Origin of the sequence: Faecalibacterium sp. I3-3-33, from assembly GCF_023347295.1 — a bacterium.
Lineage (GTDB): Bacteria > Bacillota > Clostridia > Oscillospirales > Ruminococcaceae > Faecalibacterium.
This window is the reverse complement of record NZ_CP094469.1, coordinates 851,529-907,385: the sequence shown is the minus strand read 5'-3', so window position 1 is coordinate 907,385 and position 55,857 is coordinate 851,529. Positions and strand designations below refer to the sequence as shown.

Genomic DNA, 55,857 nt, shown 5'->3' with positions numbered 1-55,857 from the left:
CCAGCCCAGAGAACCGTCCGGATGGTTTGCATCCACGTTGTTGCCGTTGAACTTGGGCACATACTTGGTGATGTTGCCCATGTAGACAAAGCCGGTGTCCTCGTTGCAGAAGCGCTTGCCCTCCATGTTGACGTACAGGAACGGTTCCTCGTACATCAGGCCGGAGTCGAAGTCGTGCATCATCTTGGTGTGGCCAAGATTTTCCATCTTTGCACCTGCATCGATGGCCATGATGTGGCCGTCGCCGGTCTTCTGATACTGCTTCTTGTCGAAGCCGTCCACATCGGGGCACCAGCGCTTGACCATGGCCTCGTTGTTCATGTAGTCGCCGGTGGCCAGAATGACGCCCTTGGAAGCGTTGAACTGGATGTACTTGCCGTTTTCGTCCTTTGCGATAACGCCGGTCACCTTGCCGTTCTCATGCACCAGCTTGACAGCGGGGGTGTTGAAGAAGGTCTCCAGATTGGAGTTCTTGGCCTGCACGTTCTCCAGCACAGTGGCCAGCACGTCGCCCACGTTCTTGGGCTTGGGGCCGATCCACGGAGCAAAGAAGTAGCAGTGCTCATCGCCGAAGTCGTAGGTGTCCATGCGGTCCTTCCACACGCCGGTCAGATCCTGGCTGGTGCACATGTAGGCGAAGATCTCCTTCTCGTCGTTGTGCAGCAGGTCGGAGGGGTTCTTGTTGCTGTCCACGAGGCTGCCGTCGCCGTACTCGGTCTGGTCGGTCAGGCCGGCGCGGTTCAGGTACCACATCAGGGCCTCTTCGGAGTTCTCGACGTAGGCGTTCAGCAGGCTGGTATCAGCGCGCCAGTCGCACAGGCCGTTGGTCATGTGCACCCACATCTTCTTGCCCGCGTCGGTGGACTTGGACTTGATGATGGCGGAACCGCAGTTGCCCTGGCTGACCACGATGCTCTGCTTCTGCAGCAGAGCCACATGGCCGCCCAGCTCGGCAGCCCAGCCTGCGGCGGGCACACCGGCAGCACCGGCACCCACGACGACCACGTCAAAGTCCTTGGTCTCGTCGGGGGTGATGTCGCCCAGCTCGCACACAGAGGACTCCACTTCCTCCACGCTCAGGCCGTCGGGGACAACGGTCTCGGCCTTATTGGCCTCGGTGGGGGCAACTGCCACGCCCTTGGCCTGATTGATGCAGCTCTCGGCAGCCTTCCGGATGGCGTCGGAGGTGATGGTTGCGCCGGAGTGGCCGTCCACCTCGCTGGACTGTGCGTCCAGGATCTTCTTGACCATCTCATCGGCGATGTCGGCACCGTAGCCCTTGGTCTCGTTTGCAACGTCGATCTGCACATCGGTGATGGCGTCAGCGCTGAATGTCATGGTCACGGTGACGGGGGTGGTGGTGTTGATGCCGGTAGCGGTGGCGCTGTAGGTGCCTGCAGTGTAGGTGCCTGCGGCGGCGCTGCTGGAAGCGCCGCTGTTGCCGCAGCCTGCCAGCAGACCGGCAGCTGCTGCGCCCAGCGTAGCGGTGCGCAGGAAGTTGCGGCGAGAGATCTTTTCGCTCATAGTGTGTTCTCCTCTTTCTTCTCAATCGTGTACTCTGTCAGAGCAGCAAAGCCGGAAGTCCGACTTTGTTACTTGCTAAACAAAGTTTACACGTTAGAGCAGCGCGAAGGTCAAGGGTCATTTTGACAAAAATATCACGAGAATTTGTCTGATATAACAAATTCTCGTGATATTGCAATTTTATGTATATATTTTTGTCCGTGTCAGATGGTAATTCACGATGCTCCCATCGGGCTGTTCCCGGCTAGCAGTGATGCTGCTGAAGGTCTCGCCCACCGCACGGAAACCGCGCTGCACGATCTCCGCATGCAGGTCGTCCAGCGAGTCCCACCCAAAGGACCCGCGATAATCCTTTTTCCAAATGGTCGTCAGATAGTCTCCGCCACACACCACCTCCACATGCTTTGTGTGCTTCAGCCCCAGCCTGCGGGCGGCATCGGCCTCAATCATAAGGCCGTAGTCGTACTCGTTGCGTCCCACCCGAAACTGCTCCATCACCCGCCGGGGCAGGCGGCTCACCCAGCGGGTCGCAGGCATACATTCCAGCCATTCAGCCTTTTCCTGCTGCAATTCTTTATCCCGGTCTGCTGCTTCTTCCTGTGAGAAGGTCAGTCGCCACATTTCCGGGAAATTCTGCACCCAGATGCGCCCAGCATTCTGTTCCAGTGTGCGGTACTGCTCCCGCTTGTGTTCCAAAAAACGGATGGCCAGTTCGTCCAGCACCTGCCTGCGCCGCAGCTGGGCGATCTGATGGTTGAACATGGCGTCGCTCTGCTCCACCGTGGGTGCGCCGATCAGCTCCCGGCATTCTTCCAGCGAGAGCTCTGCCGCCCGCAGTTCCCTGCACAGGTTGAACCGCCGGGTATCAGTGACTGTATAGTAACGGTAGCCGGTATCCTCGTTAACCTCGGGGTGGATCAGGCCCATTTTTTCATAGTAGCGCAAAGTATGGGTTGTGACACCAAGCAGAGATGCCATCTCACTGATGGTATAGCGCATAACAGTAAGCTCCTTTCCGGGCAGCAGAACCTTAGAGCTGCTCGAATGTTATTTTTCTATCCATCCTTATTATATCGTATCCGTGCACCGTTTCAAGTAAAAAAACTTTGCCGTTCTCCGCCGGAAAATACCGGGCAGCAAAAACAGGGCGTTGACTTGGATGCCGTGACCGGCAGAGAGTAGGACTGCGTTTTAACAGAATAAATCCAACATCTTAAACCTGCTGCACAAACAAAAATCCGCCGAGGATGCCTCCCAACTGGGAAAGCTCCTCGGCGGTATTCGTTTATCGGGTATGCTGCGGTCGGAGATTGCTCTTGTCCTCCGCAAAAAACAACTCCACATTTTTCTGTGCTTTCATCAATTGTTGCATCTCATTCCGTACTTTGCGGTAGGCATCATATTGATGCCGTTTGATTCTTACGCCTGTTCGTATAAAAATAGGAGCTGTCACATTGCAACAGCTCCTTCTTTGTTTAAACTCAGTGGGTGGTGCCCATGTTCACAGCGATGTCGCTGTCACTTTCCACAATGGCTTCCACAGCCTTTTCCAGACCGCGTGCGATCTGGTGCAGATCCATGCTGGGGGTGCCCAGCGGCTTATTCACGACCTGCTCCATGGCGTAAGGCACATGGATGAAGCCGCCGCGCACGCCGGGGAACTTCTTGTCGATGAGGTACAGCAGGGTGTACATCAGGTAGTTGCACACATAGGAGCCTGCAGTGTAGGACAGGGCAGCCGGAATGCCGGCATCCTTCATCTTCTGTACCATGGCCTTCACAGGCAAGGAAGTGAAGTATGCGGTCTCGCCGTCCTCGCGGATGGTCACATCCACGGGCTGGTAACCGGCGTTATCCGGGATGCGGCCATCCATGATATTGATGCCCACCTTCTCCGGGGTGATGGCGGAACGGCCACCTGCCTGACCGATGCAGATGACCACATCGGGCTTCGAGGCGTTCATGGCAGCTTCCAGCACTTCACCGGCGCGGCCAAACTCGGTAGGAACTTCCTGCTTTATGATCTGGGCACCGGCAATGGTGTCGGGCAGCAGCTTCACAGCTTCAAAAGCAGGGTTGACGGACTCGCCGCCAAAGGGATCAAAACCAGTAATCAGGATTTTCATAATGAATTACCTTCTTTCTCAGATATAAATGGATGGCTCTAGAACGGTCAGTTGTCCGTGATCCATGATCATGCGGTTGTCCACATAGATGTTGGGGTCATGGGTGACCAGATCGAAGTGTCCGGTAGCATCCTGCACACCGCCAAGGGCGATGTTGCGTCCAAAACCAATGTGGAAGGTGCCGTAAGTGGATTCGTCCTCAATATAGCAGTTGCCGTCGCAGTGGGAGTGGGTGTTCAGCCCGATGCCGAACTCTGCGGCCACCACCATATCTTCAGGGTCCTTGAAACGTTGCAGAAACTGTTTGAGCCGTCTGCCGCTCTCGTTATCCTCAATGTCCACGATCTTGCCGTGCTGCAGCTCCACCCGCACCGGGCTGGATACCACGCCGATGTAGCCCATGGAACCATCCAGGATCAGGGTGCCGCTGGTCTCGGTCTCCACCGGGGCCACATACACCTCCACGCTGGAGGATGCCAGACCGTTGCCGTCGCGGCAGCAGCCGTTGAAGAAACCGGGAGTGCGCCCTTCAATGGTAAAATCCAGATTCGTGCCAAGGTCGGTTGTCACATGGATCTTACTGGCATTCTGGTAGCAGTTCATAATGATGCTGGCCATAATGCGGCTTTTGGGCAGGCTCATGTTCAAAAAGTCGTAGCTCAGCAGCGACTGGCCGTTATTTGTGCTCAGCGGCAGCGAGAGAAACCTGTGCCGCCGCTGCACCACCCGCTTGACCGCCCGCGTAGTGATCAGCGAATATTCCGTTGCACCGATCACGGCATCGTAGGGGTCAAAAGCGTCCTCGCGTTCATCAAAGTACTGGCCCACCTGTTCATGCAGGTCGTCCAGCAACAAAACCTCAGCGGTGGCCCCCACCGCTTTAGCAGTTGTCTGCATGGCCTGCACTTCTGCGGCATAATTCAGGCTGGATACGATCAAAAGACGTTCTCTTGTACGGAGCCGGACCCAGTCTTTGACAATAATGTTGGCACCGTGCTGAATTGCTTGTTCCATTCAATCACTCGATCTAATTTTAAAAACTACAGGTTACAGCGGGACAGACGATCACTTCAGCATGATCATCACAACGATCTGGACGACCAGCATGATGATCGCAACAGGCACCTGATTTTTGATAACGCCCATGGGCTTCTTCATGTCCAGCAGAGCGACAGGCACGGTGTTAAAGTTTGCAGCCATCGGGGTGCACAGGGTGCCGCAGAAGCCGCAGGTCAGGGCCAGCATACCAATAACGGTGGGGTTTGCACCGTGTGCCAGAACGAACGGATAGCCAATGCCCACGGTCATAACAGTGATGGCAGCGTAGGCGTTGCCCATGATCATGGTGAACAGCATCATGCCAATGGCGTACACCACAATACCGGCGTTCACATTGCCCTCCGGGACGATGTGGCTGACGATGTCAGAAATCACGTCACCGACACCAGCCTTGGTGAAGATGGCGCCCAGACACGCCAGCAGCATGGGCAGCATGGACAAGGGACCGACGGTGGACAGCATACGTTCGGAATCGTTCAGGAAGGTGGAGGGCTTGTTCTCCTTGTTCATGATCATCAGCAGGATGACGGATACCAGCACGCCGATGGCAACGCCGTTCAGAGCAGACAGGCCGATGCCCAGACCGGTGATGGCGCAGATAACAGCCATCACGCCGATGCTCAGGGTAGGAGCAAAGATCTTCATGCCGATCTTCTCATAGGCAGCCTCGGTCTCAGCCTTGGTAGCAGCAGAGACGGCACCCTTCTTCACCTTCTTGAAGATGGCGGGCAGGCACATGACAACGACCAGAATACCACTTACCAGAGCGGGCAGCCAGCGGCCCAGTGCGATCACAACGCCCAGAACAGCCCAGAAAATAAAGGTGCCCACTGGCTCGGAGTTCTCTTTGTCCTTCAGGTTCTTCACGCCACAGTTGATGCACAGCAGGCCGATAATGATGTAGATGACTTCCATCACCTTATTGGCGAGGGTGACATCAGCACTTGTAAAAAAGCTCATTCTTCTGTCCTCCCTTATTTATAATACTTCTGAACCATCTTGCGGTCCTTGATGATGTAGAACACGATCGTAACGGCGGTAGCAATGATGCACACCGGCACTTCAATGGCAGCCAGCGGGGCCAGCTCCACTTCAATGCCCAAGCCGGCCAGGGTGCTCTGCACCAGCAGTGCGCCGGAGCCGCCCACAAACAGTACCTGACCAAAGAACCAGGTCACGTTCTCCATGCCGGAAGCCATGCCCTTCAGCTCCTCAACATGATCCTCGTTCGGTTCATAGCCCCGCGCCACAATGGCGCCTTCCGCCATAGGCATGATCACCGGGCGGACAAAGCCGGCCACGCCGCCAAAGCCCACATTGAAGGCGGCAAAGACCGCACGCATAACACCGTAAATGCCAATGACCAGACCGGAGGTCGCGCCCTTGAACTTGCCGATCAGAGCCGCAGCTGCCTCACGCAGGCCGTTGCGCTCCAGAGTGCCAGTGACCAGCATGATAATAATAAAAATTGCCATGCTGCGGTTGGCCACAAAGGTGCTACCAAGGGTCTCCAGCAGGGTGACAGGACCCAGACCGCCCACGATCGCAGTCACAACGGCTGCAGCCAGAATGACGAGAATGGAGTCCAGCTTCAGCGCAAAGCCGACGATGACGATGACAATGCCAAGTAATTTGAGTAGTTCCATAATTTCCTTCCTTTACAGAATTATATTTTCCCGGCGAAGAACGCCGAAAATACATGGATGTGTCTGATTTATGCGTTGACGAATGCCGCCAGCAGCACCGAGAAGCCCAGCGCCGTGAGCCACAGCGGCACAAGACGGCGGCGCAGATGGGCGGAAATATCGCATTTTTCCAGCACGCCGGAAGCCTTCATGGGCACTACGGTAGTGGTTTCAGGTACAGCGACCTCGCTGCCGTAGGGGTTTGTAGAGGTGAATTCACCCTTGCCAGTTTCGCCCGGACAAGTATACACGCCAAAATAGGAAGTAAGGATGCCGCCCTTTCCGGCTGCTGCCTTGCTCACGCGCACGCGCTCCACGGTGAATGCTTCCGCTTTGCGTTCTTCCACCAGCAGGTTTACCCGCATCATGTTCACAAGGTTCAGCACCGACGAAACGGCAATGAGCACATCAAAAATTAAAACTAGAATGAGCAGTGGATGCATAAGCGCTGCCTCCAAATCAGAACGAATGCAGCGCCACTCCACTTCGGATACAACTCTGCATCTTTATAGATTGTATTATTATATCATAACTGTGACGGAAAAGTAAACAAAAACGCTTATATTGTGGGGAAGTTGTATACAGATTGAACAGGGGCTGTTGCACAATCTACAACAAAAAGACCCGAGTTATTTGGCCAAAAGGTAACAGTCTTCTCGACGCTATCCGTTTATCGGATCTGCGTTTTCTCGGTGGTGTCCTTTTCCTCCGCAAAAAATCGCTCCACATTTTTCTGTGCCCGGACCAGTTCCTGCATCTCGTCCCGTGCTTTGCGGTAGTCCGTGTAGGCTGCTTTCTTCTTGGTCAGCAGTTCTGCAAACTCCGCATCCAACTCCTTGACCTTCGGCAGCTTCTGCAGTCCGGCTTCGTCAAAGGCAGCTTTCGCCGCCTTATGCAGAGTGATTTCCTCCCGGTGGGCTTCCAAAGACTTTTTACTGTACCCTGACTTGCGGTAGGCATCATAGGCTGGGCGGGTCTTGGCATAGTTGATGATGTGGGTTTTCAGGACGGCGATTTCGGCCAACCTCGTTTCCGCCGCCTTGATGAAATCGCCCATGGCATGATAGCGTTCCGTTGCCGCCGCTGCACGTTCCCGCAGTTCCTCGGCACTGCCGATTTTCTGCTCCTGTAAAAATAGCAGCGTCTTGGACATCTCCTTCAGGTTGAACTTGGTCGCCCACCTTTTGTAGCCGACACTTTTGCCCTCTGCCATTTTCCCCTGAATATCCACCAGCAACTGGAAGAGCTGCTCTTTGGCCTGCTTTTTCTGGTACGGTTGGTGCTTCGCCTTTTCCTCCAGCACCGCCTTGATTTCATCCTCACTGTACCCGGTGCCCAGCGTTCGGAACCGAATAAAGCGTTTCTGCCCCTTGCCCTTCACCACTGTGTGCTTGCCACGCTTTACCTCATAGCCCTGCTGTTCCAGCTTTTGCAAAAACATTTCGTAATCTCCCGGCTTTTCTGCAAGGATTGTATCGATGATTCCGCACAGGCGGTCACGGTTGCTCTCCTTAGGCGGGTAGACGATGCGCTTCTGCCGCTCCCGGTAGGGCTTTATTTCAATCACAGACAGGCTGTGTTCCAGGCAAATCAGGTCACTCAGCCGCTGCACGGCCAACCCCGACAGCAAAAAGTCCCGGAATTTACGGTTGCAGTCCAGAGCCGTAGAGTTATAGATAATGTGATTGTGAATATGCTCCCGGTCGGTGTGCGTAGCAACCAGAAAAGCATACTTGCCTTTTGTAAAGCGCATCGCCAACTCATAACCTACTTTGTTGGCTTCTTCAGCGGTGATTTCTCCGGATTTGAAGGACTGCCGAATTTGATATGCAATCACGTCACTTTTCTGTCTGCGCCCGGTAACAAGTTCGTACTGCCGCTTGGACAGCATAAATTCTTCATCTACAGTCAAGGGGCTGCATTTATAACTGCTTACAAGCTGCCCCTGCTCCGTTTTATCCGGGTTTTGTGCATAGTCGGTGCGGCTTTTCAAGCAAGCCGCAACAGACTTTCCCTTGTTTTTATGCAGCACAATCAGCCGTGTTGCTGCCACCTCAAACCACCCCCATAAAGAAAAAGCCGCCCGAAGGCGGCACATCATCCATCAGGATTGACGGAACAACTTTTCAAAATCAGCGGCACCGGCCAGATACATTGCCTGATATCGTACGCTTTCCAGCTCATTGCAGATCTCATCCAGCTGAAGATACTGCTTCCATGCTGCTTCGCCCACCATTTTCCGGTGTGCGTCTTCCGCTGCCAGTTTTTTCCGCAGGAGCTCATGATACCGTGCATTGCTTCCCAATTCATCCCGAAAAAGCGTTGCCTCACGGTCATTGAAATAATCCAGCATTTTATCTTTATCCATCGTTTCCTCCATTACAGTTCCGCAAGCCATTCGCTGAATCGCTCGACGGCTTCCACAATCGCCGTTCCTGCCACGATGAGCAAAAAGCACCCGAACTCTGCCACAAAAAGAATCAGGAACTGCGTCCATTCTCTACAATAAAGAGTATAAAGTCCGCAGCCAAAAATATACAGCATCGGCAGCGCAAGCACAAATGCCGACAGATTCAATGTCAATTTCAGCATCAGCGCAAGGAAAGCCGTAAGCAGCGAAAACGGAAGAATGACCATCTTAAAAATGAACCTCATATCGAGCACCTGCCTTTCGCCCTTATTATAAAGGTATCTCCGCATCCATTGCAAGGATGTCAATCGATATGTAATCCGCAGCTCCTCTCTGCGGAAAAAAGTTAAAGTTCAGACAGTTTGGAAAGAATCTGTTTTCCGATGCCAATCAGCTCGTCCAGCCGATGCCACAAATCTTCAATGTCTGCAGCATAAAGCTGATTGCTTTCATTCACACGTTTTGCCACCTGATTCAGATTGTTGCTGCAATTCTGAAGCAGGTACGACATCCGGCGCAACTGCGGCAGGTCAAGGTTCAAGCAGTATCCGTCCAATGCCATTTTACGGATATACGCACTCAGACTGCGGATGCCCATGCCATACATCTTTTCGTAAATCCGATTCTTTTCGGTTTTTGTGATGCGCAGGATCAAAATCTCGTTTCTCTTTTCTCTCATCGGGCATCACCATCCCGGTCCGAGTAGCTGCGGAACGGCTTGACCGGTTCCTCCTTATCCGACTTTTCGTTCAGGGCGGCCAGCACGGAAGGGCGCGCAGATTCCTCATCCGGCGTTTCTTCCATCTCCGGCTCGTGATGTTTTTCGTCCACATCCAGCTGTGCATTCAGTTCAGCCAGCCGTGCAGATTTTTGTGCCAGTTCTTCTTCCTGCGGAAAGGACTTTTCCACTTCTGCCTGCGCTGCCGTCTGTTGCTGTAGCAGATTCTCCAGTCGGGTGATATTGCCGTGCGGGTCGGCACCAAGTGCCACCGGATAAATCGCCTTGCCTTTCAGCACCGCCTGCTGCTCGTTCCGGACCGGCTCATAGCGCACCGAAAGCTCAAAGCCGCGGTACTCGCCCAGCACAACAGGCTCTGTGTCGGGAAGTTCTTTTGCCGCCAGAATCAACCGTTCACCGGCAGTCTTTTTGTCATCGAACATCATGCCTTGATGGTCATCCCGCAGAAGTTTTCCTTGTCCTGCGGATGGGCCGCAGCCGTTTCCGCATCGGTTTTCAGTGCGGAAATATGCGCTCTCTGCTGCTGAATATCTGCCGGGAACTGCGTCAGCAATTTGTCTTCCAGACGATATTTCTGGCTCTGATGGTCAGCTTTCAGAACTTTCAGCTTAGCCACCTGCACATCAAGGTCCATCTTTTCCTTAATCAGCGGGTTTCCGGCACACAGCGCCTTGACTTCGGCGTAAGAGAGCGCCTGCTCATCCACATCATCGCAGGAACGCACCGGGGATTTGCTGGTCATAATCTGCGAGATAAATCGCTGTTTATTTTCCAGTGTCTGCCAAAGGTACGCGTCAAAAGTTCCTTCCGTGACATAGTTGAACACCTTCACCTCTTTGTTGCGGTTTCCCTGCCGGATGATACGGCCGTTGCGCTGAGTCATATCACTGGGTTTCCAGCCGACATCCAGATGATGAACCGCCACAAGCCGGTCCTGCACATTGGTGCCTGCACCCATTTTTGCAGTGCTGCCCAGCAGAATCCGCACATCGCCGGAGCGCACTTTGGAGAACAGTGCCGCCTTTTTTGCTTCAGTGTCCGCCGAATGGATAAAGGCCACCTCACTTTCCGGCACGCCTGCGGCCAGCAACTTCGTTTTGATGTCATCATAAACATTGAACTGCCCATCGTTTTTCGGGGTAGAAAGATCACAGAACAGCAGCTGCGTCAGTTTCTGCTCCCTGCCGTCCTCCCAGATTTGCAGCACATTCCGCACACAGGCGTTCAGTTTGCTAGCGGGGTCATCGGGCAGCAGCGGATTCATCAGCCTCTGGTCAAGGCCGATTTTCCGGCCGTCATTCGTAATGCAGAGCATGTTGTCCTCGGACGCATCCACAGTACCGGAATGCACCTTAGCTGCACGCTCACTCAGATTCTGCACCATTTCTTTCTGGATGTCAGACGGTTTTACAACCACCGTTTCAAACTTTGCTTCCGGCACCGGCAGATGCAGCTGGTCGCTGGTCTTGATGTCGGCCACTTCCTTGAACATGGCCATCAGCTCCGGCAGGTTGAAAAACTTGGCAAACCGGGTGCGTGCACGGTAGCCCGTGCCCTCGGGCTGGACTTCGTCAAGAGGTTTTCGGTAATTTTTCTAAATTCATCAGGTTGTCCGCAAGGAAGGCCCTTGTGACCTCATGTCTGCACATATCCTTGAACATCTTTTCAATCGGCTTTTTGGCGGTTTCGGACTGCTTCACGCACACAATAAAGGTGGTTTTGCCAATCTGCACCGAATAACTCGAATTCTGATTCTCCATTCGATTTCTCCTTTTAGCGTCACTTTTTAAATTTGGCTGGCAAACTGGCAACTGTGGGTGTACCATGATTTTCTTGCCAGCCAAATTTTTCTGCCAGTCAAATAGCTCATTCCATCCAAAAGATCTTTTTGCGGCCTTCCACGATCTTGCTTTTCAGGGCATCGCTCAGTTCACGTTTGGCATCTCGGACAGTTCGACCGGGGATGCCCCTTTCCAGAGCCGCCTTGTCGATGTCCTCGCTGAACACTCGCTTTCCTCCGGCAAGCAGGGTGCAGATCAGGTCTTTGGCTTGCTGGGTCTTGGTTTCACGCTGCGGCTCAATGCCGGACAGCATTTCGTCTGCGGTAATGTCGTACTCGCCGACCCAGCGGAAGCCGCCCTCGTCCCCCAGAGAGAACGCCAGCGATGCGCCCGGCGGGGCAAGCGAACTTTTCTCATGGGTCAGGATTCGCATGGTCGGGTCGTGCTTCAGCTTGCCGATGAACATGACACTGCGCACGGCGGCAGCAATGTCGATGGAGCCAAGGCCACGCTGTAAACTCTGCATCCCGGCTGCTTTGTTCAGGTGTCCAATCAGCAAAATAACGCAGCCTGTTCGCTGCGCTACCTGTCCCAGCCGCATGAAGATAGGCCGGACTTCATTTGCCCGGTTCATGTCCACATCGGCACCGAGATATGCCTGAATCGGGTCTATTATGACCAGTTTGGCATTGTTCTCGATGATGGCTTTTTCAATTCGTTCGTCCGAAAGTGTCAGCTGCACATCGCTGTCATCAATGACCAGCACTCGGTCAAGGTCTGCGCCCGCTTCGATCAGACGGGGCTTGACCGTATCGCCCAGACCGTCCTCGGCGGTCTGATAGATTACATTGAACGGTTCCAGTCGTTCCATATTGGGCAGCAGCTTTCCATTGGTGCAGGCGGCGGCAAGGTGCATGGCAAAATAAGTCTTGCCCTCGCCCGGATTGCCTTGCAGAACACTGAGCTTTCCAAAGGGCAGATACGGCTTCCAAAGCCATTCCACCGGGGTCAGCTCCACGTCGCTCATGCGGATAATCTTCACCATTTTCGGTTTTGACGGCTCTTTCAGCACGACGCTCTTGAAATAATTGCGATTCGGGATTTCTGCTCGGTGCACCAGAACATCGTTCCAGTCTTTCATGCAGGGCTGGATGCGGGTCACGCTCACGGTGTCCGGCAGCAGAGCAGCCAGACAGAGGAACACACGCTCCACGTCCGGACGTTCAGAAAGAAACTGCTGCAATGCCTTTGCAGACACGCCGCCCAATGCCAGATAGCTGTGCTGCTGCCAGTTCTTTGGAAACAATTCGATGAAGGACAACAGGTCGATGGGGGCTTCAAAGACCAGCAACTGTTTGTCGGTGCCACGATGGGCAAAGCCAAACGCCTTTTCTGCACCTGCTGCATCCTGCCGGAACTTCTCATTGATGCCACGGCTGCTTGCGTAGCGGGGATGCCCGTCTGCATCCCGCCCCACAAAGACCACGTTGTGGTGGGAGGAATCCTCGTAAATATCTCCGGCAGCGATAAAGAAGTTCACCAGCGAGGGGCTGAGTTTTCGCTCCCGTGTCAGATAGTTCAGGATGTTGGCATTGGTGACGTTCCGCAGCGGCAGACGAAACGCCGGAGAGGGGGCGGGGTCAGCCTCCGGCTGGGCTTTGCCCGGCTCTCCGGTCAGCATCTGCACCGCTTCGGGGAAGGATTTGCCGTAAAATTCCATTACGAAATCCACAGGAAAGCCGCCCCTGCTCTGGCTGTGCCGAAACCATTTGTTTCCGCACACGGTCAGACTGTCGTGAGCTTTCCAGCGATATTCTTTTCCGCTGCGCACCAGCGTTTCGCCCTGCGCACGGAGAAAATCTTCCAGATTGGCGGCGTTTGCACGGTCAATTTGGGCTTGCGTGTAGGTCATATTCCTTCCTCCTTAAAGTTCCGGTGTGTTCTTCTGCTGCTCCGGTCTCTTCGGGGCGGCGGTGGCTTTGGCTTCATGCAGCTTCTTCAGCACAGATTCTTTCTCCGGGGTCTTGCCGTCCGATGCGGAAAGCTGCTGCTTATTCAGCACCATGTCGATATACTTGCGGATATTTTTCAAAGCGGAGATGTCCGGCTGCAAAGTTTCCAGTTGGCTGCGCAGCTCTGCGCTGCCGGATTGCAGCGCAGAAAATTCGGCATCCAATGCCGAAAAATCCACCGCTGTGCTGCCGTTCAGCTTCATCAGGGTGCGGACAGCTTTATTGAACGTGTCCAGTTCATCCTTGTGCTGGGCGGCATAAGCATCCTTGGCGAGTTTGAAGTTCTTCTTGATAAAGGTATCGTGGATGGGCTTCAGCTTGGCATGGATGGCAGCAGCATCCTTGATCTGGGCGATTGCCTGCATATGGTTCTCGTTCTGCTTCAGCTGCTTGCGTAGCGGGGCAGCGGTTTGGCTCAGGTCTTTGATTGCAGCATTCAAGTCCTCGACCGTGTTCAGCGAGTGGGCTTTCAGGTAGTCCACTGCCTGCCGAATTTCCTCAAAGTCCCGGACAGTGCATTTCAGTTTTGCCTTGTCAGACCAATCGCTGCGCTGCTCGTTGCGAAGGTTGAAGTAATCCACCAACAAGTCGGACAGCGTGGGTTCCTTCGCTTTTTCCAGAGCATCCAGAAAAAGCTGCTTCTTTTCGGTCAGGTCTGCGATCCAGTGTTGCAGACCACGGATGGTGCTGCGGATGGACTGCATCAAGCTGTTGGCGGCGCGAATATCCCGGTTGAGATTTCCGAGAAAGGTTTCGATTCCTCGCTTTTCCATCTGGTGAGCAGCGGGGCCGAGATGCACGGTCGGTATCTGCTGGATGCCCTGCCGCTCAAAGGAGCGTAGGTCAACACGTTCTGGTCTGCCAGCGGCTTCCAGATAGCGGTTGGTAACAACTTCCCAGCTGTGCCGCCAGACCTCGGCATACTTCTGGTCGTTCCAGTCCACCGTGTTTTCCTTATGGCACTTCCAGTAGCCGGATGGGAGTTGGATGCGCTCGCCGTTTTCGTCAAGGTCGTAAACCTTGCGGGCTTTCGGGAGCCACTTGCCGTGTTCATCCATTGCCCGGAGCGTCAGCAAAATGTGGGCGTGTGGGTTCCCATCTCCCTTGTCATGGATGGCAAAGTCGGCAATCATCCCTTTGGAAACAAACTGCTCCTGACAAAATTCCTTTATCATGGAAAGATACTGCTCTTTCGGAACCTCCACCGGGAACGCCAGAACGATGCGCCTGGCAAGCTGGGAGTTCCACTGGTTCTCCACAGCTTCCACGGCGTTCCAGAGGGTTGCCCGGTCTGCATATCCGGGCGGCGCATGGGACGGCAGCATGATCTCGGCATGGACAAGCTCTTTCTTCTTGTTGTAGAATTTCGTTTTCTGGTCGTACTCACTGAATAGCCGTTCGCCGCTTTGGTAAGCGGCCCCGGCAACAGCGGACTGCCCTTGGCTGCGCTTGACGATGGTGATTTTGAAATGCGGACACGGAATAGGCATCACCCCCAAACAAAAAGACCGCCCAACAAGATTGCTCTTGTGAACGGTCTGGAATCGTATTCGGTTGTGCTCGCCACCTTGGAACGGAGTGCTGTGCGCTTCGGTTTCAGGCGGGAGCCGCAAAAGGATAGCTGCAAAGCAGCGCAAGGAAAATGCAGTTTTCCTTGGGATGGAATCGGGCTGGCGCACAAACGCCAGCTTCGATTTCATCGAGCCGTCTGCAAGACCGCAATTTCACACAAAGGGGTCCCCGGAAAAGCATCGAAGATGATTTTATGGGGAAGAGGAGGAACTGCGGAGTGAATGAGCATTTGTGCTTTTGCATAGATGCGAACGATACGCAGCAAGTGACGACGAGGTGTATAATTGCGCCCTTTATTCTAAAGGGTTTTGAACGTTGCTACGTTCGTGAACGTTATGCACCATCTTTGCAAGTGCCAGCACGACTTCCGGTTGACGGAACGAGATCTTCAGCAGTTCCATCACCTGATCGTCGGTCAGTTCTCCCGGACAGACCAGAAAGCTTTCCAGCATTCCGGCACGGGTGCAAAGACGATGCACACGCTCTCTCCGGTTTAGCTCCGACATCCTGCGTTCAAGGATCTTCTCACGGTGCTGACAAGAGCGCAGCTTCTGCTCTGCTTTGGCTTTTTCGTTGTGGAGATAGGCAAGGTCGATTTTGGGTTGGGTCATGGTATCACACTCCTTTTTCAGAAAATAAAAAGCCAAACAATCAGTATGGAGGCTGATCATTTGGCTGTGGAAACATATTTAATTTTCGCAGTTTAATCGAACTTTCACGGTAAAAGTCCCATTCTTTTTCTCGGCATAAAAATCGCCATCGCTTTCCCGTACCACACGTTTTACATTTTTCAGCCCATATCCATGGTGGCTGCCAACCCGAAGGCTGCGCGAGGTACCACTGTATGGATTGTCAAGGCGGTAGAAAAGGCTTCGATACTGTTTGCGCAGCTGCAAATGGATCTTTCGTTGTTCTGGCGGCAAGCCACAACAAGCTTCAATTGCATTGTCGAATGTGTTTCCAATCAGGATGCTTAAAGATAACGGAGATATAGATAGAACTTCTGGAATCGTTACGTCCAGAGTTACTTTGATGCCGTTTTCTTCTGCTGTATGTAAACACTGATTTAACAGTGCGTCCACAACTGGATTTCCAATCGTAGAAATATTTTTGGAACGTTCAAAGGCATCCGTTGCATCTCGTACAATTTTGTGAAGTTCTTCGGAATTCCCACGCCCCGCCACCGCCTGCATTGCCAGAATATATTTTTTGATGTCGTGCCAAAGGGCTCTTGTTTCTTCTTGCCGTTCCTTTAGCTGCTGGTAATACTCCATCTGCAAGCGATATTGCTGCTCGTTAAATTCCGCTCTGAATTTTTCCTGCTCATTTTTTCGGAGAGCTTCTACATAGAAAACGATTAGGATATTCATTAAGAGGAGTACCACCATCAAGCCAATCAGATAGTCTGGAAAATTTTCATCCGCTGCATGGTACTGTACCACATAACAAACTGCGATACTGGCAATTTGGATAGCGATGATCGGCAGCAGCCAAAGAATACGCAGTACACTTTCTTTTCGACTGAAAAAATGCGAGAGCAAAACAACCAATGGAATCTGTATCAAATTTGAGAATACCACATAGATCAGTCTGGCTGCTCCCGCTTGCATTAGAATCGCTGTGTCTGGGATGCGCAGTCCGATAAGGAGCATTGCGAGGATCTCGACCACTGCAATCAGCGTAAAAAACGCAGCACTTGCAAAGATAACTTGCCATATTTGTGCTTCATAAAACAGAATTGCCAGAAAAAAACCTCCCAGCAGAAGGTAAATCGTTCGTGTCATCACCCAAGTGGGAAATAAGCTCAATGTACATTGCCCCACGATTAGAAGCGCAATATAAAGATAGAACCATCGTGAAGATAAATCTTTTTTCTGGAATAAACGGTCAACGAAAAGCACAAGCAGCGCAATGTTAGCAAAACTCCCGGCAAATTCAACAAAATAATATATCATCTTCCCAAATAAGCGTTAAAGCTCTGATTGAACTCCTGACGCTTCCTCCGGCTGATCGGCAATTGATTTCCACTGGACAGAACAACTGTCGTTCCAGTGGCGTAGACAATATGCTCCATATTTACAAGATAGCTTTTATGTGGTGAAGCAAAGCACCTTTTCGGCAACTGGTCTAAGGCTTCTGGAATCGTCATTCGCAGAGTGAGATCCTGCCCTTTACAATGAATCAAAACTTTATGCCCATGGCTTTCCAGATAATAAATTTCTGACGTTTCCAATGAAAGCGTAGCTCCTTCATATTCAACGGTAAAGTGTTTGGAATTCAATTCTTGGACAACTGCATCCATTGCAGCAGTAAAAAGCGATTCATCAAGTGGTTTCACCAGATAACGGAACGCAATGCCATACCCCTGCACAGCGTATTCATGCCGTTTTGTAACAAAGATCACCAACGGATGCTTTTCCATCTGTGTTAAGGTTTGCGCAATTTGAAATCCGTTTGAAGGCATTTCGATATCAAGCAGCAGAAGATCGAAGAAGTTCTTTTTTAGCTGCAAATCACTTAAAAGCACTGCACCGTCTGTGTAATTCTCAATGTCAAAATCGCCATGGACATCATATCGCTTGACGCTTTGAACAATATCTTCAAGCTCTGACGGTTCATCATCGCAGACTGCAATTCGATACCTCGCCATTTTGTCGTCCTCCACAAAGTAATGTTGCTGACACTATTATAAACTGTGCATTTGCGCCTGACAAGTGGTTTGACATACCACTTTTGCCGCCAAAACGACCAGTTTTGCCAAAGGTCTTGATTTCAGAAAAATCTATGGTGCATTGAAATTGAAAATCGACAGTCTGGGAGCAACATTACAATGTGGGAACGTACATTTTCTCAAAAAATTGTAGATAAGCTATGCGAGCAAGATGTAATTGTTCCCTCCGATGCAGTTGCATATGTTTACGAATATGAGCTGCTCATCTTAGCTATTATAAGCATCCTAATTGTTGAAAAGGGCATGATTCATATTGTTATGTTGATTGCTCTTGATTATACAGATTAAAAACAGGGAGGCGAAAATCATGAAGAAAAGTTTAACCTTCTCCTTCGCAATGTTACTGGGGGTAGCAGTTCTTCTAAGTCCTGTCTCAAATGCACTTGAAGCAGATATGAGCAGTTCAATCACATATAGGTCGGAGGACACGCAGATTTGCTATGTCTCTGAAATAGATGAGGTTATAAGCAATACGGAAATTGACAAATCGGTTCGACAAACCGTGAAGGAACGAGCCCGCACCGGAGCAACTTTCTACTCTATGACACCAGAATCGCGGGAGCAGGTCGAGCAGCTGTTCGGCATTCATTTTGTGGAAAACGCTTTGCTGAATACCATGGAGCATAGCGCTGCCCAAAAAGATCAACTGAATGTCTTTTTCAATTCCTCCACCAAAGTCATGGAGACGGAATATACAAGATACTGGCTGGACGGAAATGTAAGTATTTCACTTTGCGCCAACACATTTTATGATGTGGATGGAATGTGCGGTTCTCAGAAAACGTATACGAAAACATTCCCTAAACAGAATTACAGCATTTCCAAAAAGCTTTACACATCGAAGTCAGGAAAGTGCTTTGAAATCTACACAGTACAAGATCGTGCTGGCTGTACAACTGCACAGTATACCATGTTCCAACACCATGCAACAGACTATGCCCTTTATGTCCGCAATGAAAATGCTCAAAAAAGTGAGACGGCTGGTATTCCAAACGATTATCTGCTGACCTTACTGGATAGTTTCTCCTTTGAAAACTGATCGTTTTAAAAAGCTTGGTTGCACGCTTTATAGAGTTGCAGAAGATGACGAACTCGGATTGGAAGGCAAGATGCCAACTGTCGAAATAGTATCGAAGTAAGCAGCCAAGCTGTTTTATAATGAAACGCAAAGATGGCGGTACACATTGGAATAGGATTCAAAAGCCGTATGAAGAACACAGCATCAAAAAAGAAAACTTGTCTCGGATTTTTGCTGATCGTATTTTTAGCATATGTGGTGTGCTATCTTCTTTCTCAAACAGTGTTTCATGAAGTCTACTTGTTTGAATGGACAGCAGCCCATTATTATTTGTGTTTATGGGTTGCATCTGTTACTTTCTGTTTTCTGGAAATGTATAGAGCAGCTCTTATCACAACAGCTGGAAACTGGACAGGAATTTTGATCGGACAAGTGTTGGGCGATTTTATTATCAAAATAAACGCCACAAAAATCACGCCGGATATGTATATAGGAAAAGTATGGCGGCTCAAGGCACACTACGGAGTTTTGATTTGGCTACTCGTTTTCCTACTTTCGTTTATTATCGGAATGCTTGTTGAAAAGAAAAATCATTGTTAAAATGCGTAGTTAATAATAGACATCCATCTATTTGCAAGTCGCAAGTAGATGGATGTCGGTTTTATCTGTATATTCTAATTAAAGGTCAATCTTCTAACCTGCCATGGTCACAGCCGAGCGAGAGATAATGCTCAATCTCACCACCCAGCACAAGTCGGGCATACTCCAAGGGCTTGTTGTGGAGCAGCCAGTCAAACTCCGCCTGCTGTGCCGGAGTGTTGCCGTATTCGTCCTCAATAGCGATGCAGATAAACAAAACTGTGATTATGCAACAAATTTTCTATGAATTTATGTGCAGTCATACGATGTTTTAAAACAAGTGTAACAAACTTCTTCTAAAAGCGTTATTATAATAGAAAAATTCCTTTTCTAGGTGCGTGTAAGACATAGGGGAGGACAGCTTATGAAAATCAAAGAAAGTCCATCAATCATTCTGGCGTTTCATGGGATGCTTGGCCGCAAGAAGCAGACAAGCCTATTGCTGCTTTTGCTGACACTGGTTTTCTCGTTCCTGACAGCGGCGGTGATCTACTCCGTCAGCTCTGCACAGGTATTGCAGGACACCCGCTGTGAGTTATATGGCGAATGGCAGTACCTGCGTTTGTCGGATACTGCTGCGGATGCCGCACAGGTACAAGGCGCCTTGCCTGCATCCGCACAGGTCAGCACAGTGATCCAAAACGGAATCGTTCTCGGTGCAGACGATGGTGTGGCGGGTGGTATCGGAACGGCAGACGATACCTTTACACAGCTGGGACGTATCGTGCCGATCAGCGGTAATTTCCCCACCCAGTCCGATGAGATCGCCATGACGACGACACTGCTGGATGCGCTGGGCTGCTCCTATGACGTAGGGCAGACGGTCACGCTGAAGGTGGCTGCCAATGATTACGACCCGCTGGCAGGCTCCGGCGCAGTGATGGAAAAAGCCTATACCCTGTGCGGTGTTCTGCCTGCCTATGATGTTTATTGGAATCTGAACGGCAACCTGACCGTCAGCGGCATTGTAGCAGAGCCGCTTGCCATAGACGGGCAAAAGTTCCAGACATTTTATTATCTGAATGCAGCCGCACCCGTGACCGCTTCGACCGACCCTGCTTTAGTGGCAAACGAGTATGCCTACCCGCAGGAGGATACCGTTTCATCTTCTTTGCGCTTTTTACTGGTCGCAGCGATTCTGGTCAGCTTTTTTGCGGTGGCGCAGTATTTCCTGATCGTTCTGCACAAGCGTGTACATACTATCAATACCTTCCTGACGCTGGGGGCTAAAAATCGGGATCTCCGGCTCATGTGCCTGTGGGAGGCGCTTTTTGCCGGGCTTGCAGCAGTTGCTGCAGGGTTTGCACTGGGCTGCGGTGCTGCGGCAGTCGGTCTGGGGCTGCAGAAGCACCTTTCGTTCTTAGTGGTCCCCGCTGCATCTCTTGTGCCGTTGGCGGTGTTGTTTCTGCTCTCCGTACTGCTGGGCGCACTTTTGCCTGCGGTGCTGGTTCGCCCGCAGACCGCAAGACCCAAAGAGAAGCCTGCAAAAAAATTCCGCTTGGCACAGCTGCCGCTTGCACCGCAGATCGGTGTCGGCTGCGCGGTATTGCTGATTGCCGTCAGTTGTCTGTATGTCGGCTGGCGTGTCATGCTGCCGTATGATCTGGATGCACCGTATGCCTGTCTGTCCATCAAGATGAACGGAACCTCCGGGATGCCGTTTTCTTTAAAGGATGACCTCGCTGCATTGCCCGGCGTGGAAGAGGTTTCCGCCGCAATTGATCTGACCGATATCTATACCGTGACGTCCGACAAGATCCAGTCCAGCCAGATGCTTGCCGATATCTGGGTCAAGGGCAACGGTTTCTATACGGACATTTCGAACTTGATGCAAAATGCAAAAAAAGGAACGCTGAATACGATCGTCTGCGCCTTGCCGGAGGACGAACTGCGCCGCATTGCCGCAGATGCCGGCGTTTCGGACGAGGAAACAGAGACGCTGCTGGCAGGGGATTCTGTTTTGACCCTGTGGGGAGATTACTATTATGACCCCGCTGCGGATGAATATTATCAGGGCTTCCAAACGGATGGCAAAACGTTGGTTGAACCGGTTTTCGCAGCCGGAGACAAGTTGAGCATCCAATACCAGCGTTATACCGGGCAGGATGAAGCCGGGAACGATGTCTACCGGACGTACACCGCCCAGCTGCCCATTGCCGGTGTCGTAAAGTCTGCAAGAAATTACACACTGCTGACAACAGATCGGATCCTCTACAATGGCACGGTTTTTGTCAGCACGGCTCTTTATCATAAAATGTTTGAAGGCGCAGGAAGCTACCATATGGAAAAAGAAGGATACAGCAGCCTGAATGTAAAGCTGGCTGCCGACAATAACTTCTCGCTGCGGCGTTCCATTGCATCCATTGCCACACGCAGAAATGGGATTCTGAGCGCAGACAACTACGATCTGCTCAGCCAGAGCTACACCGAGGGCACACAGAGCGCTTTCCTTGTCGGCATCCTTGCTGTATTCGGGGTCCTTCTGGGGTGTGCGCTGCTGGTGGTTTTGAATCTTTCGGCTTATGAAGTCCAGCAGCAGCGGCTGTCGCTTCTCCTGACGCTGGGCGTTTCCCCGAAAAAACTGGTGCTGTCCTATGCAAAGCTGCTGCTCCCGGTCATCGTTGGGACAACGCTGCTTGTGAACATCGTTGTCTATGCGGCGGTCTCGCGCATCGTTCCGATCCAGAGCATTCTCGACCTGATCCGTATCCATACAAGCGGACGGGTGTTTGAATTCCATAAACCCGTGGGAAGTCAGATCATGGTCAGCATTCTGCTGATGGTGTTCTGGCTGTCCGCAGCGTTGCTGCCGATCTTCTCTTTTATTCGTAAAAAAGCATCCAAGGGGGACATTTTATGAAAGATAAAATTCTGGAAGCTGTGCAGATCTCCAAAACCTACGGGGAAGGGGAAAGTGTGGTTCACGCCCTCAGAAATAGCGACCTGACCCTTGAAAACGGTACATTTGCGTCCATCATCGGTTCCAGCGGCAGCGGAAAATCCACGCTCCTGAAAATTCTGGGAGGGCTTCTGCCGCCCACTACCGGCAAGGTGCTGCTGGACGGTCAGGACATTTATGCGATGAATGCGGAGCAGCTGGCACAGGTGCGGCGGCAAAAGATCGGCTTTATTTTTCAGGATTTCCGCCTGTTCCCGGAGTACACGGTGCGGGATAATATTCTGATTCCGTTCTATCTGGATCATAGAGCACCGAATGAGCAAATGCTTCACAAGCTGACTGAGATTTTGGGCATTGCGGGCAAGCTGCATTCCCGCCCCGCACAGCTTTCCGGTGGACAGCAGCAGCGTGTGGCGATCGCTCGTGCGCTGATTGCAAAGCCCCGCATCGTTTTTGCAGACGAGCCTACCGGAAATCTGGATACGCGGACGGGTGAGGATACGATGCGGCTGCTGATGGAATGTGCTGCGGAGTTCGGGCAAACGCTTATCGTTGTCACGCATAACCCGGAAATTGCGCAGAAGGCGCAGCAGATCATTCGGATCGAGGATGGACAGATCCTAAAAGGAGAACCGCAACATGAAAAAGGGAATTTGGATACGCAATAAAATCGTCCCCTACTACTTAAAAGGAGCCAAGCTTGCATTGGCCATGTTGCTAACTGAAAAAACATTGTCGGCATCCCAGATTGCAACAGCTATTTCGGAAAAAGGAATAAAATGTGACCGAAAAGAACTTGGAAAGATGCTGGCAAGTCTGGAACGGATGGGTGTAGTCACCTTAACAGATGGAGCCTATTCGTGTAGCACCAAGAAACTGAAAAACCGTCCGGTTGCATATTCTGAGGATCAGCTGATCGATTTAATTGGCATGACGCAGGGCACCGTAAACGGCAAAGCTTTTTATAGTGCAACACCGCCAATGAGCGTCAGTTCTCGTGGGAATAGCGGCGTATAATAAAGGATACTGGAGTATAGCTATAGCCCTCTATTTGCGAGGACTGCAAGTAGAGGGCTGACGGTTTGTTTGGAATATTTTAATTAAAGGTCAATCTTCTAATCTGCCATGGTCACAGCCGAGCGAGAGATAATGCTCAATCTCACTACCCAGCACAAGCTGGGCATACTCCAAGGGCTTGTTGTAGAGCAGCCAATCTAGCTCTGCTCGCTGCGTAGGGGTGTTGCCGTATTCGTCCTCAACGGCGATACAGTCGATGGAAAGAATAGTGCCATCATTAAATTGGGCTTCCAGCCGGTTGGTGTCCATGTTGTAGCGGCAGGAAAGCACTTTTTGAGGGGGATTATGGTCAGAATTCTGATTTCGTTTCATTTGAATTACTCCTTTAATGATCGTAAAATTTAATTTTCAACGAGATGAGGTCTCTTTTTTCTTTCTCTTAAGTCACTCAACCACACTATCCTGCATCCGTATCGCAAATCACATTGTCCACATCCGGGAGGTTCATCAGCTTTTGCAGGATGCCAAACTGTTTTTTGGTGGACGCAGACACAAGATACTGCCACTTTTTCGGTAGGATAGGCAGGTCGGCCACGCTCCACTTGACGAATTTTTCATCGTACACGTTGGGCGGAGCAAGTTCCACCAGATGCCCGATGCACCAACTGACGAGATAGCCGTTGCCCTCAAGGTAGCCGTCCTGACGGTTGGTGGCACCGAGGACTTTGGCGTAAGCCTGTGCCGTTGATGGTTTCTCGCTGACCACAAGTTGATAAGACAATAAGCATTCCCCCATTTCTTCTTGATTTTTCGCAAAATTCACTTGAAAAATGTACTGCTTCGGCTAAAATGTAAATAGATGAAAAAATCAACAGAGGCAATTGTAAGCAAGTGACGAATGTGAACTATATATATTAGACATGATGGGAATAACGGTGTATAGGTGCCAGCAGATTAAGGAGAACAACTGTGAACAAAGTACCGTACTTTATGTCATTGCGGTACAGTCCTTGAAACCGGCAGCACTCCGAGATACTTTGACGGCAAGCCAATGGAGCAGTATGTGTTTCTTTCTTTGGCATTTTTCGCTGTCATTTTTATGGAAATGCTATCTGATTTCTTGCTGGTTACAGAACGCCGCAATACATGGAAAGCGTTAAATGGAAATGTCAGCGAAGCCGAATTTCACAATCTTCAGCAGATTGTCCTATGCGAAAATCAGAAAGTTTCCATTGAGAAGAAACTTGCAAGTACGATACTACTGGTTCTGATGATATGTGCAACTGCTGCATTTGTGTGGTTTACCTTTTGGTATAAGGTTTTGTTATGAAAGAGATAATTATTGAACCGCATATTGGAATTGGACAATTAAAATTAGGCATGACATCAGATGAACTAGAAAATGCTCTTCTAGAAATGAAGAAACATTGGTCGAATTCTTCTGATGAAGCAATGCAAATGGAGCGTTGTACTGAAACTGGTGATCCTAATTTGATAACAGGACGATATATGGATAATGATTCGTTCTTTCTGGTGCAGTATCGGAACGGAAAAGCTACTGAAATCGGCATCCAGAGAGAGTTGTCTAAAGTGGCATCAATAAAATTGTTCGGGCTGGATATGTTTAATACAACCGCCGAGTGTATTGTTGATAGCTTAATGAAAAAGGACAACGTTATTTGCAACGAAAAGGACTTGCAACTGGGAACGGAATATATTTTTCCCCAAATTGGAGTCCGACTCTGGAGAGAGCGAGCATTTCATCCCAAATTGTTGAAAGACCCGTTATACATGGAAGAAATGCAGGCGGTATTAGAAGACGAATATCAATATCAGTATTTTCAGATGGTTACCATAATAGGTTGAACTACTAACTAACCATGAGCCCTCTATTTGCAACGACTGCAAGTAGAGGGCTGCTTTGGATATTTTAATTAAAGGTTAGTCTTCCATTCTACCGTGGTCGCAACCAAGTGAGAGATAGTGCTCAATCTCACCACTCAGCACAAGCTGGGCGTACTCCAAAGGATTATTATATAGTAGCCAATCCAGTTCTGCTCGCTGCGCAGGGGTGTTGCTGTATTCGTCCTCAACGGCGATACAGTCGATGGAAAGGATAGTGCCATCATTAAATTGGGCTTCCACCCGGTTGGTGTCCATGTTGTAGCGGCAGGAAAGCAGTTTGTTCATGCGAAAACCTCCTGTATGTATTCGTTGTTCGAATCCAGTTGGTCGTGTCCCTGCTCGTGTGAATTTAGGGCAACTGAATTCATCACAAGTAATTATGGCACATCATGGCCAAGCTTCTGGAACGATGTGCCATAAGACGGCGAGTTACCGCAGGTATCCGATGTGTTGAAGCTGTCGATGGTCTCTTTGCCAAGCGCTTCGGAAAGTTCTTTCAGGGTAGTCGGCTCGCTGCCGCCCAGAAAAATTTGCGCGTCCATGTTGCCCACAATCGTATCCGCATTATCTTTGTAGATAGCTTTCAGCTGACTGCGGGTCTGCAAGACAAGGCAGGCTGAAATCTCACGGCTGCGGATGGTAGCCACCAGCTTTTCCAACTGCGGAATCTGCCCGATGTTGGCACACTCGTCAATCAGACAGCGCACATGAACCGGCAGTTTACCGCCATATTGGTCATCAGCCTTGTCGCAGAGCAGGTTGAACAGTTGGGTGTAAATCATCGAAATCAGAAAATTGAAGGTGCTGTCCGTATCGCTCATGATCAAAAACAGCGCCGTTTTCCGGTCGCCAAGCTTGTCCAGCTCCAGTTCATCGTACATCGTGGCATCCCGAATTTCCTGAATATCAAAGGGCGCAAGGCGTGCACCGCAGGAAATAAGGATCGATTTCATCGTTTTGCCGGCAGCCAGCTGGAAAAGACGGTATTGCCGCACGGCAAAGGAGTTCGGTTTCCGCTTACTGAGTTCTTCAAACAACAAATCCACGGGATTCTGATACTCTTCATCGTCCTCTCGGACTTCCATGGCATTGAGCAGCTGCAGCAGCGTTGCAAAGTTTTGTTCTTCCCCCGGTGCCTCGTAATGCAGATACGCAATCAACGCAGTATAGAGTAATTTTTCGCTTTTTTCCCAGAACGGGTCGCCTCCGGTCCCCTCCCCTTTTGTATTGGCCATCAGGGTTGTAACCAGTTTCAAAATGTCCTTTTCTTCGTGGATATAAGCGAAGGGATTATAATGCATTGACTTGTGGAAATTGATGGTGTTCATCGTCTTAATGAGGTACCCCTTCTTTGCAAGGGCATGTCCGCACTCGTAAATGAGACTTCCTTTGGGCTGCATTTTGTCAAGATAAAAAATCAAGATGCTGCTGCAAATTTAAAAATTACCAGCTTTCGCTTCTTTTTGAATGATTTTTCGCATTTGAGTATCCAATGTGTTCTTTGAGTTCGGATTGAAAAAGATGTTGACGTTGTAAGTTGTGTTTCTGACTCGCATGGTCAACAGTCCGTCAGCGGGGCGATGTTCGGTCAATGTGATAGTTTTGCTCATTTGCGCTTCTCCTTTTACAATGTGTGTTCGCTTTCTTTTGGCTGGGTCTGTGATTTTTTCTGTTCAAGTGCTGCCTTGCTATCGTTCAGCTTTTTCAGTACCGATTCCTTCTCCGGGGTCTTGTCGCCCGGTGCGGAAAGCTGTTGCTTATTCAGCACCATGTCAATATACTTGCGGATATTTTTCAGGGCAGAGATGTCCGGCTGCAAGGTTTCCAGTTGGGTGTGCAGCTCTGCGCTGCCGGATTGCAGCGCAGAAAATTCGGCATCCAATGCCGAAAAATCCACCGATGTGCTGCCGTTCAGCTTCATCAAGGTGCGGACAGCTTTGTTGAAGGTGTCCAACTCCTCCTTGTGCTGGGCAGCATAAGCGTCCTTGGTCAGCTTGAAGTTCTTCTTTATAAAGGTGTCGTGGATGGGCTTCAGCTTGGCATGGACGGCAGCAGCGTCCTTGATCTGGGCGATTGCCCGCATACGGTTTTCGTTCCGCTTCAACTGCCTGCGGAGAGGGGCGGTGGTCTGATTCAGGTTAGAAATTGCAGTGTCCAAATCCTCGATGGTGTTCAGAGAATGGGCTTTCAGATAGTCCACAGCCCGTTTAACTTCCTCAAAGTCCCGGACGGTGCATTTCAGTTTTGCCTTGCCAGACCATTCGCTGCGCTGCTCGTTGCGGAGGTTGAAGTAGTCCACCAGCAAATCAGAAAGCGTGGGTTCCTTTGCCTTTTCCAGAGCGTCCAGAAGAAGCTGCTTCTTTTCGGTCAGGTCTGCGATCCAGCGTTGCAGTCCACGGATGGTGCTGCGAATGGACTGCATCAGGCTGTTGGCAGCACGAATATCCCGGTTCAAATTGCCGAGAAAGGTTTCCACTCCACGCTTTTCCATCTGGTGTGCGGCGGGACCGAGATGCACGGTCGGTATCTGCTGGATGCCCTGCCGCTCAAAGGACCGCAGGTCAACACGTTCCGGTCTGCCAACAGCTTCCAGATAGCGGTTGGTGATGGTTTCCCAGCTATGCCGCCAGACCTCGGCGTACTTCTGGTCGTTCCAGTCCACCGTGTTTTCCTTGTGGCACTTCCAGTTGCCGGAAGGAAGCTGAATGCGCTCACCGTTTTCGTCAAGGTCGTACACCTTTCGGGCTTTCGGGAGCCACTTGCCGTGTTCGTCCATTGCCCGGAGTGTCAGCAGAATGTGGGCGTGTGGGTTGCCATCTCCCTTGTCGTGGATGGCAAAGTCAGCGATCATCCCTTTGGAAACAAACTGCTCCTGACAAAATCCCTTTATCATGGAGAGATACTGCTCCTTCGGGACTTCCACCGGAAACGCCAGCACGATGCGCCTGGCAAGCTGGGAGTTCCACTGGTTTTCCACGGCTTCTACGGAATTCCAGAGGGTTGCCCGGTCTGCATATCCGGGCGGCGCATGGGACGGCAGCATGATCTCGGCGTGGACAAGTTCTTTCTTCTTGTTGTAAAATTTCGTTTTCTGGTCGTACTCACTAAACAGCCGTTCGCCGCTCTGGTAAGCGGCCCCGGCAACAGCGGACTGACCTTGGCTGCGCTTGACGATGGTGATTTTGAAATGCGGACACGGAATAGGCATCACCCCCTCGATAACATTTGAATCGTTCACTTGTAAAAATCACGAACTTATGGTATTATTAGCTTGAATAAGCAAGCAGAAAGTTGGTGAACCGATGTCGGAAAGAAAATCACAACAAGAATTGGATTTTGAACGGAAACACGAAGAAGATTTGCAGCGGTTGCGTGGCTTACGTCTGATTGATGATGATTTCATGGCTGCGGTGTTTGAAGAACGTGCCTGTGCTGAGTTCCTTTTGCAGATCATCTTGAAACGGGATGACTTGACCGTCAAAGAGGTTCATGGCCAGTACAGCATTAAAAATCTGCAAGGCCGCTCCGTTCGTCTGGATATTTTGGCGGTAGATCGGGAAAGCCGTGCATATAATATTGAGGTACAGCGCAGTGACCGTGGTGCGAGTGAAAAGCGCGCACGGTACAACAGCAGCCTGCTGGATGCAAACCTGACGGATGCGGGCGATGATTACGATGCGCTGAACGAAACATACGTTATTTTTATCACCGAGAATGACGTATTAAAGGCCGGCCTTCCCATTTATCATGTTGACCGTACCGTTCGGGAAACGGGAACGTTTTTCAACGATCAGGCGCACATCGTTTATGTAAACTCACAAATCAAAGACGAAACGGCATTGGGAAAACTGATGCATGACTTTTTCTGTACCAACTCGAAGGATATGAATTATTCCATTTTGGCACAGAGAGTTCGTTATTTCAAAGAAGATACGAAGGGAGTGGCAGCTATGTGCAGAGCTATGGAAAAAATGCGGGATGAAACCGAGCATGAAACATCGATCAAGCACGCATTGGCAATGTTGGCAGATGGTATGCCTTATGAAAAAGTTGCAAAGTACAGCGAACTTCCAATTGAAGAAGTCCGAGCATTAGCTGAAAAGAAATCTGCCTAACAAAAAGATAAGCCGATTGGAAATGTTGCTGTTTCCAATCGGCTTTTTCATGCGTGTTATATGGTAGCGGGCAAAAGGATAGCTGCAAAGCAGCGCAAGGAAAATGCAGTTTTCCTTGGGATGGAATCGGGCTGGCGCACAAACGCCAGCTTCGATTTCATCGAGCCGTCTGCAAGACCGCAATTTCACCGGAACGGTGTATAATTGCGCCCTTTATTCTAAAGGGTTTTGGACGTTGCTGCGTTCGTGAACATCATGCACCATCTTTGCAAGAGCCAGTACGACTTCCGGCTGACGGAACGAGATCTTCAGAAGCTCCATCACCTGATCGTCGGTCAGTTCTCCCGGACAGACCAAAAAGCTTTCCAGCATTCCGGCACGAGTGCAAAGGCGATGCACACGCTCTCTCCGGTTCAGCTTTGACATCTGACGTTCAAGGATTTTCTCCCGGTGCTGACAAGAGCGCAGCTTTTGTTCGGCTTTGGATTTTTCGCTGCGGAGGTAGGATAGGCTGTTTTTTGGTTGGGTCAATGGCATCACGCTCCTCTAATGATTTAAAAAAGGAGCAGCGCATCTATGAGCTTTGGAATCTCACAGATACGCTGGTTCTTGAGCTATATAAAAAGATTTATACGATTAGCGAATAGCATCCCATTTCTTAGTAAAACGGTTGTACCTTAGATGGTTGCGCAATACATCTTCAGCATCCTTATTGCCTTTTTCCGCTGCAAGAGAGAACCACTGTCCAGCTTTATTATAGTCAATTGGCACAGTGTAGTAGACGTAGCCTGCTTGATACATTGCATAGACACTACCCTGATTTGCAGCTTTTTCGTACCAGTAAATTGCAGCTTTGACATCCTTAACAATATAGGCACCTTCATAGTATTTATCTGCAAGGAGTTCTTCTGCATAGATATAGTTTTGTTCAGCCGCCTTTTTTAGCCAACGCTCACAACCAATATACGGATTAGCACCGCCAATAAAGCAAGCATCCCCCATCTCTTTATCAATATAGATTCTGGCAAGTTCATATTGCGCTGCGGCAACTCCTGCACGTGCACCATACTCGTAGTATCGTGCGGCTGCGACGATGTTAGGCTTTTCAAGACCGGCACCAGTTTTACAGCAATAGCCACAGTATATTGTCGCATTCAAATCGCCTTCCCAAACAGCTGCACGGAAAAGTTGAAATGCCTTTTTTTCGTCTTTTTGAATGTTTTTTCCAATCAGGTATTCATAACCCAGCTTACGCATGGCAACAGCGTCACCTGAATTGGCTTTTTGAGTTAAGGTATTGATGTCTTCCATACTTTTTCTCCTTAATCATACATGCTAGAAGTATTGTTGTTATTTAGCCATGCTTCAAGACCAGAAATCAGAATTTCATTGATGGACTCAATATAATTCTTGATTTTAGGATTCTGAGCTTGTTTTAAAGTAATCAGTCGATTTTGGTATTTCTGATTCTGTTCGATTGTATCAACCGCCTGAGTGCATTGGGAGTCTTTCGTAGGCAGATACAACGCATAAATAGCGAAGGAAACTTGTGTCATGGTAAGCTGTTCACCAGTAACAACAAACGAAAGCCACGGATATTTAGCGCTGTCGGTTGCTTCAATATAGACGGAAGGCTCGTACTCTACTTCATTTGAGAGTACTGCACCGCAGTTTTTAATTTTGGTTGTATACAGATCACCAAAATTTTCATGGAGATACTTATCAAGGTAAACTTGCATAGCATCTGTACTCCAGCGAATATTTTTTTGAGGAATTTTCTTGTTCCATTCAGCAACAACCATAGGAAGATCGAGTGTTTTGTCCTCGCTAGTTAAAAGGTTCATATAGGAGTTTATTTCCGAAACTGTCCAAGAAATAAATCGATAATCATATGCAATTTCATTATCACTTGTCTGAATGCTAAATTCCTCTATGCTGTTGGCCGCATTACTAATGTCATTTTGATTAAGATTTTTCAAAAAGTTTAACCGACGATCAATTTGCTCAGTACGAGGAATATTGTTTTTGACTAAAAATTCAAGAACCTTTCTCTCCTGAGAATACATTTTGAGGTAAGCAAAAACTTTCTGAAGTATGAAAAGCTGATCTTCCCAGCTAGATGTACAAATCAGAGGATAATATTCAAGGAACTCATCGAGATTGGTATCAACTTCCTGCGGGCTACCAGATTTCGAAGATTTAATAGATTGAGCAATCAAAAGATCGATTGGCAGGATTTGCTCTGTTGATGCAGAAATAAAAGGATTATCTTTTCCGACTTTTTCTTTAGCTGTTGAAAGCCGTAAATAATTCATAATAACCGTACAATATGTATCCAAAAGAAGAGCGGTAGCTTCGTCTGTTTCCTCCATAGAGAGACAGAGAATCATTTTTTTCATACCTGCATAAGGAGCAACCTCTTGATCGGCAAAAAGTAAATTGGAAACAGCAGCAACATAGTCTTCCGATTTCAAAATATCTTTCAAAGCTGCAAGCCTTGACAACGGACTGTTGCTTCCAACCATAGCGAGATAATTATCAGAATCATTTTTGGCAGCTTCTAATCCTTCCGCAATGCTGTCGAAATCTGTCAAAAAACTGCAATCGGCATTGTCAACAGGGAAGAAAGCATCATAATGACGATCCAAGCCTCGAATGCTAGGGACAATATCGGCGAAGCGCTGTAAATTGTGAATTGTCTGCATAACAAATCGAATGGAAATACAACACTTTTGATGCAGTTTAACTAGAGCTTCGCAGCATAGATTAACAACATCAGCTGCCTCCTGCTTATAGCTATCGCTGTTCTTCAGTTCATCGCTCAAACTATCCACAGCAGAAAAATCAAATTTTCCGGTATCCTCAAAAGAATCCATCAGAACATCAAAGGCATCATGAATGATAGTATTCTTTTTAGCCGCAAAATAGTTGCTTCTTTCATGCGTGAGCCAGTCTTGATAGAGTTTTTCATTTGCTTCAGCGTTTTGAGCATCGCGCTCCATCATTATCTTAATGAATTTTTCGGTTTCATTTTGATTCATTGTTTCTGTGATAGTTTCCTTTGCGATATCGGCGGCTGCCGAAAAAAGAGATCCGAGTAAGCCCATAAATAATTCCTCCCATTTTAAATTTGATCTAACTGACGGTAGACTTTTTCCAAATCCTGCATAGCTGAAATGACTTCACCTTTTAAGCCGGTTGCTTCCTGTAAGTGGTCATCCAGCTTGTTTACTCCTTTCTCCAATGATTTTCCAACACCTAATGTGTCTAACAGCTTCTTGGTTTGGTCGAGTTTCTTCTTCGCCTTTTGACTATCTGTGATTTCATCGTCAACATTTTGCCGGATTTGTTCAAGGCTCTGTAGATTCTGATTTGCATCCTTCGAAACGTCATAAGCTTTGTTCTCAACATCACGCAGAGAATCGTTAATGCTTTCCATAAGGGTAGCTTGAACAGCTGAATCTAAATTTGAAGAATCCAACGCAAGCCCGGCATCCATAAGACTCTTTTTTTGTTGCTTTAACTCGTCCAGCTTTTGTTTTTTATCTTCAATAGTTTTCTTTACCTCAGTGATTTTCGTTCTGGAATGCTCAATACTAAAATTTTCAGCCATAATAATACCTCATTCTAATTGGCCATTCGAATCAAGAAAAACAACGTTATTTTTGATTTTTTGTTGGAGAGGTTCTCCTATACTGCGAATCAATTCATCCAACATCGCTTTTCTTTCGGCTGAAATGAAAAGTTCATTTATCGCCTGACAGTCTCTTCGGTATTGTGAACGAAGTATTACAATCGAGGTGTAAATATTTTCCATGTGCCAATAGAAATCTGTGATTTGAGTGGATGTATGTACGGATGAGTCATATTCGGAGAGTGCACAAAGAGCTTCAACCTCCTTTTTCTTTAGTGATTTAACATTTTCTTTTAGAGTTTCTAGCTTTAGATTTTCTTCTTTTTGCGCCAACTGAAAAAATGCTGGCTTGTGAAGCATAATATCATATAGTTCGTCGTCATTGGGCGTTTCAGAACCATGACCTTTTTGCTCTTGAATTCTGAGTTCAAATGGTCGCTGAAGTCCTTCATAAGACATTAGGGCCTCACCCGGACGATAAACTGCAACATGTTCTAGTTGAATGCCACTAGCAGACATTGTGCTGCCAATCAGTTGTCGATCATCTATAGAGGTAAGTCTATGAATCAGCTTGATATTAGTATTTTTAATAACTTCAGGTGCCATAGCAGTAGGAAGCTGGTCTGCGATGATAATACCTTCGCGTAAAGCACGAACCTCTGCTAACATTTTAACGATATATGCTGTAGCGGCAATTTTAGGATTTGAATCTTGACCAGATGCTACTTGTGCTTCAGGAGCGATAAGGTTATGGGCTTCTTCGATAAAAATGATATGCCGGACAACCTTTTCTTCATCTGCACGAGGAGAGGCTTTCAAAGTTTCTCGAATGAGGGTACATAATAACAACGTAACAAAGTTGGCAGGACCTTCTCCTAACGATTCGAGTTCTACAATGACAGGGTGCTTTAGCCATTCCTCTGGAGAGAATGTAGAGTGTTTTACATCAAAAATGTCCTTCATTTCCCGACGTAGGAGACTGCCAATACGCATTTCCAGAACAGATTGAATATTACCTTGAATTTCGCTGTCATAAGTTGTTTGGCTAAGTTCTTTTTGAAAGCGATCATATAATTCCGACATGGTCGGATATTCTTTTTCCCCGGTGTTAATATCATTGGTATTCCAACCATGTGCTCGATAAATACCTTCGATAGCTTTATCCAATATAAAAGGAGCTGGTGGAGCAATCGGAAAAGCACCCTCAAAAACCTGACACAGTTTAGAGATATGTTCTGAAAGTGTGAGTCCTTTCGGGAATTCGAAGGGATTCAACCTCATAGGAAATTTTGTACTAGCTGAAGGAGAAAGAATAATTAACTCTGGAATATCATACCTAGAAAGTTCTCGATATTCACGCTTAGGTCAGTTTACAAGGAACTACACGCAGACCGTGAAACGGGCTGCTGACAACAAACGGCGGTATGCTCCCGGAGAGGGCAGCATACCGCCTGTTTTGTTGTCCGGGGTTTCCAAAGGGGTGCCCCCTTTGGCACACGACTTTGCTTGCAAAGTGTAGTGTGTTATACCTGCTGGCGTGGCTGACGGGGGAAACGGGGTGCGGTGCTTCTTGCGCCCCGTTTGCTCCGGCAGGAAAACAGGCTGAATTTTTGCGAATGGGAATGAGCAAAAAATCGGCCTGTTTTCAGAGAACGGCGGCAGGTATATGAAAGCCCCCGTCCCTCGTCCTACGCTCCGACTTGTGGACAAAGTGTCCCGAAGTTGTGGCCACACTCCCGGAAAAGTAGCAGGACAGCGGGCAACCGTCAAGGCTGAAATGAACGGGGTTACACCCGGCCTTGACCGCCGCCCGCCGCCCCGCTGGATGGGTGGACAAGGCGGCCAATCCCTCAAAGTGCTTGTCCGCGCTCTTTCTGATTTTGAGGTATTCAGTTTTTCAAAATTGAATAATCAAAATAAATTTTTTCGATTGAAAAAATTTTATTTGTTATCATCTTCAATGCCATATTTTTTCTTTTGCCGAATCACATAATTACTGATTTTTTCATCATATAGTGGATACTGGTAATCCAACTGGCATGCCACTTCTGACGAAACCTCCCGGAACAATGCCATACATTGTTCAAAGGATTCCCACATATGGGGATAGGAATCCATATTATAAGTGGACATAAGTCGTTCCCACAATTCCTCTGGGACATATTGCTTCATAAATTTATAGTTTTTTCCCAAACTGAAATGAAATCCCTGTTTGATACCAATCAGCCAGGAAATCATGCGAAGCAATTCTTTTCGTACTATATCATTCATATGGTCAATAGCAAAAAGAATTTCTTTGCGGCATAAGCCCTTTACTACATATGTTGTAGTATTCCAAAATTCATTACAGCAATCGTCAAACATTCTTTGAGTAGGCTTCTGCAAGTGGTAGTCTATATCCGTTGGTATTGGCGGCTTTACGATACGGTTGTCTTTATCCAACAGTAACTTTACCAGTTTATCCCATGTAAAATACTCGTCTATCAGTTCCAGCGGCAGCAAAGTTAAATCTATCTTAACATCATCAGTAAACAGCATTAAATATGAAAATCCCTTTTCTACAGCTGGAAATAATTCCATATCTTCCGGCTTTTGCAGAATCAACCTTTCACCAAATATATCTAGCCATTTATCATCACTTGTGAAGCTGTCCATATCCGTAACAAAAAAAGTAATATCAAAATCCTGAAAATCATCAGGCGGAATATTTGTATTTGTTCTAGATCCTTCCAAAGTAACCATGCGAATGCGTTTGTCTGTTTTTGCAAAATTCAAAACAATATCATAAACTTCCTTTTCTGATCTCATTTTTATCTCCTCCAATTATTGAAATAGGTGTGAAGCCATTTTAGGGCTTTCCCGCCTTGATTACCCTTTAGCAAAGACGGGCGGGGCTGTCAACGGCGGCGCATGAAATGCGCCGTTCATCTTGACCGTTGACTGGCTCGGCTGGCTTTGCTATTTTTATCGAATTGCATATTGGTAAATTGCATTGATATGTACTTGGGTTGTATTCACGATTGGCACATTAACATCTTCGGGCTTTATGGCAAGTGGCAGCTCCGTACAGGCGAGAATGAGTGCATCTACATTTTCTTTTTCAATGTATTTATTTGCCAGTGCAATCATTTTCTCTTTATCACTAGGAATTACTATGCCATTCTCTAAATTGGGGTATATCAGTTTTCCTAATAGAGATATTATTTTTTCGCTATCGCCTTTACAAGTAACATCATCGGGCGGCGAAGTTCATCTTCCATACCCGGAATATCCATCATCTCTTTAGGCGGTTCTGCTTCCTCTACAACTTTAAGCTCAAACCCATTGTTCAGCAATCCCATTATAATCTGTGTAAGTGTGTGATGTTGTTTTACTACATCACATCCTAAAAAATGTGTATTTCGTTCTCCTGTTATAAAGTAATTATCAATCGCCCAATATTGCGGTTTCCCATCATCTGTATAAATCCAATCCTGCCCAACTCCTGCGGTAAAAACAGGGTGTTCGATATTAAAAAGAAAAATTCCACCTGGTTTTAATGTCCTATACACTTTTTGAAATATTTCCACTATGTCCTCTATATAGTGCAGAGCTAAATTAGATATAACACAATCCCATTCATTTTCTGGATAGTCATATTCCTCTAATCCGCTAATACGATATTCAATTTGATTTCCTGAATTGCGCTTTTGGGCTTCCTCAATCATTTTCTTACTTAAATCAATCCCTAATATTTTTGTAGCTCCTTGTTCTTCTGCGAACTTGCAGTGCCAGCCATATCCGCACCCCAAGTCAAGAACAGATTTTCCTTCTAACGAAGGAAACAAAGGTTTTAATTGATGCCATTCACCAGCAGCTTTTAACCCCTCTTTATCAATGACAATAACATTCCCTTGTGTTTCTTCAAGAATTGCTGATCGCAAACTCGTTTTCCCTGACCCTGGTTGCCCACCAAGTAAAAAAGCGGTTGGCGATTCAACCGCTTTTTTTCCTTGAACCAATTCTTCTAAATTATCATTTAAGCGATTTTCAAATTGTTTGTCAGTAAAATTGACTATATTTGCCATATTAAGCCACTTTCTCTTTATTCAAAACTTGTTTTGAATAGCGATTCATTGACCGCCAATACTCATGAACGGCTTGTAATTCTTCTAAAGAATAATCAAAAAGATTTACACGTTTTGCAAGCTTTAATTGGTTTAATAAATTGACTTCCAATAATTGAGAGTCATTTTTATTTAATTCATGATTCAAAACATAGTTTAATACTCGATTATAAACGCTTGCCGATAATTCGTTAATGATCTCTATTTCAAATGTTTTTTCATAAGTAACTGCCATTTCATTTTCACTCCTTTTAAAGTTTGTCAGGTAAATATTTCCGAATATATTCTTCTAAGGCTTTATCCATAACTTCTTTTACGTTTCCGCCATTCTTTGCTGTTTCGATTTTTATAATATGGTGCAAGTCAGCACGAACACGAACCGTCTTATCCCCCATAATATCTTTTTTTGCACTGATTGGTGTATCATTTCGTTTTGCTTTTTGTGCGCCTAAATTTCCCACAACCACTCACTTCTTTCTATTTCTTCTTACTCTTATTTTATCATCAACAATCACAAATCACAAGTGATTTGTGATTAATCACTTGTGATTTGTGATTCTATTCTTTTTCGTTTTCTAATTGAATGATTCGCTCAAGCATTTCAAAAAATACGTTCTCATACATAGATAAAATCAATATATCCCTTTTCTCCGATTTTTACAACGGCATTGTAGGACTTTCTATCTTTCGTTTTGATTCCTTTTACCAGGGTTTCTTTTCCCTCTAGTAATTCTTTTACATTTGTTTTGGTGAGTTTTTTCTTTCTAAAATGTTCAGCTAAAGTGAAGGTACATTCAGGATAATTTGAACAACCATAAAACGATTTTTTTAATACAATATTGTTGCCACACTTAGGACATTTTCCTACAAGGGGTCCCGAGCGCTTAGTGGGAATTTGTACCCCTTATCGATACAAATTCCCCGTAGGCGCTAGGGACCTCTTTAGCTCCTTGGAAGCTGTCAGTAGTATACCTAATAATTTATCTACATTCCCTTTAGTAACGTGTAACTTTCCAAATTTACAAAAGCGACTCATAGAATTATTTCCTCCCGTTAAATAATAGATAACTATTAAAAATAGACAATACTTGCTCATAAGTAACGGTACTTAAATTGTTTACTTTGGCGTGTTTCATTGCTTGATGAAACTGATTTTTAGTAAACAGTTGACGATATTCTCGATTGACCCATTTTGAAACAAAGTACGTATATAGCTTCCAATATTTATCTGGAACATCTGTGGTATGGCGGGTAAGTTTTATTAAGACACTGTTTACTTTTGGTTTAGGATGAAAGCATTCCGCTGGCAGCTTAAGCAATTGCTGAATCGAGACTTGAGTGTGCAAGAGCAACCCTAGTGTTCGGTGAATATCCAAGGTACGCTTGTAGAATCCTTCTTCAACAATCAGATAGATGTCAGACGCATGGCTTTCAAAAACCACTTTTTTAATAATTTGTGTGCTTAAATGGTAAGGAATACTCCCAACAATTTTATACCTCTGTTTGTTAGGGAATTGAAACTGTAGAATATCTTGGTGAATTAAAGTGACACGAGTATTCAGTTTTAATTTTTCTGACGATAAGTTGAATAGATGACTGTCTAATTCAATAGACGTTACCTGTTTACTTATTTTAGCCAGTTTCGTCGTTAAATGCCCTTTACCTGTTCCAATTTCGTAAACGGTATCGGTTTCTTTTAAATTCAATTGTTTTATTATTTGGTTGAGTACTTTTTCACTCGTTAAAAAGTTTTGAGAATATTTTATATTTTTGTTCATGTAATCACTCCTTCTTAATTACAAATTTTTAGCATCATAATTTGGCGGGTTCCAAAACCAAAAAAGGAATAGGATCACTTTCTTCTTTAAAAGTGACCGACAAATTATCGGTATCATCCTTGATTAGCTTTTTATGATGCCATAGGCTATTAGCGAGATGCAGCATGGTGTTAGTTTTACCAGAGCCGGGAACACCACATATGAAAGCGTGTTTTTTGAAGGATGATGCATCGATAAAAGCGCTCAACCCATTGTTGGTTTGTCCAAGGTAAATGCCAGTTTGCTCCAACTTCGGAGCAGTTTCCTTCTTTATTTCGATATTCTCGCCATCAAATAGTATTGGAAGCCGAAAGAAAGAAGAAAGTTCATCAAGTGTATAAGCGGTTGGCCAGAATGCTAAAGAGGGTGGTAGAAGATTGCAGTAAGGCTGATTTACTTCCTGCAATTCCAACGGTGTGGCCGTACTGGGAATTTCCTGAATTTCACAAGTTCCTTCTTTGATAGCTTCTCCGCAGACAGCATCCATCAAAAAATGCGCACTACTTTTTTGGTTTGCGTAAAGTAAAATGTTGGCAAAAAAACAAGGCGATTTGGCAACATCTGATAAAAACTCTTCGTATATCCGTAGGGTTTCTTCGGCTGAGACATCTCGCGGACGATTTTTGTTATCGGCGAGGGTGATTTGCCCACTACGGCCCAATGCTTTCTCACGTAGAATTGCGACAGGCTTTTGTAAGGCCTGCTGTGCAGTTTTATAGGTGTCACTTCCATAGATTGAAATATGATAAACCATATCCTCATTAAGAGCCTCTGCGGTTTTTTCCATTTCATAAAGACGTGACTTGGGATTGGATTTCCAGCCTTCGACTGTAAATAGCGTATCTCCTGTGGAAAGACGTGTTTGTTCTTGTTTTTTGACTAGAAGAATATTTGTAAATGATTTCCGCAAGCAAACAGGAACATCTTCAATAGGAGCAATCTTATAGTAGTCAGCTAAAGGACTTGCTTGCATAAGCGCATCTATTGATTCAAAGTTTACAGTCTGATCGGAAGAAAATGCCAAGAAAATTTGCAGACGACTCCCTTTTGGACGTTCATGAGTATAGCTAAGGAAAAAATGTAGGGTTGTATGGATTAGAACAGTATTCCTTTGCCATTGACGTAAAAAACGATTATGTCGCTCAAGAATACCATCTATACCTTGTTCACCAAGAGATTGATATTTAACTAGCTCTAAATCGGGAATGTACGGAATCTCATAGAAATGCCACATCATGGGGTACGCCCTCCGTGCAATCGAAGCAATTAGTCTTCATAACTAAGACATCCTTGGCGCTCTCTCGGATAGTAGTAAGTATCATAATGCGAACAGTACTGGCGGCCATTACTATCACGGTCATAAGGGTTCCAATAGATACATCCGTCAGAACAGTTGTGTCCGCAAAAGGCACCCGCAGGAATTTTCACAGAGGTTATATTGTTTTTGTCCATAATGTTTTTCTCCTTTTTATTGTATTAAAGTGTCAGATTCAATTCTTCGGGCGTAATAGAAAGTCCGGATAATTGATCATAAACTGCGAGATAAGGGAAAACTCCAGTATGAGGAATAACAATCGGAAAATACAACTTTTTCACATAAGCATTCATAATTGATCGAATATAGACAATATCCGCAGATGACAAGCATTGACATCCGTGCCCCTCTTTATGGGTGTGAAATATTCCTTTAAAAATAATTCCTTGAGCGTCCCAGTCCGATATTGTTTGATTCAAAAGCAATTCATTGGGAACATACTGGCAAGATTTCCTAAAAGATATTTTTCCTGAATCGACAAAAATGGTATTAATTGTGTTTTTTGATTGCCCAAGCAAGCCACCCATTTCAGGTGGAGCGGATGGAAGGTTGTAGAGCAAGTTGTACAAAGATTCGGTAATTAACACGACAAGACACCCTATAATTACAGTAGTGGAACTTAATATTATAGCTGAAAATAGCATACTCACTTTTGGGTTAGCGGTTGCTTCGAAGTGTTCTTTGAATTTAAAAGGTGTACTTTTTAAAACGATGATATATTTTCGTTGAAACTTCCAATTTCTCTTGAATTAAAGCGAGATTTGTGGCATAATGCCTTATAAAGAGTGAGCTTTGCAAAATTTTGAAAAGTACACCTTTCAAAATTTTGCAAGGAGTTTGCTTAGGTGGACTTTTCAAATTGGATAGATTTCCCATAGAACGTACCTACGGGTAAATCGCAGATTTCCGCAGCTTCTTTAAGGGTCAATTTCTTATCTCTCCATGCTTTATGCACCTCATAGAAGTTGTCTGGAAGCGGCCGGGGCGGTCGGCCAAACTTCACACCGCGAGCCTTTGCCGCTGCAATGCCCTCTGCCTGCCGCTGCCGGATGTTAGTGCGCTCGTTCTCCGCCACAAAGGAGAGCACCTGCAGCACGATGTCACTCAGGAAAGTGCCCATCAGGTCTTTGCCGCGCCGGGTGTCCAGCAGCGGCATATCCAACACCACAATGTCGATGCCCTTTGTCTGGGTGAGCAGCCGCCACTGCTCTAAAATTTCCGCATAGTTGCGTCCAAGACGGTCGATGCTCTTGATGTAGAGTAGATCGTCTTTTTTCAATTTCCGCACCAGCCGCTTGTATTGCGGACGGTTGAAGTCCTTGCCGGACTGCTTGTCCATAAAAATGTTTTTCTCCGGGATCTTCAGTTCACGCAGTGCAATCAACTGCCGGTCCTCGTTCTGGTCACGGGTGCTGACCCGGATATAGCCATATAAATTTCCCAATAAATCGCCCCTTTCTGCTAAAAGTGATTTTCATCGTTCTATATAAAACGGGCAAAGCATCCCTCCTGACGCTTTGCCCGTTGCTCTTTATTCTACCATAGCAGATTGGTTATCGCTTTCAGGATGCCCGCACAGGCTGGATAGCCAGCGCAGCGCCCCTGACCTGATACGTTATCCCGCCAGCTTCATCCCTTGCCTTCCTTTGGCACACCTCCAGGTGCTGTGTGGCAAGAGCATCAAGCTGCTTCTGCAAGGCGGGATTCAGCGTAAACACGCTGCTTGTTCCGTCCTCGCTGGCGTAGATCATGGTTTCCAACTTAAACATCGTCAATCAGTTCTTCCTCCTCGTATTCGTCAAAGATGGTCGGCCCCCAGTCCTCGTCCTCCTCAATGTCCCGTGACATTTTCTGCATCATGGTATAATGCTCCATCTCGGAGCGGACGAAGTAGAACATCTGGTCGTACCAGTCTGCCAGCGTTTCGTCCTCCAGCTTCCGGCAGAAGTCAAGCACCAGCTTGTTCTGGTCGGGATCAACCGTCAACCCGGCAACTCCGCACAGCCGCTTGCGGGTCAACTCCAGATCGGCGCAGCCATAGGTGTAGAGCAGCTTCTTTTCTTCAAACGTCAGTTTCATAGGCTTGTACCTCCGTATTAAAAAAGGGTCTGCCCTGTGCAGACCCGATGTAGCCAAAAGACCGCCGTGCGTTGTGCAGGGCGGTCAGAGATGCGATATTGTATCAGACAAAAATCAGCTCAGTCTTGATGATCTCTTCGGCACGGTTGCGGATGCTGTTCATCCGGCGCACCCATTCCAGTTGATCGGCAGCTTTCAAGGCTTCGGTCACGCCCTCGGCTTCCTGCATCTGCCGGACGGTCAATGCAAGCTGTTCCTCGGCCTGCTTGTCCAGCTTGGCAAGATAGCCGCCCAACTCACCGGACAGGAGCAGTTGATTATACTGGATGGGATGCTGCTCCTTCAGATACATTTTATGTAAGCGGCCCCACCGCCCGGTGGGGTGCTGCTCTGCCGGGGCTGCTGCGGTCAGATTCGGCAGATAGTGGTCATTGACAAGGGTGTAGTCCAGACCGTTGGCATTGTCATGGATGGATTTTTCAAGTTCGTTCATGCGGATTCTCCTTTCATTTCTTCAGGCGTTTCAAAAGACGGTTCAAATTGAATGGGGACTGTATCAGCAGGCTCCTGTTGAGCCAGCTTTTTATTTTGGGCATACTTGCGGCATCGTTCACGGCCTTTCTGCAAGAGGGCTTCATACTCTGCTGCCGCCTGTGGATCAGTTTTAGCAGCTTCACGCAGAGCAGCACGTTTCTTTTTGCGGTTTTCCCCGGCAGTTTTCTGATATTTCTTACGCTTGGCAAGTTGCTGTTCTGTAAGATTTTTCTTGTCGCCGCGACTAATCTCAATTTGACTAGGGAACGTATCACCGATAAAATTGAAGTAGATGTCGATTTGCTGCTGACGGTAGATCGTCCGTCCGCCAGATGCGGAATGAATCACCACTTTTTCTACCAGTTCGTACAGCATTTCATCTGTCAGCGTTTCACAGTCCTTGTATTTCCGAATCAGTTTGATAAAGCGTTTCAGATCAACTTTCGTTGTTTCAACGACGTCCAGTTCTTTCTTCAACTCGGCAATGCGAGCTTCGCAGACAGTTTGTTCCTCATCATATTGCGCCATCAACCGCTGATACTGTCGTTCTGGGATTTTTCCTAAGATGCTGTTTTCATATAGGCTCCGAATCAAAGCGTCCAACTCGTCTATTCTTTTTTGAACTGAATGCAGTTCTTTTTTACTCTCGGAAGATACCTGTGTGTTTTGGTTTTCCCATGCAGCCTGAAGCTGCTCGGCAAATTCATCCTCATTTTCAATAATTTCTTTTGTCATCGCTTTGATTGCATTGAGAATAGCGGCTTCAATGGTTGAGGTCTTGATAAAATGGGATGTGCAGGAAACGTACATATTACGGTATTTGCTGCACTGCCATGAAGAATCCGAATCATACACCACATCAGAATCCCGATGTTTGGATTCAGGGCTGGAAAAGCTCATTCGGGAGCCACAGTCAGCGCAGAATACAATTCCGGCTAACCGGTGCGAGTATGTTCCGCTCGGAAGTTTTTTCGGATTCCTCTTGCGCAGACGCTGTGCTTGATCCCATGTTTCTTGGTCGATGATAGCCTCATGAGTGTTTTTGAATACGATCCTTTCTTCCGGGGTTGCAGCACGGCGCTTTTTCAGTTTGAAGTTCTCACGGATACTTTTACATAGCACTGTATGACCGAGGTATTCCTGCCGGTCGAGGATATAGGTCAGCGTTGTTGTATTCCACCGATAGGGATCGTGGTACGAATGGTTTCGGGCAGCTTCGGGATGATGCCGTTCTTCGTATGCAGACGGAATCAGCACTTTTTCATCCGAAAGAGTCTGGCCAATTTGTGCAAGACTGGCACCGCTGGCTGCCATATCGAAGATCCTGCGGACAACGGAAGCTGCTTCCTCATCTACGTGAAGGGTTTGCTTGTCACCGGGAACCCGCTTATAACCGTAAGGAATACTGCCGCTGCACCGTTTGCCATCCTGCATCCGCGATTTGAAAACGGCACGGATTTTATTGCTTGTGTCCTTAGCGTACCACTCGTTCATGATATTCAGGAAAGGGGTAAAGTCATTGTCCGTGGGATTGGCACTGTCAACATTATTGTTGATAGCGATGAACCGAACACTCTTTGAAGGAAACTGAATTTCTGTGTAAAATCCAACTTCCAGATAATTGCGTCCGAAGCGGCTCATGTCCTTTACAATGACAGTTGCAATGTGCCCGGCTTCGATTTCGGCAATCATAGCCTGAAAACCGGGACGGTTAAAGTTCGTTCCGCTGTATCCATCGTCCGTAAAATGCTGGATGTTGTTAAAGCCGTTTTTACGAGCGTAGTCTTCCAGATACTTTTTCTGATTCAGAATGCTGTTGGATTCACCTTGCAGTTCATCATCTCTGGAAAGCCTTTCGTACAGTGCCGTGATTTTTCCTTGGTTGGATTTTGCCATAGTTTCACCTTCTTTTATTTTTAGTGGGAATACGATATGTAACAAAGATACGATACTTTTCTGATTTTGTAAACGCATCTTTGCTTTATCCTCGATAATTATAACCCTTCGGGTCCGTAACCACGAATGAAACCGGAAAGGCCTTAGAATCACACTGCAGCAGGTTCGGCTTAATAAAAAATCTCGTCTTACCACTGCCGGAACCTCCCACTATCAGAACATTTTTGTTCCGCGCATTCTTGGGGTCGGGCGGACGGTTGCTCATCATCAGACGTTCAGTTTTGGTCAGAATGATGTTGTCCTCGAACTTCGGAGCCTGAAACGGCTCAATGTCCTTGGCATTGCCCCACCGGGCTGAACCGTACTCCATGCCATGCCGGTATTTCTTTGCATTCTTGCTTTTCAGGTAAACTGCAAGCCGAAGCCCGGCACCGCAGCAGATACCCACCAGAATGTCCAGCGGATGAAGGCTCGGCAGCGGATTTGCAAAGGCGGCCGGAATCGTGCTCATCAGAGACAGAATCTTATCTCCCATCTCTTTGCCTTCAGCCAGCCGCCATGCCTCACCGAAATTCGTTGCCGCAAGTCCCAGCAGAAGGTAGGGCAGATACAGAGCCAGCAGCTTGGAAAAATTCTTTTTCATAGGCCAAGCTCCTGATCTTTGTTGCGGACTTTATCGGGAATCGCCGCCACCGCCTGCACCAGTTCCTGCAGTTTTGCCAGCACAGAAGGTCGCTTGGTTTTGTTCAAAACCGAAGCCGAATATTCTTTGAATGCCGCGCTCAACGCATCCGTGTCCTGCGCCTTGAAATAGACCATATAGCGGGGCGGCGTGCAGGAAATATCCTTTTGAACCGCATAGTCAATGTGGTAGCGCTTGGCATATTTCGCAAATCCTTTGATGCCGGTTTTCTCGATTTCTACATTGGTCACACCCCGGTTCTGCCGAATCAGGCGCTTCATGCTCTGTTTTCCCTGCGAAGCATTCTTGTCGTACTGCCGCAGCAGAAACTGCGCACCTTTCAGGAAAGTCCGGGCCGTCAACTTTGTGGTTGAAATGGCAAAGTTGACTGTCTTGTGTTCAACTTCCTCCTGCATTTATACCACCCCCTCTGCAGGAATATCTCCTCATCGTTCGTGCGCCGCCGGGGGCTTTGCTTTTGCCGTTTCCGTCCGCACATTTTCGTCCGGAACGGGCAGCACCAGCATTTGACGGCCCAGGCGCATAAAAGTTTCCGGCTGATGAAAGAGCTCCTCGTATTTCTGCGTCAGCTCCGGGGAGAGGGATGCAAAATCCTCCTCGCCCAGACCCACCACCAGAAACGTTCCGGCAACCACATCATAGGCCTCACCGCTTTCATCCCGCAGTGCGCGGTTCAGCGGCAGCCCCATGAGCTTGCCGTCATCGTTGTAAACGATGGCCACCGGGTCTTCAAAGGGATAGCTTGCACCAATCGAGCCGCCAACCGCCTGCTGCAGCGCTTTCAGGTCATTGTCAATCTCAATCGGCTTCGGGTGCTGCCCCGGTGCGATTTGCAGCACCGAAAGGGTATTCTTTTCCTGTTCCATCCGTATCCTCCTTTACCGTAATCACAATTTCTCCGGTTCGTGCCGCCTGCATCAGGGAAGCGGCAAAAAAGCCGCAGAAAACGCCCAGTTCAAAGAAAGCAAAGCCCACAAAAAAGCTCATCATTGCGGCCTCCTCAGTCCAGGCAGATGCAGTTCAGGTTCTTGCCGTCGGCCATAAGCGCCGCGCTGTGCTGTTCCAGATACTCCTGAATGCAGTGCAGGTCGCCCATCGTCAGGGAGACGTACTCGCCTTCCATGTTGAAGCGGATGAAGACGACCGGACCGGTCAGGTAGCGCTTGCCCGACAACTCCAGCACCTGCTTGGGGTTGTAGCAGCCCGCCACGGGCAGCTCCTTGGAAATGCCGAAGGTGTCATCCGTCTCGTCAAAACAGGGCAGAATGCCGGGCGCTTCTTCCAGCAGAATGGCGCTCAGGTCCCTCGCCGGGCCGACTGCCGCCAGATAAACCTGCGGGTCACCGTACTTGCGCTCTGCAATGTCGCTCATCTTGTTGAAGAAGCCGGAAACGGCACGCTCCATGCCGTCGATTTTGCGGCTCATGTTCTCAATGGTCTTTGCGGTCTTGAAATCAATCGTGGTATTCATAGTCGTTGTCCTCCAAAAATTTTGCAAAAAAGAAAAGACCTCATGGGTCTTTCGGTTCCGATTTTTCAGCGTTCGTTCTGACGCTGTTGTCTGCGCTGCCACTGTTCCAGCAGCTTGATGATGACATCTTCCATCTGCCGGGGCGTGTAGCTGCGGGGAAAATACTTTTTCAGGGTATCGTTTTTGATGACCACCTTGTCCAGTTCATCCTTTTTGGCTTCCCCCATAATGGCAAAGGCGGCTTCATAGGTGAACTTTCCTTCCTGCGCCAGCTTTTTCATTCGCTGCGCCTGCGACAGGGACGGCGCGTTTTGGGTCTCGTCCATGGCCTGCAAAAAATCCCGCTGTTGGCTTTCGTCCAGATAGGACATCTCCACAGCGGGATTAAAGGCAATTTTCTTTTCGTCTACCATATCCAGCAGTTCCGGGATAAGGTTGGTCAAGCGGATGAAACGGCGAATAGTATCTTTACTTACCCCAGCATCATCGCCAACTTTTTCGACGGACAACTTCTGCGCAACTTGCGTAGAAGTTAAATCTGACCTAGCACCTTGATTTTTTATTGCGTCCAGCTTCATTTTGTAGGCAAAAGCCCGCTCACTGGGCAGGATCTTTTCGCGCTGAAGGTTGGAATCCACCATCAATATCACGGCAGCATCGTCCGTCATTTCCCGGACGATAACAGGCAGCGTGTCCAGCCCGGCAAGCTCGGCTGCGTGCTGACGGCGGTGGCCGGAGATGATCTCATACCCGCCTTCCGGGCGGGGCCTTGCAATCAGCGGAGCCAGTACGCCGTACTGTGCCACGCTTTCCACCGTGCGCTGCATAGCCTCATCGTCCAGCACCTTGAACGGATGCTCCTTGAAGGGGAACAGCTCCTCGATGGGAATCTGCTGCACTTGCTTCCGTTTTTGTTCCTGCCGGGATTCTTCGGTGGAAAACATCTCATCGAGACCTTTCAGCGCCAAGTTTGCGTTGCTTTTCGGCATCGGCCAGCACCTCCCTCGTCAAAGATTGATAGGCCGCTGCCACCTTTCCTTTCGGGTCATGGGCAAAGATGCTCCTGCCCCCCGCGCTGATTTCCGCCGCACGGACAGAGTGCGGAATGGGCTGCTCAAACACCCGGATTTTGCTGCCGTACACCTGCCGAATCAGTGCATCGATTTCCCTGCCGTAATTGGTGCGGCTGTCCGTCATGGTCATCAGGATACCCTCGATTTTCAGCTTCGGGTTGATTTGCCGGCGCACTTTCTGAATGGTCTGCAGCAGCTGCTCCAGTCCCTTTGCCGAAAGGTACTGCGCCTGCACGGGAATCAGGGCAGCGTCTGCCGCCGCCAGTGCGTTGATGGTGAGCATCCCCAGCAAGGGCATACAGTCCAGCAGAATGAAATGTTGTCCTCCTCGTCCGGGCAGAGCCGGAGCAGAAGGTCCACCTCCAACTCCTGATAAAAATAATCCTCAAGCTGTTCCAGAACTGCGCTTTCGACAGCACCAGAATTGCTGTTTGGGCAATTCTGTACTTGCGCTTTGCACCAGTCCGGGTAAACGCTACGTCACAGCTCGTTCCTTTTCAGCCCGAAGCTGTTCAAGGGTTTTCGGTTTTTCCATTCTGTTTGACCTCCTTTTTTGAAAAATGGGTATAAAAAAGACCGCCAACTTTTCGCAGATTGCGACCAGTCAACGGTCAGTTTTTTGATATTTAGTTATTGTGTGTTACCATTTGTCGATTTTTAATTTTGCTTTTCGCTTAACCTTAAACCAGAAGCTATTTGTATATTTCTCGTTATGGACTAAAATCTCATACGCCTCCATAGTTCCAGCAGAATATACAAAGCCGAATAATCCGACTGACAATCCTAAAAAGACAAGCGAATGATAGTGTGTCCATGGAATTATTCCTCGAACGGTAATAGCGAGTGTCAAAAGACCTATGATGAACAGAACTGTGCAAGGGATAGCAACAACCATGTTCTTTTTCTTCATGGAACGATATTCGTCAGTTAGTACCTTTAGAAATTCATAATCAAAAAGCAAACTCTCTTTTTTCAAAATTGTGTATTCATCTTTTGAAATGAACATTGAAACCACAAGAGCAATAATTCCTGCAAGTATGCAAATGGACATACCCAGCACTTTCCATGCAGTCGTTGTCTGAAACACGGTGTAGGGTATTCCAGCTAAAGCAAACAAGGCGAATCCAGCACCAAAATATTTGCAAGTCTTTTTCTCGTTGGCGATATATCCAACAGCCATTTCTCTGCTTACATAATAGCCTTTTTCATCTGCGCTACTTTCCGTTTTTTCATCTTTCAGCAGAAAGTCAATGGATACCTCAAAGACATTTGAAAGCAACAGCAGTTTTTCTGTTTCTGGATATCCTTGATTATTCTCCCACTTGCTGATTGCTTGTCGGGTTGTTCCCACAAACTCTGCAAGAGCTTCTTGAGACAGACCTTTTTCTTTTCTGAGTTTGTAGATTTTTTCGCCTAAATTCATAGGTGATACCTCCTTTGGTTTTGATAGCATAATTCTACCAAAGCAAGGTGTCATTATCTATCTTTCGGGAAATGCACTTTGTCAACTTCAAGTTGCAGATATGTTTTTCAGTGCATAACTGTCCTTTTTCAAACTTGCTGGCGGCGAACGATTTGTTAAAATCGTTTGCGGACGGCAAGTCCACAAGGGATAGCCGCTTTAGCGTCGCAAGGGAGTGTAGCTCCCTTGACGGAGCAAAGTGACGAAGCATTCTCGGTCGGGCAGTTTTCTTCTGCTGACCGGGAATGAAGCTCCGTAGGACGCACGATACTCCCGACAGGAGAGTATAGAAGTGCGCCCTTTAGTTCCTAAAGGGATTTTATCGGTTCGATAAAGCTGAATTTATCTGCAGTCACTTTCTTTTCGTTTTCCAATTCCTTTTCTGTAATCTTCCATGAGCCTAACACAATGACCTGCTATATCGTGCATTCCAAGTTCCTGAAAAAAGACAATTTGCAGTTTCATCAGTTCTTCGCAAACCGTCAACTTCTGTTCATCCATATTGCCGACAGCAAGCCATGGGAAAGCCTTATATTTCCTCGTGTCACCAATGAGAAAATTATACCCTATTAACTGATTTTCACGGAGAACGAAATAGAATTGTGGACCCGAATTCGGAACTGACTTTTCCATAATCCGCTGCATTGTTTTCACACCGCCGTATGCCGGGAAAAAACCGATTTGCGCAAGAGCATTTAATATGTCAAGCCGTTTATCCGTGGGTATATCTCTGTAATTGAGAATCCGTTCCATTTGCTTTGCCCTCATTAAATCCCGATTTGTTTCTCAATTTCGTATTCAAATTATACCATAAAACTTGTGTACACTTCTACCGCAGCTTTAGAATATATGAGAAAAGCCCGAACATTTTTCGTCCGGGCGGTCTCGGCATCAATCATAGATCAGCTCAAACTTCACGATAGTTTCTGCCTGTGCCTTGCAGGCGCTCCCCTTCCGCCCCCCTCCGGCAACTATCCGCGCCCCGGCTCATACAATCTAACAACTATGTACCGGGAGGGATATCGTGTGCTGCTGACCTTGCTGCAATTTTTCGCCACAAAATTTCTGTTTCTGGCGCTCCATCTGGAAAGCGGCTGCTTTCCGCGCCCGCTCACAGCCCGGGAGGAGGCTGCGGCCTTCCGTGCGCTGCACGCCGGGGATGCCGCCGCCCGGGAAAAACTGATCCGCCACAATCTGCGGCTGGTGGCGCATATCGTAAAAAAATATTACGCCCTGCCGGGCGATCAGGAGGATCTGGTTTCCATCGGCACCATCGGGCTGATGAAAGCGGTAGATACCTTTGATGCCACACGCAAGGCGCGGTTTTCCACCTATGCCAGCCGCTGCATTGAAAACGAGATCCGTATGCAGTTCCGGCGGGAGCGCAAGAGCGGGCAGACCGTCTCCTTGCAGGAAGCTTTGGAGACCGACGGGGACTCGGCGCTGACCTTAGCAGACGTGATACAGGACGGCTTTTGCATGGAGGACAGCTGTGAGCGGCAGGAGGATGTCCGGCGGCTGCGGCAGCTGCTGGATACCCTGCCCGCCCGGGAGCGACAGATCCTGCTGCTGCGGTACGGGCTGGCCGGGCAGCCGCCCCTGACCCAGCTGGAGACCGCCGGGCTGCTGGGCATCAGCCGCAGCTATGTTTCCCGGCTGGAGACCCACGCGCTGGAACTGCTGCGGCAGGCGTGGGGCAAAAATGGCTAGTTTTCGCTCCTACAAAATTTTCAACTGTAATTCGTCCAGTTGTTCAAAAGTGTACAGCCGGTTGAAGGCCTCCACCAACTCCTTTTTGGAAAGGCGCGGCGGCAGCCCCAGCGCGTTCAGCAGTTTTGCCTTGCGCTCGGCGCTGCCGGGCTTGCCGGAAAGCCCCCACTCATACAGGTCGGTGTAGGTGATCTGTCGTCCCTCCGGGCGCACAGGTGCTGCGCCTGCCTCTGCACCCAAGGCGTCCAGCAGTGCCTGCCGCACAAGGGCGTCGTCCACACCCTCTACCCCCAGCAAGCCCTCCTTGCCAGGCTGCGCCTTGCGCTTTTCCTTGCCGTGGATGGCGGGCACATAAGCCTGCACCACGTTTTGCGCACCCACCATATTGGTGATGTAGTTGCGGATGCGGAAGCCTGCCGCGTCCGAATCCGTGAGCAAAATCAAGCCGTTTTTCTGCGCCAGCGCCCGGAACAGCTGCTGGCGCTGTTTGTCTTTATAAATGCCAAAACCATCCGTCAGCAGGATCATGGCATCGGTCAGGTGCGCTAGACGGACGGCATCGTACTTGCCCTCCACGATCAGCACCCGGTCGGTATGGATCATCTCGCTTTGCATCATCTTCCGCTCCCCGCCAGCGCCAGACGGCACAGGGCTGTTTCCAGCAGTATCTGCGCCGCCACAGGCTGGCTTTTCAGGCTCTGGTCCAGCTCCAGCAGCACCTGCAAGCAGGCCTCCAGCTGGGGCAGGGTGTAGTGGGCGGCAGTTTCTGCCGAGCGCTTCAGCCGGTAGTCACTGCCCTTATAGCCAAAATCTTTGTGCACTGCACTGTAATTCTTCCGCTTTGCCGCCCCAAGCTTTACCCGGTACAGATCCACATAGCTGCCGATCATCGCCGCCGTAATGGCGATGGGCTCCTGCTGCAGCCGCAGCAGGGTCTGCAGCTTTTTGCAGGCTCCGGTGGCGTTTTTGGCGGTGATCATGCGGATCATCTCGAACACATCCGCTTCAAGGCTCACTGTGCCCATCTCTGCCACCATGGAGGCACTCACGGTCTGGTAGCCGGACAGGGCACAGAGCTTATCCACCTCGTTTTCCAGCAGAAAGGGGGCCTCACCGCAGCGCTCCAGCAATGCGGTGGCTGCGCCGTCCGGCAGAGATGCACCCTGCGCCTTTGCGCGCTCCATCATCAAATTTTTCAGTTCAAAGGGGCGGGGCTTTGCCAGCTCCTCGGTGTAGCCGATGGCCTTGCACTGAGCTTGCAGCTTTTGCGCCTGCTTGCCCAGCTTGAGCTTGCCGCGCTCCAGCGGAAACACGCTGCCCAGCACCGCCACGGCGTTTTCCAAGCTGGAAAGGGTGCTGCACAGCTCGTCCAAGTCCTTGCTGCCATAGGCGGCGGGGTCGAGCTCCGGCAGCACCACCACACGCCGGGTGCCGAAAAAGGAGATGGTGCCCGCCGCCATGATAAGCTGCTCCAATTCCGGCGCAGCACCGTCCAGGATGGTGGCATCCTCGTCACTGTCTGCCGACAGCACCCGCACCGCTGCCGCCACTGCCTGCCGCACCAGATACCGCTCGCTGGAATAAAAATAGTAGACCGGGCAGCCCTTGTCGGCCAGCTGCCGGAGTTTTGCTTCCGTGGCCATGCAAATGCCCCTTTCCTGTTATAAAATGCTCCTTGTATTGTACCACACTCGGCCCGGATTGCAAAGCATTACCCTAGCCTTTCGCCGCCGGTGCGGCGCAGGCTGAGGGAGGCAGTGTACTGCGTTTCCGGCGGCATCCAGCTGTAGCTGCGCAGCGCCAGCAGCCTTTGGTACCGCACCGTCTCCGGCTTTTTCGGTGTGGCAATCAGCCACTCCGTTTGCAGCGGCTGCGTCAGTTCTGCCTTGCCGCTTAAGGTCACAAACTGCCGGTTGCCGATGCTCAGCCGCACAAGACACCCTTCCCGGGTGCGCAGCAGTTCCACCGCCGCCGGGGTGCAGCGCAGCTTGCGGCTGGCATTGACCGGCAGACGCTCTGCCCGGATGCCCTGCTGCGCAGGCAGGGTGCAGGCGGTTTTTGCGTTCATGCGCAGGTCTACCACCAGCTCCACGGTGCGCACGCCCCGCCGTGCCAGCTGGTTTTCCACCGCACGCTGGGCGGCGCTGCCGCCCCGGAGCAGTACCACTGCCCGGTCGTTCTGGGCAACCACCACTGCAGGTGCCTGTGCGCTGCCCACAAGGTCGATGTGCACCACGTCCCGGCTGAGGGCGTTGCCCAGCCCGATGCCCACCACTGCCGCCAGCAGAATGCCCGGCAGCGCCACCCGCAGACGCACCCGCCAGCGGAAGGCCAGCACCCCAAGCCCGCACAGCAGCAGACAGACCAGTGCTGCGTAGGCGGTGTCAAAATAGATGCTGCCGCCGGGCTTTGTGCTGAGCCAGACCGCCCAGCCGTTCAATAGCCCGGTGAGCAGGTCTGCCGCCCGGGAAAGCACCCCGTGCACCGGTGCCAGCCATGGCACCAGTCCCACAAAAGCCACTGCCAGTCCCAGCAGAAGCAGCGGCTGCACCATCCACAGCACCGCGATGCTGGAGGCCACCGCCCATACGCTGACGCTCAGCCCCCGCAACACCAGCACCGGGAAGGTAGCCGCCGAGGCGCAGGCGGCAATGCAGGCGCTCTCTGCAAGACCCTGAAGCCGCTCCGGCAGTCTGTTGAACCACGGGCGCCTGACCGGCTTTTGCAGGTTCTCCCCGGCTTTGACCCAAAACCGTCTGTCGTGGGCATCCCGCATCCGGCGGATGCAGGCGTTGCCTGCCACCGTGCCCACCACTGCCGCAAAGGAAAGCTCAAAGCCGATATCCCACACCGCATAGCTGTTGACGGCGGTCATCAGGATGCCTGCCGCCGCCAGCGAGGTGAGGACATCTGCCGGCCCCCACACCCACACACCCAAGGCACTGACCCACACTGCCACGGCAGCGCGGCACACCGAGGGCGTAAAGCCGGTCACGCCCATCAGCACCAGCGCCAGCAGGCTTTTCCAGACCGTGCGCCGTCTGCGGCGGCGGTAGCTCTGCTCCCAGCGATAGGGCAGCAAAACGCTGAGGATATCCCCGCACAGAATGGAAACGTGCATACCGCTGACCACCAGCACATGGGAAAGCCCTGCGCCCCGGTAGGCGCTGCGCAGCTGTGCCGAAAGGCCGCTGCGGTCGCCCACCGTCATAGCTGCCAGCACGCCGCCGGTGTCCCGGTGCATCACCCGGCGCAGGCTCTCGCTCAGTTTTTGCTGCAAGCGGTGGGTGCGGGCACGGAAACTGCTGCTCTCGCCCAGCACGGTAAGCTGCGGCTTTTCTGCCAACGGCTCTGCCTGCAGGGCGATGCCGTCTGCGTACTGCGCCGTCCGTTCCGCTTCATCCGGTGCCGACAGCGTGAACCAGCCCTGCACCCGCTGCCCTGCCGCGCAGGCGGGCAGCTCCGCACAGGCTATGCGGAGGCCCGCCGGGCTGCCGTTCACGCTTTCCACCCACAGGGTCGCGTCTACTGTGTCCGAAAAATAGTTTCTGTCCGCGCGCTCCACCTCGGCAGTCAGCAGCACGGTACGCCCGGCGTAATTTGCCCGGGTACGCTCCAGCCGGGCGCTCGTGGTATGCACCGCGCAAAGCCCGGCCAGCGCGCCCAGCAGCAGGCAGACCGCCAGCTTACGGCTGCGGTACGGGATGCAGAGCAGCAGCAAAAAGGCGACAAAAAATGCCGCAAACGGCATAAAAAGCTCCGTTTGCGGCAAAAAAGTCCACAGGAAACTAAGGCCCATCATTCCGACGCAGAACGCGCAGAGTGGGCGGCGCATCCCAGCTTAGTGGAAGAACAGGGGCAGCGGCTCAAGGAAGATGATATCCTTACGCTCGGAAGCGTCGCCCTCGGCCAGAACAGCGGCCTGACCCACGATGGTGCACTGGGTCTTTTCAGCCAGCGCGTCCAGTGCCTTCAGAGAGCCGCCGGTGGAGATGACATCGTCCACCACCAGCACACGCTTGCCGTTCATCTTTTCCAGTTCCTTGCGGTCGATGACCAGCTTCTGCTTACCGGCAGTGGTAATGGACTGGTCCTCCACCACCACGGGGTCCGGCATATACAGCTTGACACCCTTGCGGGCGCAGATATAGGGCTTGCCGCTCTGGCGGCTCATCTCGTGCGCCAGCGGAATGCCCTTAGCCTCGGCGGTGAGCAGGATATCAAAATCCGGGCACTTCTTCAGCAGCTCCGCAGCAGCGGCTACGGTCAGCTCGGCATCACCCAGCATGATGAATGCAGCAATGTCCATGTGGTCGTTCACCTTGCAGATGGTCAGCTCACGGGTCAGGCCTGCAACGTGCAGGGTATAAGTTTCAGCCATAATCAAATTCTCCCTTTCGTATTGGAATCAGACAGGCAGTTTTTCGCCGCCCAGAACATGGAAATGCAGATGCTTCACGGTCTGGCCTGCGTCCTCGCCCACGTTGGAGATGATGCGGTAGCCGTTTTCCAGCCCCTGCTCCTTGGCCAGCTTTGCGATGACGGCGAAGATGTGGCCCAGCAGAGCACCATCCTCCTCGGTCAGCACAGCGGCAGAGGAGATGTGCTTGCGGGGAACCACAAGGAAATGCACCTTTGCCTGCGGGTTGATGTCGTAGAATGCCACTACCTGGTCATCCTCGTACAGCTTTTTAGAGGGGATCTTGCCCTCTGCGATCATGCAAAACAGACAATCTTCCATGGGGGAACACTCCTTCCTGCTTCTACAAAAGCCCGCCGCCCCGGCGCTGTACCAGCACCGGGGCACGGGACATAGATCCTTTTT

General features: G+C 49.2%; 62 protein-coding genes and 7 pseudogenes (2 of these 69 running past the window's edge). 10 read left to right on the top strand and 59 right to left on the bottom strand.

What is annotated here, in order from left to right:
- The 18 genes and pseudogenes from MTP39_RS04345 to MTP39_RS04260 all read right to left on the bottom strand — a co-directional run.
- Window positions 1–1,524, bottom strand: the 5' portion of a protein-coding gene (locus MTP39_RS04345; protein WP_249241580.1) for an FAD-binding protein. 528 nt of this gene lie to the left of the window's left edge; the window shows 1,524 of its 2,052 coding nt (coding positions 1–1,524); its start codon is at window positions 1,522–1,524; the stop codon falls past the left edge of the window.
- Between the two features lie 180 nt (window positions 1,525–1,704).
- Window positions 1,705–2,523, bottom strand: a complete 819-nt coding sequence (locus MTP39_RS04340) for a MerR family transcriptional regulator (protein WP_249241579.1) — start codon at window positions 2,521–2,523, stop codon at window positions 1,705–1,707.
- A gap of 482 nt (window positions 2,524–3,005) precedes the next feature.
- Window positions 3,006–3,650, bottom strand: a complete 645-nt coding sequence (gene pcp, locus MTP39_RS04335) for a pyroglutamyl-peptidase I (RefSeq protein ID WP_249241578.1) — start codon at window positions 3,648–3,650, stop codon at window positions 3,006–3,008.
- An 18-nt stretch (window positions 3,651–3,668) separates the two neighbouring features.
- Window positions 3,669–4,664 (bottom strand): aminopeptidase, encoded by a 996-nt coding sequence (locus MTP39_RS04330; RefSeq protein ID WP_249241577.1) that lies wholly within the window; start codon window positions 4,662–4,664, stop codon window positions 3,669–3,671.
- A 51-nt stretch (window positions 4,665–4,715) separates the two neighbouring features.
- Window positions 4,716–5,669: a DUF979 domain-containing protein gene (locus MTP39_RS04325; RefSeq protein ID WP_249241576.1), complete on the bottom strand. Its 954-nt coding sequence runs from the start codon at window positions 5,667–5,669 to the stop codon at window positions 4,716–4,718.
- Between the two features lie 14 nt (window positions 5,670–5,683).
- On the bottom strand, window positions 5,684–6,355 hold the full coding sequence (locus MTP39_RS04320) for a 5-oxoproline transporter, DUF969 family subunit (RefSeq protein WP_249241575.1): 672 nt from the start codon (window positions 6,353–6,355) through the stop codon (window positions 5,684–5,686).
- Window positions 6,356–6,423: 68 nt separating this feature from the next.
- Window positions 6,424–6,837, bottom strand: a complete 414-nt coding sequence (locus MTP39_RS04315) for a hypothetical protein (protein ID WP_249241574.1) — start codon at window positions 6,835–6,837, stop codon at window positions 6,424–6,426.
- Between the two features lie 227 nt (window positions 6,838–7,064).
- Complete coding sequence (locus MTP39_RS04310; RefSeq protein ID WP_249241573.1) at window positions 7,065–8,447, bottom strand: relaxase/mobilization nuclease domain-containing protein; 1,383 nt, start codon at window positions 8,445–8,447, stop codon at window positions 7,065–7,067.
- Window positions 8,448–8,498: 51 nt separating this feature from the next.
- Window positions 8,499–8,762, bottom strand: a complete 264-nt coding sequence (locus MTP39_RS04305; RefSeq protein WP_249241572.1) for a hypothetical protein — start codon at window positions 8,760–8,762, stop codon at window positions 8,499–8,501.
- 11 nt (window positions 8,763–8,773) lie between these two features.
- Complete coding sequence (locus tag MTP39_RS04300; RefSeq protein ID WP_249241571.1) at window positions 8,774–9,049, bottom strand: hypothetical protein; 276 nt, start codon at window positions 9,047–9,049, stop codon at window positions 8,774–8,776.
- A gap of 101 nt (window positions 9,050–9,150) precedes the next feature.
- Window positions 9,151–9,483: a plasmid mobilization protein gene (locus tag MTP39_RS04295; protein ID WP_249241570.1), complete on the bottom strand. Its 333-nt coding sequence runs from the start codon at window positions 9,481–9,483 to the stop codon at window positions 9,151–9,153.
- Window positions 9,480–11,113 (bottom strand): annotated as a pseudogene (locus tag MTP39_RS04290) (helicase-related protein); the annotation flags it as partial. The gene MTP39_RS04295 and the pseudogene MTP39_RS04290, both read right to left, overlap by 4 nt.
- A gap of 1 nt (window position 11,114) precedes the next feature.
- Entirely contained in the window at window positions 11,115–11,303 is a 189-nt protein-coding gene (locus MTP39_RS04285) for a transposon-encoded TnpW family protein (RefSeq protein ID WP_249241569.1), read from the bottom strand.
- Window positions 11,304–11,409: 106 nt separating this feature from the next.
- A complete protein-coding gene (locus tag MTP39_RS04280; RefSeq protein WP_249241568.1) occupies window positions 11,410–13,236 on the bottom strand; it encodes an AAA family ATPase in 1,827 nt (608 codons plus the stop codon).
- Between the two features lie 12 nt (window positions 13,237–13,248).
- A complete protein-coding gene (gene mobQ, locus MTP39_RS04275) occupies window positions 13,249–14,820 on the bottom strand; it encodes a MobQ family relaxase (RefSeq protein ID WP_442899421.1) in 1,572 nt (523 codons plus the stop codon).
- Window positions 14,821–15,201: 381 nt separating this feature from the next.
- Window positions 15,202–15,519 carry a DUF3847 domain-containing protein gene (locus MTP39_RS04270; protein WP_249241566.1) on the bottom strand — a complete coding sequence of 106 codons (318 nt, stop codon included), beginning with the start codon at window positions 15,517–15,519 and terminating at the stop codon, window positions 15,202–15,204.
- Between the two features lie 78 nt (window positions 15,520–15,597).
- A complete protein-coding gene (locus MTP39_RS04265) occupies window positions 15,598–16,863 on the bottom strand; it encodes an ATP-binding protein (protein WP_249241565.1) in 1,266 nt (421 codons plus the stop codon).
- Window positions 16,860–17,558, bottom strand: coding sequence for a LytR/AlgR family response regulator transcription factor (locus tag MTP39_RS04260; protein WP_249241564.1), 699 nt, complete (start codon window positions 17,556–17,558; stop codon window positions 16,860–16,862). The genes MTP39_RS04265 and MTP39_RS04260 overlap by 4 nt, the downstream gene beginning before the upstream one ends.
- A gap of 180 nt (window positions 17,559–17,738) precedes the next feature.
- Here MTP39_RS04260 and MTP39_RS04255 point away from each other — a divergent pair, with 180 nt between their 5' ends.
- The 3 genes from MTP39_RS04255 (at window position 17,739) to MTP39_RS04245 (ending at window position 19,257) form a co-directional block, all read left to right on the top strand.
- Window positions 17,739–17,927, top strand: coding sequence for a hypothetical protein (locus tag MTP39_RS04255; RefSeq protein WP_249241563.1), 189 nt, complete (start codon window positions 17,739–17,741; stop codon window positions 17,925–17,927).
- A 19-nt stretch (window positions 17,928–17,946) separates the two neighbouring features.
- The gene (locus MTP39_RS04250) at window positions 17,947–18,678 is read left to right on the top strand and encodes a hypothetical protein (protein ID WP_249241562.1); all 732 of its coding nucleotides are present in this window, start codon (window positions 17,947–17,949) and stop codon (window positions 18,676–18,678) included.
- Between the two features lie 168 nt (window positions 18,679–18,846).
- Entirely contained in the window at window positions 18,847–19,257 is a 411-nt protein-coding gene (locus tag MTP39_RS04245; RefSeq protein WP_249241561.1) for a hypothetical protein, read from the top strand.
- Window positions 19,258–19,342: 85 nt separating this feature from the next.
- Here MTP39_RS04245 and MTP39_RS04240 read toward each other — a convergent pair.
- Window positions 19,343–19,519: pseudogene (locus MTP39_RS04240) on the bottom strand (DUF6061 family protein); the annotation flags it as partial.
- A gap of 141 nt (window positions 19,520–19,660) precedes the next feature.
- Here MTP39_RS04240 and MTP39_RS04235 point away from each other — a divergent pair.
- Genes MTP39_RS04235 through MTP39_RS04225 form a run of 3 tightly spaced genes read left to right on the top strand, consistent with a single transcriptional unit; the run spans window position 19,661 to window position 23,212 of the window.
- A complete protein-coding gene (locus MTP39_RS04235) occupies window positions 19,661–22,156 on the top strand; it encodes an FtsX-like permease family protein (RefSeq protein WP_249241560.1) in 2,496 nt (831 codons plus the stop codon).
- Window positions 22,153–22,863 (top strand): ABC transporter ATP-binding protein, encoded by a 711-nt coding sequence (locus MTP39_RS04230; protein WP_249241559.1) that lies wholly within the window; start codon window positions 22,153–22,155, stop codon window positions 22,861–22,863. Before MTP39_RS04235 ends, MTP39_RS04230 begins: the two co-directional genes overlap by 4 nt.
- Window positions 22,835–23,212 (top strand): hypothetical protein, encoded by a 378-nt coding sequence (locus MTP39_RS04225; RefSeq protein ID WP_249241558.1) that lies wholly within the window; start codon window positions 22,835–22,837, stop codon window positions 23,210–23,212. Before MTP39_RS04230 ends, MTP39_RS04225 begins: the two co-directional genes overlap by 29 nt.
- A 90-nt stretch (window positions 23,213–23,302) precedes the next feature.
- Here MTP39_RS04225 and MTP39_RS04220 read toward each other — a convergent pair whose 3' ends face one another.
- Window positions 23,303–23,584, bottom strand: a complete 282-nt coding sequence (locus MTP39_RS04220; RefSeq protein ID WP_249241557.1) for a DUF6061 family protein — start codon at window positions 23,582–23,584, stop codon at window positions 23,303–23,305.
- Window positions 23,585–23,672: 88 nt separating this feature from the next.
- Window positions 23,673–24,008: pseudogene (locus MTP39_RS04215) on the bottom strand (toprim domain-containing protein); the annotation flags it as partial.
- Window positions 24,009–24,263: 255 nt separating this feature from the next.
- Between MTP39_RS04215 and MTP39_RS04210 the strand changes: the two are divergent.
- On the top strand, window positions 24,264–24,542 hold the full coding sequence (locus MTP39_RS04210) for a hypothetical protein (protein WP_243114938.1): 279 nt from the start codon (window positions 24,264–24,266) through the stop codon (window positions 24,540–24,542).
- Window positions 24,539–25,078, top strand: a complete 540-nt coding sequence (locus MTP39_RS04205; RefSeq protein WP_249241555.1) for a hypothetical protein — start codon at window positions 24,539–24,541, stop codon at window positions 25,076–25,078. Before MTP39_RS04210 ends, MTP39_RS04205 begins: the two co-directional genes overlap by 4 nt.
- Window positions 25,079–25,153: 75 nt before the next feature.
- On the opposite strand, the gene MTP39_RS04200 is transcribed toward MTP39_RS04205, so the two are convergent.
- The 4 genes and pseudogenes from MTP39_RS04200 to mobQ (MTP39_RS04185) form a co-directional block, all read right to left on the bottom strand.
- Window positions 25,154–25,402: a DUF6061 family protein gene (locus tag MTP39_RS04200; protein ID WP_249241554.1), complete on the bottom strand. Its 249-nt coding sequence runs from the start codon at window positions 25,400–25,402 to the stop codon at window positions 25,154–25,156.
- A 98-nt stretch (window positions 25,403–25,500) separates the two neighbouring features.
- A pseudogene (locus MTP39_RS04195) lies at window positions 25,501–26,511 on the bottom strand (VirD4-like conjugal transfer protein, CD1115 family); the annotation flags it as partial.
- A 42-nt stretch (window positions 26,512–26,553) separates the two neighbouring features.
- Window positions 26,554–26,727 carry a hypothetical protein gene (locus MTP39_RS04190; protein ID WP_143405707.1) on the bottom strand — a complete coding sequence of 58 codons (174 nt, stop codon included), beginning with the start codon at window positions 26,725–26,727 and terminating at the stop codon, window positions 26,554–26,556.
- A 14-nt stretch (window positions 26,728–26,741) separates the two neighbouring features.
- Entirely contained in the window at window positions 26,742–28,319 is a 1,578-nt protein-coding gene (mobQ, locus tag MTP39_RS04185; RefSeq protein WP_442899420.1) for a MobQ family relaxase, read from the bottom strand.
- A 100-nt stretch (window positions 28,320–28,419) separates the two neighbouring features.
- On the opposite strand from mobQ (MTP39_RS04185), the gene MTP39_RS04180 reads away from it, so the two are divergent.
- Window positions 28,420–29,232: a PD-(D/E)XK nuclease family transposase gene (locus MTP39_RS04180; protein WP_249241552.1), complete on the top strand. Its 813-nt coding sequence runs from the start codon at window positions 28,420–28,422 to the stop codon at window positions 29,230–29,232.
- A gap of 213 nt (window positions 29,233–29,445) precedes the next feature.
- Here the strand turns inward: MTP39_RS04180 and MTP39_RS04175 are convergent, their stop codons facing one another.
- From MTP39_RS04175 to MTP39_RS04040, 28 genes and pseudogenes are all read right to left on the bottom strand, one after another.
- Window positions 29,446–29,763 carry a DUF3847 domain-containing protein gene (locus tag MTP39_RS04175; protein WP_425292989.1) on the bottom strand — a complete coding sequence of 106 codons (318 nt, stop codon included), beginning with the start codon at window positions 29,761–29,763 and terminating at the stop codon, window positions 29,446–29,448.
- A 105-nt stretch (window positions 29,764–29,868) separates the two neighbouring features.
- Window positions 29,869–30,543 (bottom strand): tetratricopeptide repeat protein, encoded by a 675-nt coding sequence (locus MTP39_RS04170; protein WP_117950304.1) that lies wholly within the window; start codon window positions 30,541–30,543, stop codon window positions 29,869–29,871.
- 11 nt (window positions 30,544–30,554) lie between these two features.
- Entirely contained in the window at window positions 30,555–32,339 is a 1,785-nt protein-coding gene (locus MTP39_RS04165) for a hypothetical protein (RefSeq protein WP_156061943.1), read from the bottom strand.
- Between the two features lie 17 nt (window positions 32,340–32,356).
- Entirely contained in the window at window positions 32,357–32,845 is a 489-nt protein-coding gene (locus tag MTP39_RS04160) for a hypothetical protein (protein ID WP_055192367.1), read from the bottom strand.
- Window positions 32,846–32,854: 9 nt separating this feature from the next.
- Complete coding sequence (locus tag MTP39_RS04155; RefSeq protein WP_249241551.1) at window positions 32,855–34,141, bottom strand: ATP-binding protein; 1,287 nt, start codon at window positions 34,139–34,141, stop codon at window positions 32,855–32,857.
- Between the two features lie 666 nt (window positions 34,142–34,807).
- The gene (locus MTP39_RS04150) at window positions 34,808–35,674 is read right to left on the bottom strand and encodes an aminoglycoside 6-adenylyltransferase AadE (RefSeq protein WP_001255868.1); all 867 of its coding nucleotides are present in this window, start codon (window positions 35,672–35,674) and stop codon (window positions 34,808–34,810) included.
- Window positions 35,675–35,830: 156 nt separating this feature from the next.
- Entirely contained in the window at window positions 35,831–36,022 is a 192-nt protein-coding gene (locus MTP39_RS04145; RefSeq protein WP_370751961.1) for an aspartate/glutamate racemase family protein, read from the bottom strand.
- A 44-nt stretch (window positions 36,023–36,066) separates the two neighbouring features.
- Complete coding sequence (locus tag MTP39_RS04140; RefSeq protein WP_007857419.1) at window positions 36,067–36,933, bottom strand: methyltransferase domain-containing protein; 867 nt, start codon at window positions 36,931–36,933, stop codon at window positions 36,067–36,069.
- 1 nt (window position 36,934) lies between these two features.
- A complete protein-coding gene (locus MTP39_RS04135; protein WP_000301765.1) occupies window positions 36,935–37,207 on the bottom strand; it encodes an antitoxin in 273 nt (90 codons plus the stop codon).
- A gap of 16 nt (window positions 37,208–37,223) precedes the next feature.
- On the bottom strand, window positions 37,224–37,433 hold the full coding sequence (locus MTP39_RS04130; protein WP_000527317.1) for a peptide-binding protein: 210 nt from the start codon (window positions 37,431–37,433) through the stop codon (window positions 37,224–37,226).
- Window positions 37,434–37,588: 155 nt separating this feature from the next.
- Window positions 37,589–37,867 carry a topoisomerase C-terminal repeat-containing protein gene (locus tag MTP39_RS14045; RefSeq protein ID WP_074118312.1) on the bottom strand — a complete coding sequence of 93 codons (279 nt, stop codon included), beginning with the start codon at window positions 37,865–37,867 and terminating at the stop codon, window positions 37,589–37,591.
- Between the two features lie 145 nt (window positions 37,868–38,012).
- Window positions 38,013–38,750, bottom strand: coding sequence for a 23S rRNA (adenine(2058)-N(6))-methyltransferase Erm(B) (erm(B), locus tag MTP39_RS04115; RefSeq protein WP_002292226.1), 738 nt, complete (start codon window positions 38,748–38,750; stop codon window positions 38,013–38,015).
- A gap of 34 nt (window positions 38,751–38,784) precedes the next feature.
- Window positions 38,785–40,026, bottom strand: coding sequence for a hypothetical protein (locus tag MTP39_RS04110; protein ID WP_249241550.1), 1,242 nt, complete (start codon window positions 40,024–40,026; stop codon window positions 38,785–38,787).
- Window positions 40,027–40,265: 239 nt separating this feature from the next.
- The gene (locus MTP39_RS04105) at window positions 40,266–40,691 is read right to left on the bottom strand and encodes a hypothetical protein (RefSeq protein ID WP_129873419.1); all 426 of its coding nucleotides are present in this window, start codon (window positions 40,689–40,691) and stop codon (window positions 40,266–40,268) included.
- Between the two features lie 254 nt (window positions 40,692–40,945).
- Window positions 40,946–41,548, bottom strand: a complete 603-nt coding sequence (locus MTP39_RS04100) for a recombinase family protein (protein ID WP_249241549.1) — start codon at window positions 41,546–41,548, stop codon at window positions 40,946–40,948.
- Between the two features lie 118 nt (window positions 41,549–41,666).
- Window positions 41,667–41,873 carry a hypothetical protein gene (locus tag MTP39_RS04095; protein WP_249242030.1) on the bottom strand — a complete coding sequence of 69 codons (207 nt, stop codon included), beginning with the start codon at window positions 41,871–41,873 and terminating at the stop codon, window positions 41,667–41,669.
- Window positions 41,866–42,183 carry a hypothetical protein gene (locus MTP39_RS04090; protein ID WP_249241548.1) on the bottom strand — a complete coding sequence of 106 codons (318 nt, stop codon included), beginning with the start codon at window positions 42,181–42,183 and terminating at the stop codon, window positions 41,866–41,868. Before MTP39_RS04090 ends, MTP39_RS04095 begins: the two co-directional genes overlap by 8 nt.
- Window positions 42,184–42,286: 103 nt before the next feature.
- Window positions 42,287–42,676, bottom strand: a complete 390-nt coding sequence (locus tag MTP39_RS04085) for a TnpV protein (RefSeq protein WP_249241547.1) — start codon at window positions 42,674–42,676, stop codon at window positions 42,287–42,289.
- A complete protein-coding gene (locus tag MTP39_RS04080) occupies window positions 42,673–44,613 on the bottom strand; it encodes a recombinase family protein (protein WP_249241546.1) in 1,941 nt (646 codons plus the stop codon). The genes MTP39_RS04085 and MTP39_RS04080 overlap by 4 nt, the downstream gene beginning before the upstream one ends.
- Before the next feature lie 103 nt (window positions 44,614–44,716).
- Window positions 44,717–45,256: pseudogene (locus MTP39_RS04075) on the bottom strand (VirD4-like conjugal transfer protein, CD1115 family); the annotation flags it as partial.
- Window positions 45,253–45,711, bottom strand: a complete 459-nt coding sequence (locus MTP39_RS04070; RefSeq protein WP_249241544.1) for a PcfB family protein — start codon at window positions 45,709–45,711, stop codon at window positions 45,253–45,255. The pseudogene MTP39_RS04075 and the gene MTP39_RS04070, both read right to left, overlap by 4 nt.
- A gap of 30 nt (window positions 45,712–45,741) precedes the next feature.
- Window positions 45,742–46,182, bottom strand: a complete 441-nt coding sequence (locus MTP39_RS04065; protein WP_249241543.1) for a DUF3846 domain-containing protein — start codon at window positions 46,180–46,182, stop codon at window positions 45,742–45,744.
- Between the two features lie 134 nt (window positions 46,183–46,316).
- Window positions 46,317–46,787, bottom strand: a complete 471-nt coding sequence (locus tag MTP39_RS04060; protein WP_249241542.1) for a hypothetical protein — start codon at window positions 46,785–46,787, stop codon at window positions 46,317–46,319.
- Between the two features lie 65 nt (window positions 46,788–46,852).
- Complete coding sequence (locus tag MTP39_RS04055) at window positions 46,853–47,776, bottom strand: ParB/RepB/Spo0J family partition protein (RefSeq protein WP_249241541.1); 924 nt, start codon at window positions 47,774–47,776, stop codon at window positions 46,853–46,855.
- Window positions 47,733–48,176 (bottom strand): annotated as a pseudogene (locus tag MTP39_RS04050) (ParA family protein); the annotation flags it as partial. The gene MTP39_RS04055 and the pseudogene MTP39_RS04050, both read right to left, overlap by 44 nt.
- A pseudogene (locus tag MTP39_RS14075) lies at window positions 48,176–48,316 on the bottom strand (replication initiator A domain-containing protein); the annotation flags it as partial. The pseudogenes MTP39_RS04050 and MTP39_RS14075, both read right to left, overlap by 1 nt.
- A gap of 184 nt (window positions 48,317–48,500) precedes the next feature.
- Window positions 48,501–49,283, bottom strand: a complete 783-nt coding sequence (locus MTP39_RS04045; RefSeq protein WP_249241540.1) for a helix-turn-helix domain-containing protein — start codon at window positions 49,281–49,283, stop codon at window positions 48,501–48,503.
- 381 nt (window positions 49,284–49,664) lie between these two features.
- The gene (locus MTP39_RS04040; RefSeq protein WP_249241539.1) at window positions 49,665–50,075 is read right to left on the bottom strand and encodes a hypothetical protein; all 411 of its coding nucleotides are present in this window, start codon (window positions 50,073–50,075) and stop codon (window positions 49,665–49,667) included.
- 273 nt (window positions 50,076–50,348) lie between these two features.
- Between MTP39_RS04040 and MTP39_RS04035 the strand changes: the two genes are divergently transcribed.
- The gene (locus tag MTP39_RS04035) at window positions 50,349–51,032 is read left to right on the top strand and encodes a sigma-70 family RNA polymerase sigma factor (RefSeq protein ID WP_249241538.1); all 684 of its coding nucleotides are present in this window, start codon (window positions 50,349–50,351) and stop codon (window positions 51,030–51,032) included.
- Between the two features lie 9 nt (window positions 51,033–51,041).
- On the opposite strand, the gene MTP39_RS04030 is transcribed toward MTP39_RS04035, so the two are convergent.
- From MTP39_RS04030 to alaS, 6 genes are all read right to left on the bottom strand, one after another.
- Window positions 51,042–51,650, bottom strand: coding sequence for a toprim domain-containing protein (locus MTP39_RS04030; protein ID WP_249241537.1), 609 nt, complete (start codon window positions 51,648–51,650; stop codon window positions 51,042–51,044).
- A complete protein-coding gene (gene holA, locus MTP39_RS04025; protein ID WP_249241536.1) occupies window positions 51,647–52,675 on the bottom strand; it encodes a DNA polymerase III subunit delta in 1,029 nt (342 codons plus the stop codon). The genes MTP39_RS04030 and holA overlap by 4 nt, the downstream gene beginning before the upstream one ends.
- Before the next feature lie 68 nt (window positions 52,676–52,743).
- A complete protein-coding gene (locus MTP39_RS04020; RefSeq protein WP_249241535.1) occupies window positions 52,744–54,783 on the bottom strand; it encodes a ComEC/Rec2 family competence protein in 2,040 nt (679 codons plus the stop codon).
- 90 nt (window positions 54,784–54,873) lie between these two features.
- On the bottom strand, window positions 54,874–55,413 hold the full coding sequence (locus MTP39_RS04015; RefSeq protein WP_005921321.1) for a phosphoribosyltransferase family protein: 540 nt from the start codon (window positions 55,411–55,413) through the stop codon (window positions 54,874–54,876).
- A 27-nt stretch (window positions 55,414–55,440) separates the two neighbouring features.
- Entirely contained in the window at window positions 55,441–55,773 is a 333-nt protein-coding gene (locus MTP39_RS04010; RefSeq protein ID WP_055186528.1) for a histidine triad nucleotide-binding protein, read from the bottom strand.
- Window positions 55,774–55,855: 82 nt separating this feature from the next.
- Window positions 55,856–55,857, bottom strand: partial view of an alanine--tRNA ligase gene (gene alaS / locus MTP39_RS04005; RefSeq protein ID WP_249241534.1) — a 2-nt sliver only. It continues 2,659 nt past the right edge of the window; just 2 of its 2,661 coding nucleotides fall inside the window; the start codon falls outside the window, past its right edge; only part of the stop codon is in view: it crosses the right edge, with 2 bases visible at window positions 55,856–55,857.

Excerpts from the sequence above, each read along its gene's own strand:
- MTP39_RS04340 (WP_249241579.1), bottom strand. The coding sequence starts at position 2,523 with ATGCGCTATACCATCAGTGAGATGGCATCTCTGCTTGGTGTCACAACC.
- pcp (WP_249241578.1), bottom strand. The coding sequence starts at position 3,650 with ATGAAAATCCTGATTACTGGTTTTGATCCCTTTGGCGGCGAGTCCGTC.
- MTP39_RS04330 (WP_249241577.1), bottom strand. The coding sequence starts at position 4,664 with ATGGAACAAGCAATTCAGCACGGTGCCAACATTATTGTCAAAGACTGG.
- MTP39_RS04325 (WP_249241576.1), bottom strand. The coding sequence starts at position 5,669 with ATGAGCTTTTTTACAAGTGCTGATGTCACCCTCGCCAATAAGGTGATG.
- MTP39_RS04320 (WP_249241575.1), bottom strand. The coding sequence starts at position 6,355 with ATGGAACTACTCAAATTACTTGGCATTGTCATCGTCATCGTCGGCTTT.
- MTP39_RS04315 (WP_249241574.1), bottom strand. The coding sequence starts at position 6,837 with ATGCATCCACTGCTCATTCTAGTTTTAATTTTTGATGTGCTCATTGCC.
- MTP39_RS04305 (WP_249241572.1), bottom strand. The coding sequence starts at position 8,762 with ATGGATAAAGATAAAATGCTGGATTATTTCAATGACCGTGAGGCAACG.
- MTP39_RS04300 (WP_249241571.1), bottom strand. The coding sequence starts at position 9,049 with ATGAGGTTCATTTTTAAGATGGTCATTCTTCCGTTTTCGCTGCTTACG.
- MTP39_RS04295 (WP_249241570.1), bottom strand. The coding sequence starts at position 9,483 with ATGAGAGAAAAGAGAAACGAGATTTTGATCCTGCGCATCACAAAAACC.
- MTP39_RS04285 (WP_249241569.1), bottom strand. The coding sequence starts at position 11,303 with ATGGAGAATCAGAATTCGAGTTATTCGGTGCAGATTGGCAAAACCACC.
- MTP39_RS04280 (WP_249241568.1), bottom strand. The coding sequence starts at position 13,236 with ATGACCTACACGCAAGCCCAAATTGACCGTGCAAACGCCGCCAATCTG.
- MTP39_RS04270 (WP_249241566.1), bottom strand. The coding sequence starts at position 15,519 with ATGACCCAACCCAAAATCGACCTTGCCTATCTCCACAACGAAAAAGCC.
- MTP39_RS04265 (WP_249241565.1), bottom strand. The coding sequence starts at position 16,863 with ATGATATATTATTTTGTTGAATTTGCCGGGAGTTTTGCTAACATTGCG.
- MTP39_RS04260 (WP_249241564.1), bottom strand. The coding sequence starts at position 17,558 with ATGGCGAGGTATCGAATTGCAGTCTGCGATGATGAACCGTCAGAGCTT.
- MTP39_RS04255 (WP_249241563.1), top strand. The coding sequence starts at position 17,739 with ATGTGGGAACGTACATTTTCTCAAAAAATTGTAGATAAGCTATGCGAG.
- MTP39_RS04250 (WP_249241562.1), top strand. The coding sequence starts at position 17,947 with ATGAAGAAAAGTTTAACCTTCTCCTTCGCAATGTTACTGGGGGTAGCA.
- MTP39_RS04245 (WP_249241561.1), top strand. The coding sequence starts at position 18,847 with ATGAAGAACACAGCATCAAAAAAGAAAACTTGTCTCGGATTTTTGCTG.
- MTP39_RS04235 (WP_249241560.1), top strand. The coding sequence starts at position 19,661 with ATGAAAATCAAAGAAAGTCCATCAATCATTCTGGCGTTTCATGGGATG.
- MTP39_RS04230 (WP_249241559.1), top strand. The coding sequence starts at position 22,153 with ATGAAAGATAAAATTCTGGAAGCTGTGCAGATCTCCAAAACCTACGGG.
- MTP39_RS04225 (WP_249241558.1), top strand. The coding sequence starts at position 22,835 with ATGAAAAAGGGAATTTGGATACGCAATAAAATCGTCCCCTACTACTTA.
- MTP39_RS04220 (WP_249241557.1), bottom strand. The coding sequence starts at position 23,584 with ATGAAACGAAATCAGAATTCTGACCATAATCCCCCTCAAAAAGTGCTT.
- MTP39_RS04210 (WP_243114938.1), top strand. The coding sequence starts at position 24,264 with ATGGAGCAGTATGTGTTTCTTTCTTTGGCATTTTTCGCTGTCATTTTT.
- MTP39_RS04205 (WP_249241555.1), top strand. The coding sequence starts at position 24,539 with ATGAAAGAGATAATTATTGAACCGCATATTGGAATTGGACAATTAAAA.
- MTP39_RS04200 (WP_249241554.1), bottom strand. The coding sequence starts at position 25,402 with ATGAACAAACTGCTTTCCTGCCGCTACAACATGGACACCAACCGGGTG.
- MTP39_RS04190 (WP_143405707.1), bottom strand. The coding sequence starts at position 26,727 with ATGAGCAAAACTATCACATTGACCGAACATCGCCCCGCTGACGGACTG.
- MTP39_RS04180 (WP_249241552.1), top strand. The coding sequence starts at position 28,420 with ATGTCGGAAAGAAAATCACAACAAGAATTGGATTTTGAACGGAAACAC.
- MTP39_RS04170 (WP_117950304.1), bottom strand. The coding sequence starts at position 30,543 with ATGGAAGACATCAATACCTTAACTCAAAAAGCCAATTCAGGTGACGCT.
- MTP39_RS04165 (WP_156061943.1), bottom strand. The coding sequence starts at position 32,339 with ATGGGCTTACTCGGATCTCTTTTTTCGGCAGCCGCCGATATCGCAAAG.
- MTP39_RS04160 (WP_055192367.1), bottom strand. The coding sequence starts at position 32,845 with ATGGCTGAAAATTTTAGTATTGAGCATTCCAGAACGAAAATCACTGAG.
- MTP39_RS04150 (WP_001255868.1), bottom strand. The coding sequence starts at position 35,674 with ATGAGATCAGAAAAGGAAGTTTATGATATTGTTTTGAATTTTGCAAAA.
- MTP39_RS04140 (WP_007857419.1), bottom strand. The coding sequence starts at position 36,933 with ATGGCAAATATAGTCAATTTTACTGACAAACAATTTGAAAATCGCTTA.
- MTP39_RS04135 (WP_000301765.1), bottom strand. The coding sequence starts at position 37,207 with ATGGCAGTTACTTATGAAAAAACATTTGAAATAGAGATCATTAACGAA.
- MTP39_RS04110 (WP_249241550.1), bottom strand. The coding sequence starts at position 40,026 with ATGATGTGGCATTTCTATGAGATTCCGTACATTCCCGATTTAGAGCTA.
- MTP39_RS04095 (WP_249242030.1), bottom strand. The coding sequence starts at position 41,873 with ATGTTTAAGTTGGAAACCATGATCTACGCCAGCGAGGACGGAACAAGC.
- MTP39_RS04090 (WP_249241548.1), bottom strand. The coding sequence starts at position 42,183 with ATGAAACTGACGTTTGAAGAAAAGAAGCTGCTCTACACCTATGGCTGC.
- MTP39_RS04085 (WP_249241547.1), bottom strand. The coding sequence starts at position 42,676 with ATGAACGAACTTGAAAAATCCATCCATGACAATGCCAACGGTCTGGAC.
- MTP39_RS04080 (WP_249241546.1), bottom strand. The coding sequence starts at position 44,613 with ATGGCAAAATCCAACCAAGGAAAAATCACGGCACTGTACGAAAGGCTT.
- MTP39_RS04070 (WP_249241544.1), bottom strand. The coding sequence starts at position 45,711 with ATGCAGGAGGAAGTTGAACACAAGACAGTCAACTTTGCCATTTCAACC.
- MTP39_RS04065 (WP_249241543.1), bottom strand. The coding sequence starts at position 46,182 with ATGGAACAGGAAAAGAATACCCTTTCGGTGCTGCAAATCGCACCGGGG.
- MTP39_RS04060 (WP_249241542.1), bottom strand. The coding sequence starts at position 46,787 with ATGAATACCACGATTGATTTCAAGACCGCAAAGACCATTGAGAACATG.
- MTP39_RS04055 (WP_249241541.1), bottom strand. The coding sequence starts at position 47,776 with ATGCCGAAAAGCAACGCAAACTTGGCGCTGAAAGGTCTCGATGAGATG.
- MTP39_RS04045 (WP_249241540.1), bottom strand. The coding sequence starts at position 49,283 with ATGAATTTAGGCGAAAAAATCTACAAACTCAGAAAAGAAAAAGGTCTG.
- MTP39_RS04040 (WP_249241539.1), bottom strand. The coding sequence starts at position 50,075 with ATGGAACGGATTCTCAATTACAGAGATATACCCACGGATAAACGGCTT.
- MTP39_RS04030 (WP_249241537.1), bottom strand. The coding sequence starts at position 51,650 with ATGATGCAAAGCGAGATGATCCATACCGACCGGGTGCTGATCGTGGAG.
- holA (WP_249241536.1), bottom strand. The coding sequence starts at position 52,675 with ATGGCCACGGAAGCAAAACTCCGGCAGCTGGCCGACAAGGGCTGCCCG.
- MTP39_RS04020 (WP_249241535.1), bottom strand. The coding sequence starts at position 54,783 with ATGCCGTTTGCGGCATTTTTTGTCGCCTTTTTGCTGCTGCTCTGCATC.
- MTP39_RS04015 (WP_005921321.1), bottom strand. The coding sequence starts at position 55,413 with ATGGCTGAAACTTATACCCTGCACGTTGCAGGCCTGACCCGTGAGCTG.
- MTP39_RS04010 (WP_055186528.1), bottom strand. The coding sequence starts at position 55,773 with ATGGAAGATTGTCTGTTTTGCATGATCGCAGAGGGCAAGATCCCCTCT.